Below are 57,671 nucleotides of genomic sequence, written 5' to 3' on the forward strand. Positions count from 1 at the left end.
GGCCATGACGCAAACCCTGCTGCCGAAACTCGGCTTGCAGCACACCTTCCTCAGCGTGCCGGCAGCGCAGTCGAAGCTTTACGCCCAAGGCTACGACAGCGCCGACCAACCGGTACGCGTCAGCCCCGGCGCCCTCGACGCCGAAGCCTACGGCATCAAAACCAGCGCCGCCGACCTGCTGCGCTACGTTCAGGCACAGCTGAAACCGGCCAGCCTCGCGCCGGATCTGCACCAAGCCATCGCCAACACCCACATCGGTTATTACCGCGTCGGCGACATGACCCAAGGCCTGGGCTGGGAGCGCTACACCTACCCGATCAGTCTGGAAAAACTGCAGAACGGCAACTCGACCCCAATGGCCATGGAGCCGCACAAAGTCGAGTGGCTGACTCCACCGCAAACTGAACCGGCCAATGTGCTGTTCAACAAAACCGGTTCAACACGAGGCTTTGGCGCGTATGTAGCGTTTGTGCCGTCGCGGGACATGGGCATCGTGATTCTTGCCAACAAAAACTACCCGAACGTCGAACGGGTGAAGATTGCGCACACGGTTTTCGAGGCGTTGGCGGATTAAGAGCAAAAGATCGCAGCCTGCGGCGGCTCCTATAGGATCGGGTTTTCACTCGGTTGATGGTGGAGCTGCCGCAGGCTGCGATCTTTTTCGTTTCAGCGCTTAAAGCTGCGCCTGCAAGCGCCAGCCAATGACATCCATCAAGTCACAGCTATCGCGCAACGGAATCGCCAGCACCCGGGCGAAATCCTGCAACAGCAATGCATCGTGTCCCTTGCCCTCGTCCAGCGAAAGGCTCTCCATCAGCTGCGTCACACAGCGCAAGCGGTAAGCCGCGGTGCCGTGCAACACGTCGATGGGGGCTTCGCTGTCGATCAGCACACAGGGAATTTTGCAGTCAATCCCGGTGATCGGTATGTAGCGCGCCATGGTAGAACCTCCTGTTCAATGTTGAGTCGCCGTTGCGGGTGAATCGAGATTGTCCAGCGCGCGGTTGACCAGCAGTTCACCGACCACCGCCAACTGCTGGATCGACAACGTCAGGCTGCGCTGCGCACCGCTCAATTCACAGGCAAGGTCGGTGGTCAGTACGTTCAGTGAGGCAAGGGTTTCGCAAGCATGGCTCAGCAGTGTCGCCGTGTCGATGTCGGGGAGAATGGTGAAGACGTGGCTGATGGGATCGGGTTGGCCGGGGTGGCGCAGACGCGGGTTATTGGAGTCGAAGGAGCTTGAATCCATGGGGGATTCGGGGGATTTGGAGTGTGTTTTTTCATGTGTTGATTACCGTTGTGGATTGTAGGAAACACTACCTGTCTCACTTCCACATGAGGGTGGCAGCTGTACGCAGGTGTGGAAGACCAGGCCAATCCACCAATACCCGGCGCACTCGAGAGTGCTCCTGCGCACAGCCGCCAAAACGCGGCGATGTTGACATAAAACCCGTCGACATGCGCTTTTGAGACATTGATGGATGTAACCGAACAACCGGACTTCCACATCCGACCACTGTGTTTTTCAGCGGCCAAAAGAGGTTATCCCCCTGCGCCACAACGCACCAGTTCACCACGGCCGCCGCGTCTTGCAGGAAAAATCCACAGAGATTGAAGGCGATTTGTGTCAGACATTTCGGCAGGCACATCCTGCAACGAGTTTTGATTAGCGGATAAATTCGTTGTATCTACACTGATCGATTCAATCCGGGGACGGTGATGACATAATGCGCATAACTTCATATCGACAGAATCTAAGGGTGACGCATTGCAAGTTTTCAGCCTAAGCCTTACCGATGTCGGCCGGTTCGCCGATCTGACGATCTACTTGGCACCGACCTCCAAGAATCCATCCAATGTGACAGTGTTGGTGGGGAACAACGGGGCTGGCAAAACCACGGTTTTGAAATCGCTTGCGACATCCTTGAGCTGGCTGGTCGCCAGGATCCGTTCCGAAAAAGGTGTCGGAAGTCCCATAACTGATGATGTTATTCGTAACAATAGTTCTATTGCGATGATTAACGTCGCTGTGATCGACACATGCAATGCGCAGTCCGAAACACTTGAGGAATGGGCAAAAGAAATTTTGTTTAGCTGGACAGTTGCCCGCGGCAAAAGAGGACGAAAGTCTGCGTCTCATAGCGTGTTGGCGGACGCTACCTTAGTAGCCGATCACTATCGCACTCAACTTTTAGGCGACGACAGCGCTTCCCTACCACTGATTGCCTACTACCCAGTTGAACGCTCCGTTCTTGAAATACCGCTAAAAATTCGCACCAAACATTCCTTTGACCAACTCGATGGTTACGATAACTCACTCAACAGAGGCGTTGATTTTCGCCGTTTTTTCGAATGGTTTCGCCAGCGCGAAGACAGTGAGAACGAGACAGGTATTTCAGATACCGCACTGACCGAAATTTCTGAAATATTCGGTTCAAACAGTGACGTATGGAAGACTCTTGCCGAGTTAAGGGCATCCACCAGAGATCGCCAACTAATAGCGGTACGCTCAGCCATAAGCGCATTTATGCCAGGCTTTAGCAATCTGCGCGTCAAACGCAAACCACGACTACACATGGCAATAGATAAGGACGGCGTCACTCTAAACGTCGCCCAACTCTCTCAAGGTGAGAAATCGATAATGGCACTCGTCGGCGATATTGCTCGTCGTTTGGCGATGATGAATCAATCGATGGAAAACCCACTGCACGGTGACGGCATCGTGCTCATCGACGAGGTCGATTTGCACCTGCACCCGAAGTGGCAACGCAGCCTGATCCGTCAGTTGAGCGAAACGTTCCCGAACTGCCAGTTCGTACTAACTACCCACTCCCCCTCGTCATCAGCGATGCTAAGGAGGTGCTGGTTTACGTACTCAATGACGGCGAACTCCACGAACACAACGGCCTTTACGGACTCGACGCCAATCAGATACTGCTGGAAGTCATGGACACCGATATCCGCAACAGCGACGTGCAGAAGCGCCTGAATCGGCTCCTGAAGGAAGTACAGGATGGAAATCTGGATAAAGCCAAATTGCTGTTCGCTGAGCTTTCCTCAGAGCTCCCCGAAGGTCATATCGAACTAGCGAAAGCCGCTCTACTGATCCGCAAGCTGGAGTTGCGTCGTGCGTAAGATAATCAAAGGAGCTGAGCCGGACTCATTTGCGAAATGGAAGCTGAAAAACAAGACCGCCACCTACCCTGACCTTCCGCACGAAGAACGTCAAACCGTCAGGGCCGCTTGCGTCACCGAGCAGTTCGGACTTTGCGCTTATTGCTGTCAGTCCATCACGGTCGATGGTTCCCACAATGAGCATGTTGAAGCTCAGAATCGCGTCCACAACCGCACATTGGATTTCACCAACATCGTAGCCAGTTGCGAGAATCGCCCTCATTGCGGGCACGGTCGAGGAACGCAGCCGTTGGGGCTGACTCCTTTCATGGATGAGTGTGAAACCGAACTCAAGTTTTACCTTTCAGGCTTGGTCGCGGGAAAAACTGCACGCGCAAAAGATGCCATAGAAACGTTGAATCTGGGCCACACCGAAGAGAGCAATCGCGCTCTTATCGGCAGAAGAAGAACCTTGGTTGAAGCGCTGATTTATAAGGTTGGGGTCCAACCCGGCGAATTGCCGGAGATTGAAGACAAGGAAATACTCGACCTGCTCCTGGATGATTTACTTCTGCCGAAAGCGCAAAAGCTCGAACCCTTCTCGCCCGTGCTAGTAAACATCATTCGCCAGATGCCAGCGTAAAAAGGGGCGAGAAGATAAATCTTCTCGCCCCTTTTTTACGCTTATGAAACATCTCTCAAAAACCGATCAATCATCCGGCATCTGCGGCGGCTTGCTCGGTTTTGCCGGTTTGCTGCCCTTCGCGCCTTTAGCCGGTTCCGGCTCGGTGGTGGCAGGCGTTTGTGCGGCGGCCGCAGCGGCGGCTTCTTTTTCGGCCATGGGCATGGCGTCGATGGTTTCGAAGATTTTCGCCAGGCTCAATGCCTTGGCTTCATCACCCGAGGCGGAGAGCTTGGTTTCGCCGTCCTTGCCCACCAGGAACACTTTCGGATAAGCCCCCGCGCCGAGCTTCAGCGAGCGCAGCAGGGCCATGGTGTCCTGCTGGCCCATGTCCTTGCCGTCGAGCTGGCCGGACATGCTGAGAATGGTGTAGACCTTGATGTTGCGGTCGGTGACGCCCTTTTTGTTGGCCGGGTCTTCCAGTGCCTTTTTCAGGCTCAGCCACACCGGGTCGACGGTGCTTTGCGCAATCACGATCAGCGGGCGGGCGCGGCCCACGTCCCCGGCCAGGGGTGAATCGCTGTCGGCGGCGAACAGGGGGCCGGCGATTGCCAGCAAGAGGGTCAGGGTCAGGGACCTGATGAGCATGCGCATCTCCTTTTGATATCCACGCACTACTGATTGCGCATCGTGGCGATTGTTCCGGCGGCGTCTGGCAAAAGGCATTGCCCTGTCAGAAGCTTAGGTCAGGGAGAACTTTGCGCAACATGGCGCGAGCGATCATCGGCACATCCCTACAGCCGCTGCATTGGAAGTGTTTTCTCCAGGCTGACTCAGAACGCCAACTTGTAACCAATCAACACCAGCATCGTCGCCAGGCACGGGCGCAGGACTTCGTCGGAGATGCGACCGGTCAGGTGGCTGCCGAGCCAGATGCCGGGCAGCGAGCCCATCAGCAGGAAACCCAGCACGCCCCAATCCATGTTGCCCATGCTGGCGTGGCCGAGGCCGGCGACGAGGGTCAGTGGTACGGCGTGGGCGATTTCGGTGCCGACCAGGCGGCGGGTTGGCAGTAGCGGGTAGAGGATGAACAAGGCGACGGTGCCGAGTGCGCCGGCGCCGATCGAGGTCAGCGCGACCATGGTGCCGAGGATCAGACCGGTGATCACCGTCATGATATTCAGGCGCGAACCGCTCGGGTTGTAGTTGCCACCCGCGCGTTTGTGGGCGAATTCGAGCAAGCGTTTCTTGAAGAAGATTGCCAGGGCGGTGGCGAACAGGACGAAGCCGAGCGCCTGTTTGATGATGGCGTTCATCGCGTCCGGCGCGGTGTGCAGGGTGCTGAGGAACCACAGGGTCATGGCCACGGCCGGTACGCTGCCAAGGGTCAGCCAGCCGGTGATGGCCCAATCGATATTCTTGTTCTTCCTGTGAACGAGGACGCCGCTGGATTTGGTGATCGCGGCGTACAACAGGTCAGTCCCCACTGCCGTCGCCGGGTTGATACCGAACCACAGCAGGATCGGCGTCATCAACGAACCGCCGCCGACACCGGTCATGCCGACGATGAACCCTACTACCAGCCCGGCAATCACCAGGCCGAAATTTGCCAATTCCATTCAAGCGTCCAAAAAACGACAGGAAAAATCTGGCCCGCAGCATAGCGATTTTTCTTATAACCACATATATCGATGCGGTCTATCGTTATGCCATATCGAACTCACCGTAGATCCCTGTGGGGGCTTTGCGCTACAGCTCACTGCACCGGCAAGAAATTCAGGAACAGCAGACTCTGCGCGTAATTCAGGCCGATCCTGCGATAGCGCTCATCGAGCATCTGCGTGAGCAGATCCAGGCGCGCGACGATTTTGCTGAATTCGGTGGCGAAGCTGAGGTTGCTGCCCTCCTCCGAGATTTCGTTGGAGAACAGCAATGGCTGGCCTTCCTTGTTCTGTCGTTGCGACAAAATCCACATGGCTTTTTCGATGTTGCGCGCGGCGTTGTGCACGAACGTCGGGTTGATCGCGTCGGTCATGTAGAACTCGGTGCGATTGCCGTGGGCGGTAACCAGCATGCTGCCGATCGCGTAGATGAAGGCGCCGACGCGGTCGCCGAGGAACTCCGGGCTCATCGCATAGCTCAGCGCCGCCAGGTCCTTGCGCCCGCCCAGCACGGGCAACGGTTGCTGCTGCTCGACGGCGAGACGCACCTGTTTCACGGCGGCGTTGACGGTGAGGAAGCCGGATTTTCGCAGCTCTTCCGGGTTGCGCAAATAGAGCTTGCCCATCAGCCGGTAAAGGCTGTCGAGGTTGTCGCGCATCGCCAGAGTGGCCATGCGGTCGACGCTGGTCTGCAAAAATTCCTGCGGTTGCCCTTCACGCATCTGATTGAAGAAGCCGTTGCCGTTCTGGTGGCTGCAGCCGCCGAGCAACAGCGAGACCAGGCAGGCCAGCAGCAGGCACGGGCGGCGGTGAGCGACGGTGATCAGGGCAAAAACACTCGACATGTAATCTCGGACAGGCACATTCCTGTGCGGCGGGAGTCACCGCATCCTGGCCATGCATAGAGCCACCGATTGCGAAAAAGTGCAGTGCCTGGGACGTTTACCGACCTTCGGTGATTCCCGGCCCGGCAATTAGTCGGACTTTATACTTGCCAACACCGGTAAATCCGCTATAAATCTTCTCTCTCTACTCAAATAGCATGACTAGTGACAGGTAGGCGCTGCCTTCGGCAGCTCCTACGGTCAATACGAAAACAACAACAAAAAGGAAGGTCAACCATGCTTCAATCCCGTCACCTGCTCTCCGGCCTCGGACTGTCCCTGATGATCGCTACCCTTTCCGCCAACGCGGCGGGCCTGACCGCTGAACATAAAGCCTTCGGCAAAACCAATGACGGCACGCCCGTTGAACAGTACATCCTGCGCAACAGCCACGGCATGCAAGCCACCGTCATCACCTACGGCGCGACCCTGCAAGCGCTGAAAGTCGCTGACAAACACGGCAAGTTCGACGACATCGTGTTGGGTTTTGACGACGTGCAGGGTTACCAGAAAGGCACCGCGTACTTCGGCGCGACCATCGGCCGCTTCGGCAATCGCCTGGCCGAAGGCGCTTTCGAACTTGATGGCAAGCGCTATCAAGTGCCGCAGAACGACAAATCCAACGCCTTGCACGGCGGCCCCGAAGGTTTCGACAAGAAAGTCTGGAAGGCAAAAGAGACCAAGGACAAGGATTCGGTTGGCGTAACCCTGACCTATCTGTCGGCCGACGGTGAGATGGGTTTCCCGGGCAATCTGACCACCGAAGTCACCTATCGCCTGACCGACAACAACGAACTGCGCATCGACTACAAGGCCAGCACCGACAAGCCGACCGTGCTCAACCTGACCAACCACAGCTACTTCAACCTGGCCGGCGCCGGCAATGGCGACATTCTCAAGCAAGTCGCCATGATCAACTCCAGCCATTACACGCCGGTCACCGCGAAACTGATCCCGACCGGAGAGCTGGCGCCTGTGGCCGGCACGCCGATGGACTTCAGCAAACCGACGGCGATCGGCACGCACATCAAGGCTGATCATCCGCAGCTGAAATTCGCCGAGCCGAAACAGGGCGGCTTCGATTTCAACTGGGCGCTGGACACCAAGGGCGATGTCAGCAAGCTCGCCACCGAAGTCAGCGACCCGCAATCCGGGCGTGTCCTGCAATTGTTCACCACCGAGCCGGGCGTGCAGTTCTACACCAGCAACTTCCTCGACGGCACGGTCAAGGGCAAGGGCGGCAAGGTCTATCCGCACTGGGGCGCGTTCACCCTCGAGACCCAGCACTATCCGGATTCGCCGAACCAGCCGGACTTCCCGAGCACGCGGCTTGATCCGGGGCAGACTTATGCTCACAGCGTGATACTGAAGTTCTCCACCAAGTAACCTGCCATGCCCCCGTGGCGAGGGATTCATCCCCGTTGGGCTGCGAAGCAGCCCCGATCCTGCAACACGCGTTGTATCAGAAAGCGTTCTATTGCAGGTTTTTGGGGCTGCTTCGCAGCCCAGCGGGGATAAATCCCTCACCACACAATCCCCTCGCCACAATTGATCCGGTTTCATCCTTGACTCCCCCTTCCTTACGGGAACCCTTGCTCTATCCTGCTGCCCACTAAAGATATCGACTCTTTAAGCCAGGAGGTTTGAATGCGTACCCTTGAGTTGGCCGGCGTGCAGGTTCCCGTGATTGGTCAGGGCACCTGGCGCATGGGCGAGGATCGCTCGGCGCACAGCCGTGAAGTGGCGGCACTGCGCACCGGCATCGAGCTGGGCATGAGCCTGATCGACACCGCAGAGATGTATGCCGAGGGCGGTGCCGAAACGGTGGTCGGCGAAGCCATCGCCGGTCATCGCGACAAGGTCTTTCTGGTCAGCAAGGTCTACCCGCACAACGCCAGCCGCCAGGGCATCCCGCAAGCCTGCGAGCGCAGTTTGCGTCGGCTCGGCACTGACTACATCGATCTGTATCTGCTGCACTGGCGCGGTCAGTATCCGCTGGAGGAAACCGTCGAAGCCTTCGAACGCCTGCGCGAGGACGGCAAAATCGGCCGTTGGGGCGTGTCGAATTTCGATGTCGACGATCTCGAAGAACTGTCCAGCTCGGCCTGCGCCACCAATCAGGTGCTGTACAACCTCGAGGAGCGCGGCATCGAATTCGATTTGCTGCCGTGGTGCCAGCATCAGCGCCTGCCGCTGATGGCTTACTGTCCGATCGGCCAGGGCGGCGCGATGCTCGCCGAGCCGGTTCTGCGGGACATTGCCAGCCGCCACAACGCCACCCCGGCGCAGATTTCGCTGGCGTGGCTCCTGCGCCAGGACGGCTTGATTGCGATTCCCAAAGCTGTGCGCCCGGAGCATGTGCAACTCAATGCCGAGGCGGCGCAGCTGCAACTGGACGCCGGGGATCTGGCGGCGCTGGACAAGGTGTTCCCGGCGCCACAACGCAAGCAGCGGCTGGCGATGGTCTGAGCTGCCGACTGCGAGGGCTTCGCCATGAGAAGCACAGATCTGCACGACCCGTACAACCTGCAACGTTTTGTCCAGGCACAGGACCCGGTGTTCGAACGGGTCCAGCGTGAACTCGAAACGGGCCACAAGCGCAGCCACTGGATGTGGTTCGTCTTTCCGCAATTCGCCGGATTGGGCGGCAGTGAAATGGCCCGGCGCTTTGCCATTGGTTCAGCCGAGGAAGCCCAGGCCTACCTGGCCGACGAACTGCTCGGGGCGCGGCTGCGCACCTGCACACAACTGGTCCTGAATGTGCCGCAGCGCTCGATTGCTGAAATTTTCGGCCATCCCGACGACCTCAAATTTCATTCTTCGATGACCCTTTACGCCCAGTTCAGCGCCGAGGACAGTCTGTTCCATCAGGCGCTGGAGCGTTACTTCCACGGCATTCTCGATGAATGGACGCTGCAACTGCTCGACTCAAAACAGGCCCAGTTGCCCACCGATCAGGGTTGAGAAGTCGTCGTCGACAAACGGCAGAATCGCATCCGCCACCGGTTGCAGCTGGCGGGTGATGTAGTGGTCGTAGTCGATGGCGGCGAGGCGTACCTCCAGCGGCTCCGGGCCGGCCAGGGTGATGACGTAGCTGATCCAGCCGCCGTTCTGATACTGCCGGGGCCGCCCCTGCTCGGCGTTGTAGTCATCGGCCAGCCGCGCCGCGCGGACGTGCGGCGGCACGTTGCGTTCGTAATCGTCGAGGGTACGGCGCAGGCGCTTGCGATAGATCAGCCGATCATCGAACTCGCCAGCGAGGGTTTTGCGCACGTAGTCGCGGACGTATTCCTGATACGGCTTGCGCTGAAAAATCCGCTCATACAGCTCTTGCTGAAACTGCCGGGCCAGCAGCGACCAGTCGGTGCGCACGGTTTCCAGGCCTTTGTAGACCATTTCTTCGCTGCCATCGGCGCGGGTGACGAGTCCGGCGTAGCGCTTCTTGCTGCCCTCCTCCGCGCCGCGAATCGTCGGCATCAGAAAACGCTTGTAGTGAATCTCGAACTGCAATTCCAGCGCGCTTTCCAGCCCGTATTTCTCACGCACATGCGCGCGCCACCAGTCGTTGACGTGTTTGACTAGCGCATGGCCGATCTGCGCTGCTTCATCCTGACCGTGCAGGCTGCGCAGCCAGACAAAGGTTGAATCGGTGTCGCCGTAAATCACCGCGTGGCCCTGCTCTTCGATCAACTGGCGAGTGCGCAGCATGATTTCGTGGCCGCGCAAGGTGATCGACGAGGCCAGCCGGGTATCGAAAAACCGGCAACCGCTGGAGCCGAGCACGCCATAGAAGGCGTTCATGATGATTTTTAGCGCCTGAGACAGCGGCGCGTTGTGCTCGCGTTTGGCGGTCTCGCGCCCTTCGGCCACTCGCGCCACGATGGACGGCAGACAATGGCGGGTGCGCGAGAAGCGTGCGCCACGAAAACCCGCTACCGAGTCAGCGTCGTCCGAGTGTTGCAGGCCCTCGATCAAGCCCACCGGGTCGATCAGAAAGGTGCGAATGATCGACGGGTAGAGGCTCTTGTAATCGAGGACCAACACCGATTCGTAAAGCCCCGGTCGTGAATCCATGACAAACCCGCCGGGGCTGGCCTGCGGTGGATTGGTACCCAGATTGGGTGCAACGAAACCCTGGCGGTGCATCAACGGCATGTACAAATGGGTGAACGCGGCGACCGAACCACCGCTGCGGTCGGCCGGCAAACCGGTAACGCTGGCGCGTTCGAGCAAAAACGTCAGCAGTTCGGTCTTGGCGAAAATCCGCGTAACCAGCTCGCAGTCTTTGAGGTTGTATTTGGCCAGCGCCGGTTTGTCCTCGGCGAACATGCGATTGATCTCGTCCATGCGCTGGTACGGGTTGTTGATCGCTTTGCCTTCGCCGAGCAGGGTCTGCGCGACGTTTTCCAGGCTGAACGAGGGGAAACTCCAGGTCGCCGAACGCAACGACTCGATGCCATCGATGATCAGCCGCCCCGCGGCCGAGGCGAAATAATGATTACGGCTGCCGTGCTCGCGCCACTGCATCTCTTCGCCGCCACGGCCGATTTTCAGCGGCACGCCGAGGCGTCGCGCGTGTTCGTGAAGGATGCGCAAATCGAACTGGACGACGTTCCAGCCAATGATCGCGTCGGGGTCGTGGCGGGTGAACCAGTCGTTGAGCTTCTTCAGAATGAGCGTGCGCGAATCGCAGTACTCGAGGTCGAAATCGACAATGCTGGCGTCGCCGTTCGGCGCGCCGAGCATGTACACCTGGCGCTCGCCACAGCCTTCCAGCGCAATCGAATACAGCTCGCCGTTTTCGGTGGTCTCGATGTCGAGCGAGACCAGACGCAGTTTCGGCCGGTAGCCGGGATCAGGTTTCAACTGGGCGTTGACCAATACGCCGTCAGCACCCGGCGTACCGCCGAACAGCACGGGCGCGGTGATGAAGCGCTCCATCAGATAGCGTTCCGGCGGGCGCACGTCGGCTTCAAAGACGTCGACGCCGGCGCGGTTGAGCGCGGTTTCGAGACGCATCAACTGGCCGTGCTGCTGGCAATACAGACCGAGCACCGGACGATGCTGAAAATCCAGCAGCGCCAACGGTCGCAGTTCCACATTCTTTTCATCGTGCAACAGCCGCTCGGCCGCTTCTCGCTGTGCGGCGGGAATAAACGCGACCGACGGCTGATGCGCCAGCCGTACGCGGCGCGGCCCGGCGTCCGTCGCCAGCCAGAACTCGACTTCGGTGCCGGCCGGCGTATCGCGCCAATGCCGGGTCAGGACGAAGCCCTGCTGTAAATCCACCACTGCGACCTCAACGTTTCAATCAGAACGCCATTCTACGCAGCATTTGTGGCGAGGGATTTATCTGTGGCGAGGGATTTATCCCCGCTGGCCGCGAAGCGGCCCCGCTTTTAATGAAAGGGCCTGCTGCGCAGGCCAACGGGGATGAATCCCTAACCACAGACGCTTCATTTACCGATAAAAGATGTTTTTGCGGCAAATGGCGTTTTTGCACGCTAACTGCCGCTTTGCCACCTTGCCCTGCGCGGCTACGTCTACGATGCTTGATGAACAACGACAACACCTGAGTAACCGCCATGAAGACCGTCGCCCAACTGCTCAAGCTCAAAGATCAGAAAAATCAGGAAGTGCACCAGATCAAACCCGATCACATGGTGCTCGAAGCGCTGATGAAGATGGCCGAGAAAAACGTCGGCGCCTTGCTGGTGGTCGAAGACGACAAAGTGGTCGGCATCATCAGCGAGCGCGACTATGCGCGCAAACTGGTGCTGCATGGCCGTTCTTCGGTCGGTACGCCAGTGCGCGACATCATGGTCAAGGACGTGATTACCGTCGACACCCGGCAAACCGTCGATACTTGCCTGGGCATCATGTCGGACAAACGCCTGCGCCACTTGCCGGTGGTCGAGGACGGCCAGTTGATCGGCCTGTTGTCGATCGGCGACCTGGTGAAGGAAGCGATTGCTGAACAGGCCGAGCTGATCAAACAGCTGGAGCAATACATTCGCGGGGAGTAATTTCCGGTCTTCCGCTCATACTTGACCCTGTGGGAGCGGGCTTGCTCGCGAATGCGGTGGGTCAGTCAATACATCATTGGCTGACAAACTGCTTTCGCGAGCAAGCCCGCTCCCACAGGGATCCATTGTCAGCCCTGAGACGGCCAATGCCGCTCAAACACCGGTGCCAGCACCGGGTGCCGGTCGATCCTTTGCAGCCACGCATAAAAGCCCGGGCGGCTCTGGCGCAGGTGTTCGCGGCTGCCGGCCCAGCGGCTCACCACGGCCGCCAGCACATCCAGCGCGCCGGGCGTTTCATCATCCAGATACAGCTCCCCGGAAAACTGATCGGCAAACACCTCCCAACTGAAGTGTAAGCGCTGGCGCGTGCCGGCGATCAGGTTTTGCCGTGCGCTCTCGTCGGGCGTGCTCAGCCAGCGCTCGGGGTAATCGATGATGCCGACCGCCGCGTAGCAATTGCTGACGATATAGGCGAGGCCGCGAATCGCCTGATCACGATCGGCAGCCTTGCTCGGCAGCAGGCCGGACTTGGGAAACGTCAGGCCCAGGTGAATCAGGATCGCCGCACTTTCGGTCATGGCGCTGCCGTCCGGCAGTTGCAGGGTCGGTATCTGTTTCAGCGGATTGAGTTTGCCCAGCGCCTCGTCGGCCTCGGCGCTGGCTTCGGTATCAATGAAGCGATAAGCGATCTGGCACAACTCCAATGCCGCCTCGACGGCAGCCGCGCCGGAATTCTTGTGCCCGTAGAGCTGGTACATGTCCGTTCCCCCGATAAGGCCTTTGCACAGGGTAGATGGCTGGCTTGTTTGCTGTAGAAAATTCTGTCAAATAATCGTTCACGCCAGATGCAAAATCTTGTGGGAGCGAGCCTGCTCGCGAATGCGGTGCATCCGTCACATAAGTGCTGGCTGGCCCGACGCTTTCGTCGGAACGCCGCCCGGAGCAGGCTCGCTCCCACAGGTTTGATCGGTGGTGTTTGAAATTTATTTTTCCGGCACTGCATCCAATCGCCTCCGCCACGGGTAGTCCCTGTAACAGCCCACTCTGGTGCTGTCAGCGCCCTACCCTTTTCGGAGAATCATCGGATGAACATCACCCAGCTGATTGGCTTCACCGGTTTGCTCGCTTTCACCGCGACCACCTTCGCCCAGAGCAGTTATCCCGACGCGATCAAGGTGCCGGATGGGCACAAGATTGCCCTGGAAACCACCGGGGTTGGCGAGATCACCTACGAATGCCGCGACAAACCCAATATGGCCGGGCAGACCGAGTGGACCTTTGTCGGCCCGAAAGCGGTGCTCAATGATCGCAGCGGCAAACAGGTCGGCACCTATTTCGGCCCGCCAGCGACCTGGCAAGCCAAGGACGGTTCGAAAGTCACCGGCACGCAATTGGCCGTGGCACCGTCGAGCCCGGGCAACCTGCCCTATCAACTGGTCAAGGCCAATCCGGCCGAGGGCAAAGGCGCGATGACCGGGGTCAGCTATATCCAGCGTGTTGCGCTCAAAGGCGGCGTCGCGCCGGGCAGTGAGTGCACCATGGCGAACAAGGGCAAGCAGGAAGTGGTGAAGTACCAGGCGGATTATATTTTCTGGGCGGCTAACTGATATCCGGAAGCAGTGCACAATCCTGTGGGAGCGAGCTTGCTCGCGAAGACGGAGTGTCAGTCGCCTTATTACTTTCTGACCCACCGCATTCGCGAGCAGGCTCGCTCCCACAGGGAACAATGCGTCTGGATGTTTGGGAAATGTGAGCTAGATTGCACCCCATGCCTTTAGCCGAATCCGTTTTCGATTACGAAGCCCGCCTCGCCGCCTGTGCCCGGGGCGAGCGCGCGGCTTTGCGCGATTTGTATGTGCAGGAAGGCCCGCGCCTGCTCGGCGTGGCCAAGCGGCTGGTGCGCGATACGGCGCTGGCGGAGGACATTGTGCATGAGGCGTTCATCAAGATCTGGAACGGCGCGGCCGGGTTCGACCCGGCACGCGGTTCGGCGCGGGGCTGGATGTTCAGCGTGACCCGGCACCTGGCTTTGAATCAGTTACGCAAGCAAAGTCGGGAAACGCCGTTCAGCGAAGAACATGAGTCAGCGGCGCCTGATGAGGCGGTCGATGTTCACTCGGCACGCATTCATCGCTGCCTCGAGCAACTGGAACCGCAGCGGCGCAGCTGCATCCTCCACGCTTACGTCGACGGTTACAGCCACGCGCAGATTTCCGCGCGCCTCGACACGCCGCTGGGCACGGTCAAGGCGTGGATCAAGCGCAGCCTCAATGCTTTGCGGGAGTGCATGGGATGACCGGCGAATCAGCGCAGGAACGGGATGAACTGGCCGGCGAATATGTGCTCGGCACCTTGTCGTTCGAGCAGCGCAGCGAGGTGCAACGGCGCCTGCCGAACGATCACGAATTGCGTGCTGCGGTGGATGCCTGGGAGCGGCGCCTGCTGGAGCTGACCGATCTGGCCGAACCTCAGCAACCGTCGGCGCAGCTATGGCCTCGCATCGAACGCAGTCTCGAACGGCTGACGGTGAAGAAACCGCTGACCTCGTGGTGGAACCTGCTGCCGCTGTGGCGCGGTTTGAGTGCGGCCGGGCTGGCGGCGACGTTGATCCTCGGCACCATGCTGCTGACGCAGACTGCGCCGAAACCGAGTTATCTGGTGGTGCTGGTAGCGCCGCAGGACAAGGCCCGGGCTGGGTGATTCAGGCGAGCAATGCGCGCGAGATCCAGTTGATTCCGCTGGGCGTGGTCGAGGTGCCGGCGGACAAGGCGCTGGAGTTCTGGACCAAGGCTGACGGCTGGTCGGCACCGGTTTCATTGGGACTGGTCAAACCGGGGCAAGCGTTGTCGGTGCCGCTGGACAAGTTGCCGCCGTTACAGCCGAACCAGCTGTTTGAGCTGACCCTGGAAGGCGCCAACGGCTCACCGATCGGCAAACCGACCGGGCCGATTCAGGCGATCGGGCGTGCGGTGAAGGTGCTCTGAGGCTCTGCTACGCGGTTGTCCGCAACCATCATCGACGTCGATGTTCACCATCACGGCAATGAAGTTCTCATAAAAAATTCCGGGCGTAACATCAGCTCCATACCAACCAACAACACCCCGGAGCACACCATCATGAAACGCCAGACTCTCCTCAGCATTGCTTTCTCGGTTTTCGCAGTTAACGCTTTCGCCGCCACCCCGGCGCACACCATGATCGCCGAAGGCGGCTCGGACAAACTGATCGAAAGCCGTCTGGCTGAAGGTGGTTCGGATCGTCTGATCGAACGCCGTGTTGCGGAGGGTGGTGCTGATCGTCTGATCGAACGCCGTGTTGCCGAAGGTGGTGCTGATCGTCTGATCGAACGCCGCGTTGCCGAAGGTGGAGCTGATCGCCTGATCGAACGCCGCGTTGCCGAAGGTGGCGCTGATCGTCTGATCGAACGCCGCGTTGCCGAAGGTGGCTCGGATCGTCTGATCGATCGTCGCGTTGCTGAAGGTGGTTCGGATCGTCTGATCGAACGCCGTGTTGCCGAAGGTGGTGCTGATCGTCTGATCGAACGCCGTGTTGCCGAAGGTGGCTCGGATCGTCTGATCGAACGTCGCGTTGCCTGAATGCACGGTTTGAAGCGCAATACCGCAGAGAAACCCGGCCCCCGCAGCCGGGTTTTTTATGTCTGCCTTTTTATCCGGCCTTCGCCATGCAGCGCTTGTAACGCTCGTCCACGCGCTTGGCGAACCAGGCTGTGGTGAGTTTGCGGGTGATCTTCGGACTCTGCAGCACAATCCCCGGCAATACCGCGCGCGGTAACGTTTTGCCTTCGGCCCGCTCCGCCAGTTCGAACACGCGCTGATAGAGTTTGGTCTCCTCGAATTCCAGGGTCTTGCCCTTCTCCAGTTGATCGCGAATCGTCGGGTTGCGCATGCCCAGCGACTTGCCGAGGGTGCGCACCGCCAGTTCAGTGCTGCCGGGCATGATCGAGTCGTAGCGAATCAGGTCACCGTCCAGAGTCAGCGGGATACCGGAAGCGCGGCTGACCGCATTCTGAAACGCGGCATTGCGGCTGGCGTACCAGCCGGCGTTGAAATCGGCGAAGCGATACAGCGGCTCGCGGTAATTCACCGGGTAGCCGAGTAAGTGGGCGATGCCGAAATACATGCCGCCGCGCCGACTGAACACTTCACGGCGGATCGTGCCGTCCACCGGGTACGGGTAATCCTTGGCGTGCTCCTCGGCAAATTCGATGCTGACCTGCATCGGCCCGCCGGTGTGCACCGGGTTGAAGCCACCGAACAGCGTGCGGCCCATCGGCACCATGCCGATAAAGTCGTCAAAGATGGCGCTCAGCTCTTTTTCACTGCGCGCCGCGTTCAAACGTTCGCTGTAGCTCTTGCCATTCGGTGAGCGCACTTGCAGAGCGCCGCTGACCAACAAGCTGGGGATGTGCACCTTGGCGGCGCGGCGATCGATCTCGTCGCGGGCAATCTTGCCCAGTCCGGGCACCGTCGGGTCGGCCTGGAAAGTCGACTCCTGCTCGGCCACGGCGAGTACCGAACATAGATTCTGCGTGGTGGTGTTGATGCCTTGCGCGGCGAACGCGGCGTAGATGTCCGTGGCCCAGCCCTGACGGTCGGCAGTTTTCGCCGGCAACAGCCGAACAATTTCAGCCTTCACTTCAGCCGGCGGGCGCGGCGCCGGTTCGTTGCTGCGCTGGCTGGCGCAACCGGCGAGCAGCAGCAAAGCGCCGAGAGTAATGAGTAATCGCATGTTGCTCCATCCAATCAAATTAGCCAGACCACCATACACAACCCGCGTAGGAGCTGCCGCAGGCTGCGATCTTTTGATCTTGAGATTGACCTTGATCTGCAAAAAGCAAGATCAAAAGATCGCAGCCTTCGGCAGCTCCTACGGATGACAAACTGATTGCAAAACGTTACTGCGAAACCCTATCATTCGCGCCTGGAGTCGCATTAGCGCAAGGAGTTCCGCGCCGCCCTTATTTTTTCATTGGCCGTTCGCCTCCAGGTATCCGACATGCCCGCTTCAGCTCGACTCGGCGCTCCGTTCCGCCCGACTTTGCTTGCCCTGCTGTGCTCCCTGACCGTCACCGCCCACGCTGCTGAAGACAACAGCAAAGCGCTGGTGCTCGACGACGTCAACGTCAATGCCCAGGCCCCTGCGCCCAACGCCCTGCCCCCGGTCTACGCTGGCGGTCACGTCGCGCGCGGCGGTCAGCTGGGCGTGCTCGGCAATCAAGACATGATGGACGTGCCGTTCAGCGCAGCGTCCTACACCGAGCAGCTGATCCAGGACCAGCAGGCGGAAAACGTCGCCGATGTGCTGCTCAACGATTCTTCCGTGCGCCAGGCCTCGGGCTTCTCCAACCAGGCGCAGGTCTTCATGATTCGCGGCCTGCCGCTCAATGGCGACGATATTTCCTATAACGGCCTCTACGGCGTATTGCCCCGGCAGATCATTTCCACCGATGCGCTGGAGCGCGTGGAAGTGTTCAAAGGCCCCAACGCCTTCATCAACGGCGTGACCCCGACCGGTTCCGGCATCGGCGGCGGCGTCAACCTGCAACCCAAGCGTGCCGGCGACGTGCCGCTGCGCCGTTACACCACCGACATCAACAGCGAAGGCCGCATCGGTCATCACTTCGACATCGGCCAGCGCTTCGGCGAAGACAACCGCTTCGGCGCGCGGGTCAACCTGTCGCAGCGCGAAGGCGACACCGGCATTGATCACGAGAACCAGCGCTCGAAACTGTTCGCCATCGGCCTGGATTATCGCGGCGATGCGCTGCGGGTTTCCGGTGACTTTGCCTATCAGAAGGAACGCGTCAACGGCGGCCGCAGCTCGGTCAACCTCGGCACCGCCACGCACATCCCGGACGCGCCATCGGCGGACACCAACTACGCGCCGAAATGGGGTTACACCGATATCGAAGACACCTTCGGCATGCTCCGCGCCGAGTACGACCTCAACGACAACTGGACCGCCTACGCCGCCGGTGGCGCCAAGCACACCCGTGAAGTCGGCCGGTACAACTCGACCACGCTGGTCGGCAACAGCGGCGCCTCGTTCACCACTGGCTCGTTCGTCCCGCATGATGAGGACAACACCAGCGTCATGGCCGGCCTCAACGGCAAATTCAACACCGGCCCGGTCAGCCACAAGCTGAATTTCGGCCTGACCGGGATCTGGGCCGAGCAGCGCAGTGCTTATGACTTCGACCTGACCCGCTACTCGAACAACATCTACCATCCGATCACTCCTCCGGCACCGGTCGGCAATTTCTCTGGCGGCGATCTCAACGATCCGGGCATCGTCGGCAAGACCTTCAACCGCAGTGTGGCGATTTCCGACACCCTCGGGTTCTTCGACGATCGCCTGCTGGTCACCGCCGGTCTGCGCCGTCAGCAACTGGTGGTGCAGGGTTACAGCTACGCCAGCTACGGTAGCGGCCCGCGCTCGTCGAGCTACGACGAGTCGATCACCACGCCGGTGTACGGCATCGTGTTCAAGCCGTGGGAGCATGTGTCGTTCTACGCCAACCACATCGAAGGTCTGGCCCAAGGGCCGACCTCGCCGACCAGCTCCGGCGGTTTCCGCGTGACCAATGGCAACGAGGTTTACGCACCGAAGCGCTCCAAGCAGACCGAGCTGGGCGTTAAGGTCGACATGGGCACCTACGGCGCGAGCCTGGGCGTTTATCGCATCGAACAGCCGAGCGACGGCTACTGCGAAATCAACAGCGCCACCACTTGTACCTACGTGCGTGAAGGCGAGCAGATCAACAAAGGTGTGGAAATGAACGTGTTCGGCGAGCCGATCGACGGCCTGCGCCTGATCAGCGGCCTGACCCTGATGGACACCGAACTGAAAAACACCCTCAACGGCGCCAACGACGGCAACCACGCCATCGGCGTGCCGACCTTCCAGTTCAACGCTGGCGTGGATTGGGACGTGCCGGGTCTGCAAGGCGTCGCGCTGAACGCGCGGATGCTGCGCACCGGCGGGCAATACGCTGATGCCGCGAACAACCTCAGCCTGCCAACGTGGAACCGCTTCGACGCGGGCGCGCGTTATGCGTTCAAGGTGTCGGAGAAGGACGTGACCGTGCGGTTCGGCGTTGAAAACGTGGCGAACAAGAAGTACTGGGAATCGGCTCAGGGCGGCTACCTGACCCAGGGCGAACCGCGAGTGGCGAAGTTGTCGGGGACGATCGACTTCTAAGCGTCATCGCGTCGTAAAAAGGCCCCGCAGCTTCACAGTTGCGGGGCCTTTCTGGTTTTTGTGATGCTTGATCCGGCTTCTTCGCGAGCAGGCTCGCTCCCACACTGGAATGCGCTCCCTGTGGGAGCGAGCCTGCTCGCGAAGAGGCCGGAACTGGCGACCTGATCCATACTTGCTGCACAGCCACAAGAGGACAGCCCCATGAACCGCAGCGACGTGCTGATCATCGGCGCCGGCCCGACCGGTCTGGTCCTCGCCCTGTGGCTGAGCAAACTCGGCGTGCGCGTGCGCATCATCGACAAGACCTCGGCACCCGGCACCACTTCCCGCGCGCTGGCGGTGCAGGCACGCACCCTCGAGCTCTACCGCCAACTCGACCTCACCGACACCATCGTGCGTCGCGGCCATCAGGTTGCGGCGGCGAATTTCTGGGTCAACGGCAAAGCGGTTGCGCAGTTGCCGCTCAAGCGCATCGGCGAAGGCTTGACGCCCTACGCCTTCGTCGAAATTTTCCCGCAGGACGAGCACGAACGGCTGCTGCTCGAGCGCCTGGAAGACTACGGCGTCAGCGTCGAGCGCAATACCGCACTGGACAGCTTCGAAGAAACCGGCGACACCCTCACCGCCCATCTGCGCCTGCCCGATGGCCGCCAGGAAGTCTGTCAGGCCTGTTATCTGGCCGGTTGCGACGGTGCGCGTTCGGTGGTGCGCAAAACCCTCGACACCGACTTTCCCGGCGGTACCTATCAGCAGATTTTCTACGTCGCCGACGTCACGGCCAGCGGCCCGGCGCTGAATGGCGAGCTGCATCTGGACCTCGACGAAGCGGACTTTCTCGCGGTGTTCCCGCTGGCCGGCGCAGGCCGTGCGCGGTTGATCGGCACGGTGCGTGATGAACGCGCCGAGCGCGCCGACACCCTGCAATTTTCCGACGTCAGCAGCCGCGCCATTGAACACCTGAAAGTGCATATCGAAGACGTCCACTGGTTCTCCACCTACCGCGTGCATCACCGGGTGGCGGAGCACTTTCGCAGCGGTCGGGCGTTTCTGCTAGGCGATGCCGCCCACGTACACAGTCCGGCCGGTGGCCAGGGTATGAACACCGGCATCGGCGATGCGATCAATCTGGCGTGGAAACTTGCCGCCGTGCTCAGTGGTGGCGCCGAACCGAGGCTGCTCGACACCTACGAAACCGAGCGCATCGCCTTCGCTCGCCGCCTGGTGTCCACCACCGACAAGGTGTTCAGTTTCGTCACCGCCGAGGGGCGCATGGCCGACCTGCTACGGATGCGTGTGGCGCCGTTTCTGATACCGAAAATGGCCTCGTTCGAAGCCAGCCGCGAGTTCCTGTTTCGCACGGTCTCACAAGTCACCCTAAACTATCGCGGCATGCCGCTGAGCCAGGGCGAAGCGGGCCACGTGCACGGCGGTGACCGCTTGCCGTGGGCGCATGATGGCGAGGGAGATAACTTCGAGCCGCTACGGCAGCCGTGCTGGCAGGTGCATGTCTACGGCGACACCAGCGACGAAATGATCGCCTGGTGCAATGAACATCACTTGCCGCTGCATGTGTTCGACTGGCGACCGGCATTTGAAACGGCGGGATTGGGGCGCAACGGGTTTTATCTGTTGCGGCCGGATACTTATGTGGCGGTGGCGGATAACAGCGCCGATCCAAAAGTGATCGAACGCTACTTCCGCGATCACGGCATCCGCCCGTTCTTCAACTGACAAACCACCCTTCAACTGTGGGAGCGGGCTTGCTCGCGAAGGCGGTGTGTCAGTGCCAGATGCGCTGCCTGACAGTCCGAATTCGCGAGCAAGCCCGCTCCCACAGTTGCATTTGCAGCGTTGATTAAATTCCCGCCAGTGCCAGATCCATCGCAAAGTAAGTGAAGATCAGATCCGCCCCGGCACGCTTGATTGCGCCAAGGCTTTCGCGCACCACGCGATCTTCATCGATCGCCCCGGCCTGGGCGCCGAACTTGATCATCGCGTACTCGCCGCTGACCTGATATGCCGCCAATGGCAGGTTCGAAGCCTGGCGAATGTCGCGGATGATATCGAGGTACGCGCCAGCCGGCTTGACCATCAGCGCATCGGCGCCTTCCTGCTCATCGAGCAGCGATTCGCGCAGGGCTTCGCGGCGATTCATCGGGTTCATCTGATAGCTTTTGCGATCGCCCTTGAGCGCGCTGCCGCCGGCCTCGCGGAACGGGCCATACAGCGCCGAGGCGAATTTGGTCGAATAGGCCATGATCGGAATCTGCGTGAAGCCGGCGGCGTCCAGCGCCTGGCGAATCGCGCGCACCTGGCCGTCCATTGCTGCCGACGGTGCGATCACGTCAGCCCCGGCGCGGGCGGCGGCCACGGCTTGCTTGCCGAGGTTGATCAGAGTCTGGTCGTTGTCGACTTCGTGGTTGTGCATCACGCCGCAATGGCCATGATCGGTGTACTCGCAGAAGCAGGTGTCGGACATCACGATCATGTCCGGCACGGCGTCCTTGGCAATGCGCGACATGCGCGACACCAGCCCGTCTTCGCGCCAGGTGTCGCTGCCGTTGGCATCCAGATGATGGGACACGCCAAAGGTCATCACCGACTTGATGCCGGCACGGGCATAGCGCTCGATTTCACTGGCCAGTTTGCGCTCGGGAATGCGCTGCACGCCGGGCATGCTGGTGATCGGCACGAAGTCGTCGATCTCTTCCTCGACGAAAATCGGCAGGACCAGATCGTTCAGGCTGAATTCGGTTTCCTGGAACAGACTGCGCAGGCTCGCATTGCGGCGCAGACGGCGGGGACGTGCTTCGGGGAACTGACTGGACATGGGGCCTTTCCTGAAAACAGCGGATGAGACGAAAGTCGTAGGGGGCGAAGCTTATGCCTTGCGGCGGGTGCGGGACAAACCTGGATCAATCAAGAGAGCGTTACCGGGTACGCAATAATCTCTTTGCAGCAACATAAATCCCTGTGGGAGCGGGCTTGCTCGCGAAAGCAGTGGGTCAGCAACAGATGCGTCAACTGACAGGATGCTTCGCGAGCAAGCCCGCTCCCACAGGGGGATGTGTGTTGTCAGGAGGGATGGTCAGGCCGCGGATTACGGCTGGGCGGGCGAGGAATTTCTCCAGCACGCGCGTAACATTCGGGAAGTTCTCAATGCCCACCAGATCTCCGGCTTCATAAAACCCGATCAAGTTACGCACCCACGGGAACGTGGCGATGTCGGCGATGGTGTAGCGCTCGCCCATGATCCAGTCGCGGCCTTCGAGGCGAGTGTTGAGCACATTCAGCAGGCGTTTGCTCTCCTCGACATACCGATCGCGTGGACGCTTGTCCTCGTAATCCTTGCCGGCGAATTTGTTGAAGAAACCGAGCTGGCCGAACATCGGGCCGATGCCGCCCATCTGCCACATCAGCCATTGGATGGTCTCGTAGCGCAGCGCGCCTTCCTGAGCGAGCAACTGGCCGCTCTTGTCGGCGAGATAAATCAGGATCGCGCCGGATTCGAACAGCGGCAGCGGCTGGTCTTCCGGGCCATGCGGATCGAGGATCGCCGGAATCTTGTTGTTCGGATTGAGCGAGAGAAACTCTGCCGAGGTCTGGTCGTTGGTGTCGAAACCGACGCGGTGCGGCTCGTACGGCAGGCCGATCTCTTCGAGCATGATCGACACTTTGACGCCATTCGGGGTCGGCAGGGAGTAGAGCTGAATCCAGTCAGGGTACTGCACCGGCCATTTCTGAGTAATCGGGAATGCAGACAGATCGGTCATTGGAAGCATCCAGTCACAAATTGAAAACCGATCATAAAGTAGGCCTGCCGCCGCGCCTACACGAACCGTAACATCCTGTCGCTAACCTGCCTGCATGCCCGCAAAGGTTGCCGTTAGAGTGCTGCGCACTGGCCCGGATCGAACCAAACGGGCATTACAGGACTCTGAGCTATGCCTTTCTCGCAGAGGAAGCTGTTCACGACAGGGAAACACCCGGTGCTGGGAGCCCGCGGTGCCAAGGTTTGTCAGCCTTAACCGATTTTGCTGAAGAACCCTCGAATTGATGACGAACCTGATGAGTTTCGCCAAACGCTTCAAACATCGCGCGTACGTGGCCCTGCCCTCCCTGCTGGCAGTCAGTGCGCTGTTTCTTTCCCTCGAATCCAGCGAAAGCCGCGCACAACCGGCGGACGGCACGCAGACGCTGGTGTTCCTGCGCCACGCGGAGAAACCCGAAGGCGGCCTCGGCCAGCTCAACTGCCAGGGCCTGAACCGCGCCATCGACCTGTCGACCCTGCTGCCGGAAAAATTCGGCAAGGCCGACTATGTGTTCGCCGCCAACCCGACGCGCAATGTCGAGGAAGGCGAACTGGACAATTCCTACAGCTACATTCGTCCGCTGATGACCATCAGCCCGGCCGCGATCAAACTTGGCCTGCCGGTGAACATCGAGTTCTCCGCCAACGACACCAGCGATCTGGCCCGCGAGCTGCTGGACGAGAAGTACCACAACTCGACGATCTACACCGCCTGGTCTCACGGCTACCTGCCGGAGTTGATCAACAAGGTCGCCGGCAATGCGGTGGGCGAGCGGCAGAAGATCACCGATGACTGGGCCGGCGATGACTTCGACTCGCTGTATGTGCTGACCCTGAAGTGGCACAACGGCAAGGCCAGTCTGCAGAGTCATAGCTACAAACAGGGGCTGGATAACGGCAAGGACACTTGCCCGACCTGAGTTCTGTATTGCCTGACCCGGCCCTATCGCTGGCAAGCCAGCTCCCACAGGTATGAGGGTGTGTATGAATTACCTGTACACCCACAATACCTGTGGGAGCGGGCTTGCCCGCGATGGGGCCAGCGATAATGCCTTCAAACCCTCTGGCTCACCCTCGCGCGCAAATACTCGATCACCGCCCCCGCTCCCCGGCAAACTCGATCCGCCCGCCCTTCTTCTCGCGCTGGAACACATACATCGGGTCGTAATACTCGCGCAGCAAGCCCTCGATCCAGCCGCGATGCAGCTCTACCGCACCGCTGCGGCCCTGCTCGGCCAGCGCCTGCTCCATCAACACCAGCATCCGCGAATGGCGCTCACCGCCGAGGCGTTTCTGTACGTTGTTGAGGCTCTCCAGCAGACGTTCGGAAAACAAGGCAAAACCGTTTTCGCCGTGCAGCGAGGCGAACTCCGCCGATAGATCGATGACGTAATCACGCAGGATCCGTTCGACACGATCCTCGAAACGATCTTCCAGCCAGACCATCGGGTACTGCTGCATGCCCTGATACAGCGGCAGCGGCAAGGCACAACTGCCGACCACGCGGCTCTCGTCTTCGAGCACAAACTGCTCGATCCCGGCATCGCGTTTCTTCAGAAAGTCGATGGCCAGGCGATTCTCGAAATCGATGTTCGACGGCTGCCCGGTGGCACGTTTGCCGAAACTGGAGCCGCGATGGTTGGCGTGGCCTTCCAGATCGACACCGTTGCGCAATTGCACCAGCACTTCGGTCTTGCCGGTGCCGGTCATGCCGCCGAGCAAAACAAAATCACACTGCGCGATGGCCTGCTCAAGGGTGTCGATCAAAAAACTGCGCATCGCCTTGTAGCCGCCGCCGACGCGCGGATAGTCGATGCCCGCCTCGTCGCGCAACCACTGCTGGGTGATCTGCGAGCGCAAGCCACCACGGAAACAATACAGATAACCATCGGGATGGGCCCGGGCAAAATCGGCCCAGGCCTGGATGCGCTCGGCCTTGACCGAGCCGGACACCAGTTGATGGCCCAGCTCGATTGCCGCCTGCTGGCCATGCTGCTTGTAGCAGGTACCAATCTTCTGCCGTTCCAGATCATTCATCAGCGGCAGATTGACCACGCCGGGGAAGGCGCCTTTGTGAAACTCGACCGGCGCCCGGGCATCCATCATTGGCCGGTCGTTGAGGAAAATATCGCGGTAGTCGGTGCAGTCGCGGAGCATCAAATCACCTCGACCGCGTTCGTCTGTCGCTCAACCAGTTCGCCGATCGGCGCAAGGTTCAGGCCCAGTTCGGCGGCGACGCCGAGGAACTCGTCATTGCCTTCAGGCGTGACCGCAATCAGCAGACCGCCGCTGGTCTGCGGATCGCAAAGCACGCGTTTGTGCAACTCCTGCACGCGGCCAACCTTGCTCGAATAGCTGTCGAAGTTGCGCAGCGTACCGCCCGGCACGCAGCCCTGATCGAGGTAGTACTCGACGCTGTCCAGACGCGGCACGCGGTCATAGGCGATGCGCGCGGTCAACTGGCTGCCATCGGCCATTTCCACCAGGTGCCCGAGCAGGCCGAAACCGGTGACGTCGGTCATCGCCGTAACGCCGGCGAGTTTGCCGAAGCGGCTGCCAGGCTTGTTCAGGGTGCACATCCAGTCGCGGGCGACACCGACGTCGGCGGCGCGCAACTTGCCCTTCTTTTCCGCGGTAGTGAGGATGCCGATGCCCAGCGGTTTGGTCAGGTACAACAGGCAACCGGCGGTAGCGGTGTCGTTGCGTTTCATGTGGCGCTTTTCCACGAGGCCGGTGACGGCGAGGCCGAAGATCGGCTCCGGCGCATCGATCGAATGCCCCCGCCAACGGAATGCCCGCCGCGTCGCACACCGAGCGACCGCCACGAATCACTTCCCGCGCCACCTCCGGCGCCAGCACATTCACCGGCCAACCGAGGATCGCGATCGCCATCAACGGATCGCCGCCCATCGCGTAGATGTCGCTGATCGCGTTGGTTGCGGCAATGCGGCCGAAGTCGAACGGGTCATCGACAATCGGCATGAAGAAATCGGTGGTCGACACCACCCCGCGCTCGGCATCGATCTCATACACCGCCGCGTCATCACGCGATGCATTGCCGACCCAGAGTTTTGGATCGAGGTTCTGTGCGCCGCTGCCGGCGAGGATCACTTCCAGCACCTGTGGGGAAATCTTGCAGCCACAACCGGCGCCATGGCTGTATTGGGTCAGACGAATCGGCTCGCTCATGGGAGAGTCTCTGGCAATGAATGGGGCGGATTCTAGCAGAGCGCGAGAGCGCAGATTTTTGTCCTGACCGAGCGGCCCTTCGCGAGCAGGCTCGCTCCCACATTTGTACCGTGGTCTCCTGTGGGAGCGAGCCCGCTCGCGAAAGCAATCGAACCTGCCTGCACCGTCCAGTCAGCCCCGCCTGCAAACCTCAGCGAAAATCTGCGTAATCGGCCGATGCGGCTGGCGCTTGTGCATCCGCCGCACTTGTTCGCTTAGTCGCAACAGCTCTTCACTGGGCTTGGCCCATTGCTCTTCGGGCAGCGGCTCGGACCATGCACGCATGACTTCCGGCAGCGCCTGCTTGCCGATTCTTTCCAGACGGCGCACTTCCCATTCGACCAGACGATTGGGAATCGTCCATAAAGTCATGACGTGATACAGGTACCAAAAGAACCCCGACAGCCGCGAGCGGCGGCCTTCACGGATCTGCTGATGCATTCGCGCGCGGGCGTTACGGAAAGTGTGCAGGCCTTCGTAGGGCGGGTCGTCCGGGCCTTGCAGATCCTGCAAATCCTGAATTGATTTGAGGTCGTTGACTTCGTACTCCATGTAACCGCGAATCGCCTCCCAATGGCTGATCGCGAGCTCCAGGCCGGCGCATTGGAATTCCTGGCTTATGAGGGTTTCACCTTGGTAGAAACCGATGCCCATGCCGTATTGGCGATGGATGCCAAACTGGGTGGCGCCTTTGGCTTCGATGATCCACGCGGACAGCGATTCCCATGGGATGAAGACTGGTTTGGTGGCGCCCTCGGGCATGAAGCAGACTTCGCGGCGTTGACGGTTGAAGCGGGTTGGGATGAGGGAGAGGCGTTTTTTGTGAGCGTGGTGCCAGACGCCTAGTCCAATAAGAAGGATCGAGGGGCCGCAGATTAATTGGTTCTTGTAAGCCTCTTCGAATACACCAATCATTGATTCCCAAATCGCCCCGTTCCCATAGCCAAAAATAATGCCTAGCAGGCCGGTAAATAAAGGAAATAAAACAATGATCATAAAGGCGCCTGCGGTTGGCGCGCCGAGAATTACCTGCCACGAAAATACCTCTGGGAGTCCAAGCCCAAAGTCCATGTATGCTTCGTTTAATTCCCCAATGTGAGGCCCATAAGGCGGCATTGCTGTAGGTAATGGCAACGGTGCGACATAGGTAATTTTTCCGCTTGGGAACGGCTCTACATCGCCCGGTCTTCTAATCACCTCACTTAGCGCATCAACAAGAGGCTCATTGTGATTATTCAGCATGGTCAGCCCATTCGAGGTATTGAGTTTCTACCAGCAGAACCATCGGGTTTTCGTTGAACGAGCCGGGAGCAACAACTGAGAAATGGCCGCCACCCCGAGGGTCTCCCACCTCGGCCAAGATCAACCGAAACATCCGCATCCAACGCAGTCCCCTGTGTGAGCGAGCCTGCTCGCGAAGGCGCTCAAGCAGGCAAAAACCTCCCACCCTCTGGTCACAAAACTGCTCTGCATCAGTCCACAGCCCGCCTGCAAATCTCAGCGAAAATCTGCGTAATCGGCCGATGCGGCTGGCGCTTGTGCATCCGCCGCACCTGTTCACTCAGCCGCAGCAACTCTTCACTGGGCTTGGCCCATTGCTCTTTCGGCAGCGGCTCGGACCAGGCACGCATGACTTCCGGCAGCGCCTGTTTGCCGATCCTTTCCAGACGCCGCACTTCCCATTCGACCAAACGGTTTGGAATCGTCCATAAAGTCATGACGTGATACAGGTACCAGAAGAACCCCGACAGCCGCGAGCGGCGGCCTTCACGGATCTGCTGGTGCATCCTCGCGCGGGCGTTACGAAAAGTGTGCAGGCCTTCGTGGGGCGGGTCGTCCGGGCCTTGCAGGTCCTGCAAATCCTGAATTGATTTGAGGTCGTTGACTTCGTACTCCATGTAACCGCGAATCGCCTCCCAATGGCTGATCGCGAGCTCCAGGCCGGCGCATTGGAATTCCTGGCTTATGAGGGTTTCACCTTGGTAGAAACCGATGCCCATGCCGTATTGGCGATGGATGCCGAACTGGGTGGCGCCCTTGGCTTCGATGATCCAGGCGCTGAGCGATTCCCACGGGACAAAGACAGGTTCGGTGGCGCCCTCGGGCATGAAGCAGACTTCGCGGCGTTGACGGTTGAAGCGGGTTGGGATGAGGGAGAGGCGTTTTTGTGAGCGTAGTGCCAGACGCCGAGGCCAATAAGAAGGATCAAGGGGCCGCAAATTGATTGGTTCTCGTAACCCGCTTCGAACACACCAACCATTGATTCCCAAATGGCCCCGGTTCCATAGCCAAAAATAATGCCTAGTAACCCTGTAACTAAAGGAAATAAAACGATGATCATAAAGGCGCCTGCGATTGGCCCACCGAAAATTAGCTGCCACGTAAATACCTCTGGCAATCCAAGCCCAAAGTCCATGTATCCGTCGTTTAACTCTCCAATATGAGGCCCATAAGGCGGCATTGCTGTAGGTAATGGCAACGGTGCGAGATAGGTAATTCTTCCGCTTGGGAACGGCTCTACATCGCCCGGTCTTCTAATCACCTCACTTTGCGCATCAACAAGAGGCTCATTGTGATTATTCAGCATGGTCGGCCCACTCGAGATATTGAATTTCTACCAATAAAACCGGAGGGTTTTCCTTGACCGAGCCGGGAACTACTACAGCGAAATGGCCGGTATCCCGGGGGCAATATGAATCACACGAGTTCGTGCTTCCGACTCGCCTCTGCCATTGACGGACTGAATACATATGGCAAGTTCTAGCGTTTCCTTTGCAGGCGCGTATTCAGAATCGGGACGGACGGGGTATTGAAGGCAGAGCACCAAACCCTCTGGCGTCGATTTCACGATTCGCAAACTGCTCAATATCTCCTCACTGATCACTTCCTTGCGCGCTTGCGGCACCCCGCGACCATGCAGCGGTACAACAAGTCGATAGGCACCGATTCCCAAGCGATGACTCGGTTTACCGTTTAAAGGCGGCAGAAGATCATTTAGCGCCAGCCTCGGCAGAACCAAATGAATATCGCTCGGTTTGGCGCCAAATAATAAAGTCTTCAGCCAGGTGTCACTGGGATCAGGTCCTGATTGGGCGTAAGGAGCGTGTATCAAAAACGCCAGATAATTTTGATAGTCATCCAGGGAGTGGTCACCGCGCATCTGGTCATCACGGCTCCAGGGTGTGATTTTCAACCACTTGTCGTGGGCGGAGACGTTGTAGCGATTGAACAGCCAAGTACCGACAAACTCCAGAACAGTGAACAATGCACCGGCTAAATTGAAGCGAAAAAACACTAAAGAAAGACGTGTACCAGCGGCAGCCCAAGCGGCTGTTCGTGCAGAACTATTCGGTGCTGCTAAGACTTTAATGGAAGCATAAATGGTGTTACCAAACCCGTAGCCATTAGTTGCAATCATGCCTGTCGCGCCCAATGTCGCCATCGCAGCCGCAGTCTGCTCAGCTTGAGTCCCACTGCGAATCGCATCTTGCCACTTTCGATTTTGTTTTCCGAGGCTGGCACCAGAGGTGCTTAAACCCAAAACATAAGTAAAGAAGCCCAAACCAACATGCAACTTACCCATTTGCACACGAACCTGTCGCAGCGCTTCCAGCTGCAAACTGGCAACAAGGCTGGATCTTCGAGCCCTTAACGCTGTATCAGCAAGCCCCTGTGCAGCGGTAAAACCCGCCGCGCCTGTCGCGGCAAGGGCCGCGGAAAACTCCGCTCGTTTCTTCCTGTCCCTCGTCTGCTTCATCACCTCTCGATAAGCCCCCACCAAATTCACCACCTGCACCAACACCACCACCAACCCCATCCCCTCCGTCCGCACCAGACTCGCCTTCGAAACCCCCGCCCCCCGCGCGAATATTCTCCAGCAACCCGCGCAATTCTCCGTGCTGCGCCGGCGGAAACACCACCGTCAATCCCGCTTTCGCCGGGGTGGCGCCGTACAGCCGCGCCGAGCGATCCGGCAGTTCATCAATCGGGCTCAACGCCGCCGCCAGCCTTCCTTCGAACAAGGCCAGTTGCGTGCGCACGCGGACGATTTCCTGCTGCAATTCCATCGCCCGGGCGGTTTTGTGGCCTTGGCGGTTTTTGTTGTGGGTGAGCTGGTTGCGTTCGCGGTTGAGGGTTTTCAGGTAGTCGCGTTCGCGCAGCACTTCCTTGATCGTGGCTTGCAGCGCCGCTTGTTCCGCCGGGGTAGACACGGTGAAGGTCACGCCGCTGGTTCGCGCGGCGTCGAAGACGCGCAGGCGCAGGGCTTTGGGCAGGCGCTGGAACAGTTCGTCGAGGTCGGGGATTTTCTCGCCGGCAAGATCAAAACCTTCCAGCGCCCGGCTCAGGCCGAGGTTCAGCGCCGGGCTGTAGGTGTCTTGCACGGCATCGGCGAGGACGCGGCTGTGTGCCGGCAGATCGTCGAGGGCCGGCAGCTGCGGCTGCTCGATGCTCTGCAATTTGGCCAGCCAGTCCGGCAGGTTGTTGAACATCGCCATGCCGGCGTTGAACAGCGTTGAATATTGCCCGGCCTGTTCGGTCTGCAAACGCAGCGGCAAGGTGTAGAACAACGGGCGGGTCAGTTGCGGGTGTTGCTCGAGGTAACCGAGCATTTGCTCATTGGCCGCGTCGCTGCGGCCGATGTCCTTGAGGCAGGCGTATTCGCTGGCGAAAGCCTGATCGATCTGCACTTGGCCGTCGAAATACCACGCCGAGCGATGGAAACGCCCGGCGCACAGCAGTTGCGCGCGATCGGCAGTGATGCGTTCGAGCAGGCGATTCCAGCGCCCGAGGTTGTCGCGATGACTGTTGAGCACCTCGTCCATGGCCGGGCGGTCGATCAGGTCGTTGATGCCGCGTTTGCCGCTGAGCAATGGGCCGTCGAGCACGTCTTTCATGCGCCGACTCTGATCTTTGCCGAGCTCGACCAGTGTGCTCAGGTGACGCTCGACGAAATCGACCGGGGCCACTTCGAGAAAATATTCACGGGTGTAAAAGCGTCGGTCCGCCTCGGCGGTGACGCGAGCGTGCGCGGTGAAGTCCGGGGCGACGCCGTCGAAACGGTTCAGCGCCAGTGACTCGTCTAATGCCTTTTCGCGCTGTTGCTGCAGTTCAGGTCTAGTCTGGGTATCGGTCGGGACAACCTCACCACCCTTGTTCAAATACTCGAGCAGCGCCTGCCGGGTATTTTCCCGATCCGGTTCGGGCAATTGCTCCAGTTCAGCAAACAATGCCTGAGCGCGTGGATCGTCGCTGGCCTTGGCCAAAGTGTCGAAGTCCTGAGATCCGAGCTGGCTCAGCGACTCGATGTAACTGGCCAGCAGATAGTCGCGCTCGTTGTTGTCGGTGTTGCTCCACTGCTCGATCCAGCCGACCACCAGATCCTGATAATCAGACAGATCGCGCATCACGCCGAGGTCGTCGTTGACCAGCAGAAACAGCGTGTCGTCCTGATAAGGCCCGCGCACCCGCCCGAGAAACTCGCCGATATGCGCCTCGCGAAAACGTCGCGGGTTTTCCCACAGATAGGGTTCGCGTTCGTGCTCCGGCGCATCGCTGACCTGCACCGTCGGCATCCGCGTGGCGTCCGCCTCGGCCAGCGGTTTTGCCGTGCAGGCCACCTCCGCCAGCCACTGTTTCGCCTGGGCCACGGTAAGCAAATGCTCGCCGCCGATCAGACAATGCACCGGGCCGAGATCGACCGCCTGCATGAAGTGCTCGCGCTCCTCCGCGCTGTCCAGCACCTGTCGGCATTTCGCCGCGCTCAACTGCACATCCGCGAAGGTCACGTAAAGGGTGCTTTTGCGCGAAAAGATCAACGCCGGACGTTCTTCGATGGCGCTGCGCTGCTCCTCGCTGACGCTTTTGCCGCGATGCAGCAATGCGCTGATGACACCTTCCAGCACGCGGTATTCGTAGAGCTCACCGCTGAGACTGTCGACGATGTACAGCCAGCCATCGCGCAAACGGCGGATGCCCATGGGGCGCGTGGTCAGGGTGTACGGCAGCGTGATTTCGGTGCTGGGGTCGAAGGGTTTTTCGACAAGGCCGTACGCGAGGGGCAGCAGTTGCACGTGGGTGTTGCGCAAGGGCAGGCGGCTGGCGCACCAATGGGCGCTTTCGAGGCGGCTAACGCATCGAGGTTGGCGGGGTGGTTCATGATTGATGTCTCTCAGAGGCCCATCGAAAGGCTATTGCAGCGGCAATCGCAACGCGCTCGCCGGGGGATTGCAGCGAAGGTGTGTGCATCAGCTGATGGATTTGCGGATGCCGACTGCACGCTGCATCGTCCAGCCATGCCACCACGTTGGCGTACAGCAGAATCTCGGACGGGTTGCTCAAGGCAAACTCGCTGGCATGGGCGTGGATGCGTTCCAGCAATTGCCAGCGTTCAACTGCCGTGTCCCCGACATGAAAGTCAGGAAAATGCTTGAGCAGGTGCGTATCGATGTCGAGCAACACCCGCCGCCGATCCACCCGATCCAGCGCGGCATCCTGCTCGGTGCTCAACCGATACGGCGCCACCAGCGCCCCACCCTGCCCGTGCCGAGGTCGCTGACAGTGCCAGACTCCCCGCGCGCCATCCGCCGTGACCACACACCCCAGCGGCCCGAACAGACTCGCATCGCCGCTGGCAAACAGCGCCTGCGCTACGGCGGCATCCGCCAGCCGCAACAACACCGGCGAGCCGACCGGCAACTCGACGATCAGCAACTGGCGCAAATGCGCGACGATTTCATGCGCCGGCGCGGCGCTGAACAGCAGCACGCCCCATTCCTGTTGGGCGTGCTGGCGATAAAACCGCGCCACCGGATCGTCAGCGTCAGCGAGCCCCACCAGCAGCGGCGAGACGTCACGCAGGGCCGTAAACGGTGGCTGGTCGTACAGCGCGAAAGCGTTGGCGGCGGGATCGAGCCTTCGCAGTTGCGTCGGTAGATCGGCGATCGTCGCACCATCGAGCAGCACAAACGCCTGCTGCTCAGCCCACGGCAAACCTTCGGGCCAATCCGTCAAAAGGCTCATGCCTGGGCTGCCTCGCAAATCAGGCAACGCGAGGTCCGCGTGGTCAGCAGCGCATGCCGTTGCTGCACGGCATCGAACGTCGCCTTAAGCAACGGCGCGGCCCCCGGCAGCATGGGTTCCGCTGGCAGACACACCGTCGGCGCCCCGCCCTGCACCACCGGCACACTGCTGAAAATGCCGGCGGCGCCGACCGTCAGCCAATGCCCGCCAGCAGCCAGAGTGATCTGCAGGCCGCTGTTGAAAACCACCTGCTCGCCCGCGCCGAAATGCAGCTGCTGCGCCGCACTGACGCGCTGGCTGGCGACCCGCACATGCTGCTCGCCCTGCACCCACAGATGATCGTCCTGCTTGAGTTCAGTCAGGCGATTGCCATGGGTCAGATGATGTTCTTCGTCGCGCAACTCAAGGCTGGAGACGCCGCCAATCACTTGGCTATGCAGGTTGTCGATCTGCACACGCAAGTCATTGAGCACGTGCTGCACCAAGTCGCGCTGCGCCCTGATGGAGATTTCTTCCGCGCCTTGCCGGTCCTCGATGCGCAGTTCGTTGTAACCACCGCCGCCGGGGCTGCTCTGGCTGCGCCAGATACTGCGCGTCTGTTGCGCCGGCAGGTCCAGTGGCACCGGGGTTTCGGCGTTGGGCAGGCAGGCGAGCACATGCGGTTTGTCCGGATCGCCATCGGTGAACCCCACTAGCACTTCCATACCGACGCGAGGAATCTGCACGCTGCCGTAGCGGTCATGTGCCCAGGCAGTGGCCACGCGCAGCCAGCAACTTGACTGTTCATCACGCTGGCCGTCGCGATCCCAGAGCATTTGCACTTTCACGCGGCCGTAGGCATCGCTGTAGATTTCTTCGCCGGGCGGGCCGGTCACCACCGCCAACTGACTGCCGCTGACGCGCGGTTTGACATGCCTGAGCTGCGGGCGAAACACCACGTCCCACGGTGTCGCGACGAAATGGTTGCGATAGCCCTGACTGAAACCATCTGCGTCAGCCTGCTCGGTGAACGCTTCCTCGAGCACTTGCGGCTGTTTGCCGATGTGCTCGACCTCGGTCAGCAACCATAAATCGTTGCAGTCGGCGCGCGAGTAATCCGCCATGGTCATAAAACTGCCGCCGCGCATCAGCGCCTGATTGCTGCGCCCGTTAGCCAGACGATAGTCGGCACCATGGCGCTCCAGCGCACGCTGGCTAAGGTGCTTGCCGCGCTCGCGGTGGGTGAACTGCCCGGGAAACTCATAATCTTCCAGCAGCGGAACCCGCGCTGCACTGGCCTTGGCATCCAACTGCACCGCAGGCTTTTCGAAGTGATAGTCGCGGCGCTCGACGAGGTTGGAGCGTGGCTCCAGGCGCACAGTGAACTGGTCGATAACCGGCGCATCGGCAACCAGGCCGTTGCCCTGCACATAGCGCGTCGTCACGTCGTGTTTGAGGAACGCCGTTTGATCGTCGCCGAACACCAACAGGTGCGCCTCACGGCGATGGCGGAAATGAAAGTGCAGGCCCTCCTCTTCGCACAGCCTCTGGACGAAGTGCAGATCGGATTCCTGGTATTGCACGCAATACACCCGCGCCGGGTACTCGGCGCTGAGCTGAAAATGCCAGGCATCGGCCTGCATGCCGTGATCGCTCAACACATTGGCGATGATCTGCGGCACGCTCAGGTTCTGGAAAATCCGCTGATTGCGCCGATGCGCGAGGTAGGCAAGGTGTGGCGCCAGGGTGATCTGGTAACGGCTCAGCCGAACACCGCAATCACCCTGGCCGACCCGATAGACCAGCCCGTGCATGCCGCTACCGTCGGCACCGAAACAGAGAAAGGCCGGCCGATGCAGCAAGCCTTCCAGATCCAGATCGGGGCGCTCGCTGACCAGCTCGAGATCCAGTTCATAGGTCTGGTTGAGCACTTCCCGGGTGCGAAAGCCGAACACTTGAAGATCGTGGGAAACGCCTTCTATCTCGAGAGTGAAAACAACGGGCCTGCCAGCGATGCGCATCCACCTGTCCCTGTGTCTGAGTGAAAGACGGGACTGTGCAACGGTGCGCTGCAATGGGTGAAGTCAGACCTTTCCCTGTTTTGCCGGTCTGCGAGCGAAAAGGACGTGGCCCACAGAGAAACGGCCAGGATCCTACGGAAATGATCCCGGATCCTATGTATTCCTGTGAGAGCGAGCCTGCTCGCGAAATACGGTGTGTCAGTCGCCGACTGTTTAACTGATCCACCGTCATCGCGAGCAGGCTCGCTCCCACAGGGATTTGCGTGAGTCAGGGCAGTAAGATGATCTTGTCGCCACCGCCATGATTGACCTCTTCATAGCGCGCCAGCCCTTCAGCCAGCGGCACCTCCACCAGACCCTGCGGCAGCGGCAAGCGATCCTCATCGAAGAACCGCCCGAACTGCTCGAGCATCGCCGCGCACGCTTCAACGCCATACAACAAGGAGTTGATCCCGACCACCGAGCCGCCCTTGCGATACAGCGCCAGCGCCGGCAATTGCACGTGGCCGTCGACCGGCGCGGCGATGATGGCGATGCGGCCGAAGGTGGCCAGTGCCGCCACCGAGGCCGGCAGCCAGAAACCGGTGGTGTCGAAGATCACATCGGCGCCGCCGCGATACACCGCGTTGACCTGGGCACCGAGGTCTTCTGGCTTATCCAGTTGAATCGTCTGATAGCCCTGCTGCTGCAGATCGGCGACCTGCTCGGGCCGGCGCGCCGCCGCCAGCAATTGCGCGCCGCGCACCTTTGCCAGGGCCAAAGCCGCGGTTGCCACTGCCCCGCCGCCGATCACCAGCAAGCGCGTATCGGCGCTGACCAGGCTGCGTTCCAGTGCATCCCACGCCGTGGTGTACGGCACGCCAAGGCTGGCCGCCTGAGCGAAACTCAAATGCGCCGGTTTGTGCGCCACGCCGCTGGCCGGCAGTTTGACGAATTGCGCATGGGCGCCGTCGGCGAAAAGCCCAGCTCGCGCCCGGTGCCCCAGACTTTCTGACCGATCATTGCTTGCGGCCCCTCGACCACCACCCCGGCGAAATCCCGCCCCGGAACCCGTGGCAGTGTGGTGTAAGGAAACGCCCGAGGACGTTTTTCACATCGCTGGGATTAAGGCCGGCAGCCTTGATCTGCACCAGCACTTCATCGGCGCCGGGCACCGGGGTTGGAACGTCGACGAAACGCAGGGAAGACAGGTCGCCGGTCTGATCGAATTGCAACGCTTTCATGGGCACATCCACCGAAAAGAAAAGGGAAATTCAGGACAGCCAGCCAGCGACCAGTTGCCGGCCCAGCGGCCACAACTGTTCACCGGCCAACATGCCGAGCAGACCGACCAGCGCGATCGCCGGTGGTGCGGGAGAACGGAAATCGAGCGCGCCATAGAGCAGGCCGACGCCCAGGCCGATGGCCAGAGAAATGAGGTAGTTCATGGAGGAACTCCGCCGCGATAAGTGATGGGCAGAGTCTAGGGAAACGGGCGGAGCGGTATCGGCCAAGGACTTCTGAATTTCGGACAAAAACCCCAATTCACAAAGAACCTTGTGGGAGCTGGCTTGCCAGCGATAGCGGTGGGTCAGTCAACATATCCGTTGAATGCCAAGCCGCCATCGCTGGCAAGCCAGCTCCCACAGGATCTCACAAATCAGACATTTGTCCTACACGGCAAATTGCGAAGGCGCCACCCCAAGCTCCCGGCGAAACATGTCGCTGAAGCTGCTCGGTGAATAACCCAGATCGCGAGCAATGACGCTCACCGCCACGCCCTGAATCAACGCTGCCACTGCTGTGGCCAACTGCACCTGCCGTCGCCATTCGGCGAAGCCCATGCCGAGGCTGTCCTTGAACAACCGCGCCAACGTCCGCACGCTGGCCCCGGCGTGCTCCGCATGCTGCTCGAACGGGATCTCCAGCGACGGCGCCGCCATCACGGCCTGACACAGATTCATCAGACGCCGGTCGGACTCATCGGGCAGCGGAATCTTCAACTGCGAACGCCTGGCCCGGCGCAGTTCCAGCAACGCCAGCCCGACCAGCGCCTCGTAATACTCAGCCTCGCCATTATCGCCCTGCGCCACCAGCCCGACGATCAACTCGCGCAGCAGACCACCGACTTCGATCACCTGCACCGTCGCATCCAGCGCCGCCGCCAGCGCCGGGCGCAGGTAGATATTGCGCATCTGCAAGTCCGACACCACCCGGATCCCGTGCGGCACCCCGGCGGCAACCACACCGCGCGTTGCGGCGGCACCACCAGCGCTTCGTGCGGGGTTTCCACCCACATCACCCCGCTCATCGCATAGAGCAACTGCCCCCAGACATGCTCGTGCGGTTCGATGAACAAGCCACGCGGGTAGGTCCGCGCCAGCGGTTGCACGGGCACATCGGTGTCGGTCAGATCAGGAGGCGCGGCGAGGGCCATGGCGAGCGTTCACAGGGGTTGGCGAAGCCGCCATGGTAACCAGCACGCCCCGCCCTCGCCAACGATAGATACCGTCGGACAATCCAACTGAATTTTCTCGGCACAGCGCGATCCGTTTAATACCACAGGGAGGAATTCGGGCTTTATGAACAACGCAAAACTTTACGTCATCGACTACACACTGCATGGCACCCCAAGTCGTTCATTATCCGCTCGGACAAAATGGACAACGCCGAAGCCTGGCATTGGGCAAGCTGCGACGCGGGCGTGGGTCGCATCCCGCGCTTCGGCCGCGAGAAAGTGCAAAAGACCAGCAAACCGATGGCAGAAAAATTCGGTCTGGAAAACGTCACCTGGCGCCAGACCAACTGACTCCACCGCCTTCATCGCAGGCTTGGCAATCGACAGGGGAATCGACCGATGACCGACACTTATCACCCGGCCCGACTGGACTACGGCCTGACCACCTTCTTCGGCCAGATCACCAAAACGGTGAATTGCGCAGTCGCACTGGAAACGGTCGCGGATGACCCTTATCGCTTCACCTTGTGCGTCCAGGCACCGGTACCGGAAGACCTCGACCAGGCGAAGATCGTAGTAGTCAAGGTCGAGGGGCGAACGTTGCAAGGCACGGTGAGGCACTTTGAGCGACGGGACGACGACAGTCTGAAAATGGAAGTGGAGCCTGATTAGGCCCCACTTTTTTGCCGTGATTATTTCGGATGGGCGCAACCGCAACCCTTCATCGCACACTCCTCACCGCCCTTGTGGTGATGAGCGCAAGCCTCGCAGCAATAGTGTTTACCGTGTACAGCGTAGGAATGATCGCCTTCTTTGATCGTGCAGTTGCAGCCCGGGCAGTCGCATTTTTGTCGGACATGGGACAGACTCCTTGCGTGGTGGTTGTCTGAAGCTTGCGAGCAAGCCATAAGGGACAGTGTAGAAGGTGGTGTTGCAGGCTGGCCAACTGTTGAGAGATTGGGCGACGCAGAAATGGCTTTCGCGAGCAGGCTCGCTCCCACAGAAAAGCCAAAGCAAAGCAAAGCAAAGCAAGATCAAAAGATCGCAGCCTTCGGCAGCTCCTACACACGATGAGCGCAAGCTCGAGTAGCTTTTGATCTTGATCTCAGAGCCCGTCGGTAGGCTGAGTGGAGGGATTGATGCGGGCGTGGGAGCGCAGCGACCGTTTGGCGCAGCCAAACACAGCGAGTGTAGGTGCAGCGAAGCAAACCGGAGCCGCTGCGCCAGGATCAGTCCCGCAGCGAAGGAACCCCGAGCCCCAGCGAGCGGGCCGGACGTCAGGGCGCAGCCTTTTGGTTACTTTTTGGCGTTTGAAAAAGTGACCCGCTGTAAGAGCGGAACCGCCAGAAGCAACACCCGCAGCAACGGATATGTACACAGTCAAACAAATAAAATCACTGCGCCTGCCGCGAACTCCGATACATGAATACCAACGCCACCGCCAGACACACCATCGCCAGCATCCGGCTCGAAGACAAGCCGATCGCCGGATTCCCCAACCAGCCAAAATTGTCGATCAACATCCCCATCCCCAACTGCCCGACAATCACCGCCACCGTCGCCACAGCCGTCCCGACCACAGGCACCGCACCCACCATCACCATCATGTACACCACGCCGAACAGCGCCCCGGTCAACTGCCACTTCGGCACCTCAAGCAGACTCACCGCCTGCGCCGGTTCGAAAAACAGAATCAACAACCCGGTCACCACCGCGCCCACCGCAAAGGTCAGCAAACTGGAGCGCAGCACACCCACCGTCTCACCCAAACGACCATTGATCGCGGCCTGCACACTCAACACCGCACCGGCCAATACCACCACCGCCAACAAAATCACCAGACCCATCACTCACCCCGTGCAATCAGAACCAAAGCCACCACAATCAAGCCCAACGCCAGCCAGCGCTCGCCGTTGACCTTCTTGCGCGTCGCGCCGAACCAGCCGAAATGGTCGATCAGCACACTCTTGCCGACCTGCCCGGACAAAATCGCAATCATCGTCATGGCAATGCCGATGTGCGGCGTCGCCAGCGTCAGCACCACCACGTAGATCGGCCCTAGAAAACCGCCGATCAACTGCCAGCGCGGCAACTCGGTCAGCGCCGGACCTTTCTGTGGGCCGGCGAACAACAAAAGTAAAAACAGAATCGCCGAACCCACGCCGAAGATGCTCAACGTCGCCCACAAATGCCCGACCTGCTCACCCAGCGGCCCCAGCAACCCGGCCTCGACCGACAAGCCCATGCCGGCAAGGATCACCAGCGGCAGCAACAGCAAACGCAACATCGATTTTTTCACCGGTGCGGCGACCAATCCCTCATCCAACGACTGCATACCTGACCTTCCACGCTCAAAAACAATGGCGCGGATTATCGGCTGGCGCCGCTGTGCGATAAATGGGAGCATCCGGACAACACTTTTGCGCAACACGCACAGCGAGACACGGCATGCACGGGCTCAACGAACTCGGATTCAAAGCGCTACGGCTGTTTGTGGCGGTCCTCGACCACGGCAGTTTTTCCGAAGTCGCCCGCCGCGAAGGCGTTGCGCCCTCCTCGATTTCGCGGCAGATCCAGTTGATGGAACAGGCGCTCAACCAGCAATTGCTCTACCGCCACACCCGCGCCGTCACCCCGACCGAAGCCGGGCGCACGCTCGGCCACCATGCGCGGCTGCTATTGGTGCAACTGGAAGAAGCCGAACAGGCGTTGCAGGAGCAGCAAAGCGAACCCACCGGACTGGTGCGCATCAACGCCCCGGTGGTGTTCGGCCAACGCCATCTGACACCGTGGCTGGGCGAGCTCTGCGCGCGCTATCCGAAGCTGCAATTGGATATCCAGCAAACCGACCATTACGTCGACCCGCTACAGGAAGGCGCCGACCTGCTGTTTCGCATCGGCGCGCTGCACGATTCGAGCATGCAGGCACGCATTCTCGCGCCGCACCGCTTTCAGGTCGCCGCCAGCCCGGCCTATCTCAAACGCCATGGCACGCCGCAGCATCCCGACCAACTCGCGCAACATCAGTGCCTGGCCTACAAAGGCGCGGCCGGTCAGCAGCGCTGGTTTTTCCGCCGTGATGGCGAGGACTGGACGCCATACACCGTCAGAGGTCCGATCACCGGCAACCACGCCGACACCCTGACCCAGGCCGCTCAGCAAGGGCTGGGGCTGGTGATGTTTCCGTCGTGGCTGATTGGCGAAGCGGTGCGCGAGGGCACACTGGTGCCGGTGCTGGGGGAATATCAGGTGTCGAACAGCCTGGAACCGCAGCAGATCGCGGTGCTGTGGCCCGGGAGCCGGCGGCTGTCGGTGAAGGTAAGGACGGTGATCGATTTCTTCATCGAATGCTTCGGTGAAATCCCGTATTGGGACCAGACTTGAAGGCTACAGAAACTCAAATGTGGGAGCGGGCTTGCTCGCGAATGCGGTGTGCCATGCAACCCATTGGGGGTCTGACACAACGCATTCGCGAGCAAGCCCGCTCCCACAATGGATTATCGTGAATCTTCAGATACGGAACTGCCCGACCAGCTTGCCCAACCGCTGCCCCAGCTCCGCCAGACTGCGCGAGGTCTGCGCGCCCAGTTGCGTTTCATCGGCCACGCTGTCCACCGCCACGGCAATCTGATGCACGCTGCGGTTGATTTCTTCGGCCACCGCCGTCTGCTCTTCCGCTGCGCTGGCGATCTGCGCGTTCATCGAGTTGATCGTGGCGATCAACTGCGCCATGGCATCCAGCGATGCACCGGCCTGATTGGCTTGCTGCGAAGTACCATCGCCAGCCTCGCTGGAACGGCGCATGGCCTCAACTGCCTGCTGCGTGCCGGCCTGCAAGCGGTCGATCATGCCCTGGATTTCCTGAGTGCTGATCTGCGTGCGGCTGGCCAGTGCGCGCACCTCGTCCGCAACCACCGCAAAGCCACGACCGGCCTCACCGGCGCGTGCCGCTTCGATCGCGGCGTTGAGCGCCAGCAGGTTGGTCTGCTCGGCAATCGAACGGATCACCCCAAGCACGCCGACGATCGAACTGACGTCCTGCTGCAGGCTGTCCAGCGACACGCCGCTGTTGCGGATATCGTCGACCAATGCATGAATCTGCTTGATGCTGCCCGCGACCACACGCTTGGCGCTTTGGCCTTCTTCGTCGGTCTGTTGAGCGGCAACGGCGGCGTTCTGCGCGCTCTTCGCCACTTCCTGGGCGGCGGCGGACATTTCGTTGATCGCCGTGGCGACCTGATCGGTTTCGTGACGCTGACGCTCCATGGCCTGATCGGAACGCTGCGCCTGTTCCGAGACCTGGGTGACCAGCCCGGTGAGTTGCGTGGTCATCTCGGTGATCTGCCGCACCAGGCCGTGGATCTTGTCGACGAAACGGTTGAACGAGCCGGCCAGTTCGCCGAGTTCGTCCTGGCTGGTGATGTTCAGGCGCCGGGTCAGGTCGCCCTCGCCAGCGGCGATGTCGTCGAGGCTGGCTTTCATTTGCGTCAGCGGACGCAGAATGGTGTTGGCCAGCAACATGCCCGCCGCCGCGATCACCAGCAGCACCAGCACCGCGACGCCGACAATGCTCAGCACCACGCCTTGCACGCGCTCCTGCACTTGCGCCTCGACCTGCGCCACTTGCGCTTCGATGCCGTCGAGGTTGACCGAAGTACCCACCGCCATGTCCCACTTCGGCAGGTATTCGGTGTAGCCGAGTTTCGGCACCAGCACCTTGGCGTTGCCCGGCAGCGGCGAGCTGTATTGCAGATAGTGGGTGCCGTCCTTGGCCACCTTGACCAGGCCGAGGTTGACGTAGACGCCGTTCGGGTCGCGGTTGTCCTTGAAACTTTTGCCCACGCCGTCGGGGTCGTTGGCCTTGAACAGACGCACGGTCTCGGAGTCGTAGCCGAAGAAGTAGCCATCCTTGCCGTAGCGGATGCCCGAGAGCAATTTGATTGCCTGGGCGCGCGCCGCGTCGTCGCCCGGTGCGGCGGCGTCATACAGCGGTTTGATCGTGGTCATGGCCACGGCAACGTAACTTTGCAGGGTGGCCTTGGCGTCGCTGAGCAGCCGCTCGCGGGTCTGTTCGACCTCCTTGCGCGCCTGTTCCTGGAGGATGAACAGCGTGGTCACGCTGATGACCAGCGCAAAGAGCAGCACCGGCAGAACGGCAAGGGACAGGACTTTAGCCTTGAGACTCAGGCGCATCGGGGGACTCACTCTTTTGATTTTGTTGGCGTGGTTAAAGGCTTTAACGGCACGCCGGAGCAAAAGTTGAGTCCGGGAAATACCCAGGCCTCTGTGGGAGCGAGCTTGCTCGCGAAGGCGTCGTGTCAGTCGCTGCAACTGCGACTGATCCACCGCTTTCGCGAGCAAGCTCGCTCCCACAGTGATTGGTGGGGCGTTTAGAGAACCATCGCTGCAACCCAGCCGAACACCAGCAGCGGCAGGTTGTAGTGCAGGAAAGTCGGTACGACGGTGTCCCAGATGTGGTGATGCTGGCCGTCGATGTTCAGACCCGAAGTCGGGCCGAGGGTCGAGTCCGAGGCCGGCGATCCGGCATCGCCCAGCGCACCGGCCGTACCGACGATGCAGACGATGGCGATCGGGCTGAAGCCCAGTTGCATGCACAGCGGCACGAAGATCGCCGCTAGAATCGGCACGGTGGAAAACGACGAGCCGATGCCCATGGTCACCAGCAAGCCCACCAGCAGCATCAACAAGGCACCCACGCCTTTGCTGTGATTGATCCACGCCGCCGACGATTCGACCAGCGTCTGCACCTGCCCGGTGGCCTTCATGACTTCGGCAAAGCCTGAGGCGGCGATCATGATGAAGCCGATCATCGCCATCATTTTCATGCCTTCGGTGAACAGGTCATCGGTCTCGCGCCATTTGACGATGCCGGAGAACGAGAAAATCAGGAACCCAACCAGCGCGCCGATAATCATCGAGTCCAGCAGCAACTGCACCACAAATGCCGAAGCGATGGCCACGCCGGCGATCATCAGGCTCAACGGGTTGTACTGCACCGCCGTCTGCTCGACCTGTTCGATTTTGGCCAAGTCATAAACGCGCTTCTTGCGATAGCTGATGAACGCCATCGCCAGGCCGAAGACCATGCCCAGCGCCGGAATGCCCATGGCATGGGTGACATTGATGCCGCTGATGTCGACGCCGCTGCGGGCGACGTTGGCCAGCAGGATTTCGTTGAGGAAAATGTTGCCGAAGCCCACCGGCAGGAACATGTACGGGGTGATCAGGCCGAAGGTCATGACACAGGCGATCAAACGGCGATCGAGTTGCAGCTTGGTCAGTACATATAGAAGTGGCGGCACCAGCAGCGGAATGAAGGCGATGTGGATCGGCAGGATGTTCTGCGAGGCAATCGCCACCACCCACAGCAGCCCGATCAGCAGCCATTTGACGTTACCGCCGCCGGTTGCATGCTGCCGATCCACCATGGCCAGGGCCTTGTCGGCCAGCGCATGGGCCAGGCCGGACTTGGCAATCGCCACGGCGAACGCGCCGAGCAAAGCGTAGGACAACGCCACGGTCGCGCCGCCGCCCAAGCCGCTGTTGAACGCCTTGAGTGTTGCGTCGATGCCCAGACCGCCGGTCAGGCCACCGACCAGCGCCCCGACGATCAGCGCGATCACCACATGCACGCGCGACAGGCTGAGGATCAGCATGACGCCGACGGCTGCTATGACTGCATTCATTTCACTACCTCAAAAAACACTGCGGGTGAAAACACACCGCCAGACAGGATGAGTCCGCGCGGGATTGGCCGGCGGATGTGTACAGAGGGTCTTGTTAGAGGGCGCGCACTGTGCCGCAGAGTGGCGGCAGTGTCAAAGCCCTGTGGCGAGGGATTTATCCCCGTTGGGTGGCGAAGCCGCCACCGGCAAACTTCGAAACAACCCTATACGCAGGTGTCACGACTGCTTCGCAGCCGAACGGGGATAAATCCCCTCGCCACAGGACTGCAGGACCACAGGCCCCGCATGCGGCAATCGGTCATATTGCGCTCACGCATAAAGAAAGCCGAAACGCGGCCGCTACAGTGCAAAGTCTCAGATATTTATCGGATAAGGATATTTCCATGTCGCTCAGACAACTTTCCATCCAATGGAAAATCACCCTGCTCGCCGGCCTCTGCCTGGCCGGTATCGTGACCCTGTTGGTCGGTCTTTCGCTGTATCGCATGGAACACAGCTCGGCGCTGGTCAAGGCCTCGAGCATGGAGATGCTCACCGAGTCGGCGCAGGCGCGGATTGAATCGCAAGGTGAAGTGCAGGCCGCCGGCATTCGCCAGCAATTCATGGACGCCTATCAATACGGCCACGGTTTCTCGCGGCAGGTGCTGTTTTTGCGTGAGCAGGCCGAGAAGCGCTTCCTCGATGCTTTCGACCTGCGCGAGGACATGACCCGTCAGGTCAAATCCGCGCTGCAAGCCAACCCGGACCTGCTTGGCCTGTCGCTGGTGTTCGAAGCCAATGCACTGGACGGCAAGGACGAACTGTTCGCCGACCAGGCTGAGCTGGGCAGCAACGACAAGGGCCGCTTTGCCCTGTACTGGTCGCAGCCGACCCCGGGCAAAGTCACCTCGATGGCGCTGCCGGAAAGCGACATGAGCGACACCAGCACCGGCCCCAGCGGTCAGGCCGCCAACGCCTGGTTCACCTGCCCGCGCACCACGCTCAAACCGTGCGTGATCGAGCCGTACTTCTATGTCATCGACGGCCAGAAAGTGCTGATGACCAGCATCGTCTTTCCGCTGCAGGTCAACGGCAAAGTCATCGCTTCGCTGTCGGTCGACATCAACCTCAACAGCCTGCAAGCGATCAGCCAGAACGCCAGCCGCAAGCTGTATGACGGCCAGACCGCCGTCAGTATCGTCAGCCCCGCCGGCCTGCTCGCCGGCTACAGCCCGGATGCCGGCAAACTCAGCCAGCGTCTGGATGCGGTGGATCAGGCCAGCGGCAGCGAAATGCTGCGCCTGCTCGCCGCGAGCACTGGCGTGAGCAGCCTGCACAGCAACGGCCAGTTGAAAGTGCTGTCGCCGTTCCAGCCAATTCCCGGTGGACCGGCGTGGGGCGTGCTGCTTGATGTGCCGGAGAAAGTCCTGGTCAGCCGCGCCGAAGCGCTCAAGCAGCAACTGGATGCGAGCAACTCTTCGGGCACGCTGATCGAACTGAGCCTCGGCCTGCTCGCCGCGCTGATCGGTTTGCTGCTGGTGTGGCTGATGGCGCGCAGCGTGACCAGACCGATCCTCGGCGTGGCGCACATGCTTGAAGACATCGCCAGCGGCGAAGGCGACCTGACCCGGCGTCTGGCCTATGACAAACAGGACGAGCTCGGCCAGTTGGCCGGTTGGTTCAACAAGTTCCTCGACAAGCTGCAACCGGTTATCGCCGAGGTGAAACGCTCGGTGCAGGATGCGCGCAACACCGCTGACCAGTCTTCGGCCATCGCCACTCAGACCAGCGCTGGCATGGAGCAGCAATATCGCCAGGTCGATCAGGTCGCCACCGCGTCCCACGAAATGAGCGCCACCGCCCAGGACGTGGCGCGCAGTGCCGCGCAAGCCGCCGAGGCCGCCAAGGACGCCGACCGCGCCACCCGTCAGGGCCTGACCGTGATCGACCGCACCACCGCAAGCATCGACACCCTCGCCGCCGATATGAGCGCCGCGATGGTTCAGGTCGAAGGGCTGGCTGCGAACAGCGAGAAGATCGGCACGGTGCTGGAAACCATCCGCGCCATCGCCGAGCAGACCAACCTGCTCGCACTCAACGCCGCCATCGAAGCCGCTCGCGCCGGTGAAGCCGGACGAGGTTTTGCCGTGGTTGCCGACGAAGTGCGCAACCTTGCGCGCCGCACTCAGGAGTCGGTGGAGGAAACCCGCCAGGTCATCGAGCAATTGCAGAACGGCACGCAGGAAGTGGTGGGCTCGATGGGCAACAGCCATCGTCAGGCTCAGGGCAGTGTCGAGCAGGTTGGCCAGGCCGTGACCGCGCTGCGGCAGATCGGCGATGCAGTGACCGTGATCAGCGACATGACCCTGCAAATCGCCAGCGCTGCCGAAGAGCAGAGCGCGGTGGCCGAGGAGATCAACAACAACGTGGCGACAATTCGCGATGTGACGGAGTCGCTGTCCGGACAGGCGAATGAATCGGCGCGGGTGAGCCAGTCGCTCAACAGCCTGGCGAATCAGCAGCAGCGGTTGATGGATCAGTTTCGGGTCTAGAATCCACCGCAAAACCCAATGTGGGAGCGAGCCTGCTCGCGAAAGCGTCGTATCAGTCAGCGAACATTTATCTGACAGATTGCATTCGCGAGCAGGCTCGCTCCCACAGGGGATGTAGGGTGTTTTGGCAATTAGCGCTTAGGTAGTTCAATCACCACTTTCAATCCGCCCCACTCGCTTTCTCCCAGCACCAGCAAGCCACCCCACGTATCGACAATATCGCGCACGATCCCCAATCCCAGCCCATGCCCATGGGTCTGCTCATCCAGCCGCGTGCCACGGCTGAACACCTGGGTACGCTGCTCTTCGGGAATCCCCGGGCCGTCATCTTCTACGCTCAGGGCAAAGCCGTCAGACCGTTCGATGACACTCAAGCGCACCTCGGCGTCGGCCCATTTGCAGGCGTTGTCGAGCAGGTTGCCGAGCAGTTCGAGCAAGTCCTCACGGTCCCACGGCAGCTGCAGCCCGGGCGGTGCGACGTAGCTCAAGGCCAAATGTTCGCCGTGAATCATGTTCAAGGTCGCCAGCAAACCCGGCAGCTCGGCATCACAATCGAACAACGCGCCGGGCAGCGCATCCCCGGATAACCGCGCCCGATTGAGTTCACGATTGAGGCGCTGCTGCACCTGCTCCAGTTGTTCCTTGAGAATCCTGCGCAGCTCGGGACGGTCATCGAGCTTGTCGCTGGAGGCCAGACTCAGCAGCACCGCCAGCGGGGTTTTCAGCGCATGGCCGAGGTTGCCAAGGGCATTGCGCGAACGCTTGAGGCTGTCTTCGGTGTGGGCGAGCAAATGGTTGATCTGCGCCACCAGCGGCTCCAGCTCTACCGGCACCTGATCGTCGAGTTGTGAACGCTGGCCCTGTTGCAACTGGGCGATCTGTTCGCGCGCGCGTTCCAGCGGTTTCAGCGCGCGGCGCACAGTCAGGCGTTGCAGGAACAGGATCAACAGCAACGCCGCCAGCCCAAGGCCGAGGCCGATCTGACGCATGCGCTGAAAACTGTCGCTGACCGGCGTGTAATCCTGGGCGACGCTGATCGAGATCGACTGACCCAGGCGTCGATAGTCCGAGCGCAATATCAGCAAGCGTTGCCCGCCCGGGCCCAGTTGCAGGTTGCTGTGCAGCCCCGGGAGGGCAGCAGCGGCAGCTCCTGATCCCACAGCGAGCGCGAACGCCAGTGGCTGTCGGAGAAATCGATACGAAAGTAGTGCCCGGAAAACGGCCGCTGATAGGCCGGCGACAGATGTCGCTCATCCAGTTGCAAACCTTGTGGGCCGCGCACCAGCGCCACCAGCAGGCTTTCGCTGTCGTTGCGCAGGCCGGCTTCGAGGTAGCGCTGCAAACCGACTTCGAACAACCACAGGCTGGTTTGCGCCAGTACCAGACCGACGACCACCATCACACTGATCAAACCCAGGCTCAAACGGCGCTGGATTGACCTCATGAAGCTTGCCCGCCGAACAGGTAACCCTGACCACGACGGGTTTCGATCACGCTTTTGCCGAGCTTGCGCCGCAGGTGATTGACGTGAACTTCGAGGACATTGGAGTCACGCTCGGTTTCACCGTCGTAGAGGTGTTCGGCGAGGTGGCTTTTCGAGAGGATCTGTTCGGGGTGCAGCATGAAATAGCGCAGCAGACGGAATTCAGCGGCAGTCAGCTGGATATCGGCGCCGTCGCGAACCACGCACTGGCGACCTTCGTCCAGATGCAGGCCGGCGGCTTGCAGGGTCGGCTGGTTGGCCTGGCCCTTGGAGCGGCGCAACAGCGACTGAATGCGCAGATACAGCTCTTCCGGGTGAAACGGTTTGGTCAGGTAATCGTCAGCGCCGGCCTTCAGCCCTTCAATGCGCTCGGCCCAGGAATCACGCGCGGTAAGAATCAGCACCGGAATCGCCAGACCGGCGGCGCGCCACTGCGCCAACACCTCCAGCCCCGGCACGCCGGGCAGGCCGAGGTCGAGGATGATCAGGTCATAGGGCTCGCTGCTGCCCTGATATACCGCGTCTCGACCATCGGCCAGCCAATCCACCGCGTAGCCTTGGCGTTGCAGGCCGGCGAGCAATTCGTCGGCCAGCGGTACGTGGTCTTCCACCAGAAGCAAACGCATCGATCAATCTTCCTTGTCTTTGACTAACTCGCCGGTATCGGCCTTCAGGTGCAGCTCGCGCGCCACGCCTTCGACCGTCAGCAATTCAACTTCGTAAATGTACACGTCGTGTTTTTCTTCCAGCTCGACTTCCAGCAGCTTGGCGCCGGGGTAGCGATCCATGGCCTGCTGCAGCACTTGCTCCAGCGGCAGGATCACACCCTCGCGACGCAGGGTCAGGGCCTCGTCCTGATCGAGGTCGCGGGCCATGGCCGTACTGCACAACAACACCAGCGCCAGCGCCGTGAGGCGGGTGGCGCGACTATTCAGCTTCATTACGTATCCTGATGATCCCTGAGCACTTCACCATCGACGGCGTTCAACTCCAGATCCCACTTCAGCCCTTTCGGGTCGCGCAGTTCGATCTGGTAAATGAACTTGCCGTACTCTTCCTCCAGCTCGGTCTCGGTGATTTCCGAACCGGGGTGTTTTTCCAGCGCGATGGCGTTGAGCTTCTCGAAGGAGACGATAGTACCAGCGTCGCGCAAACGAAGCGCCTCGTCAGGCCCGAGATCGCGCGCCAGCGCAGTGTTGGCGCCAAGGCCGAGGATCGAGGCAGTGGTCAGGGCAGTCAGGGTTTTCATGGGTGTCTCCGAATTCTTATAGGTTGCTTAAGGTGGGCACCATAGCGGGGTCAACTTAACTGAAACTGAATGGCCATCATTGTGCCCTTTCCGCTGGACCACAGACTGATGGATAACTCTGTGGGAGCGGGCTTGCCCGCGAAGGCGGCGGCACAGCTTGCATCGCTGTGACTGAAAGGACGCTATCGCGGGCAAGCCCGCTCCCACAGGGTTATGCGGTGTGCTTATAATCGCCAGCTTGCTAACGATCGAGACCGGTATGACCGCCATCCACATCAAGTTCCCCGCCCTCACCCTCAAGGCCGGCCCGCGGGCCATGGCGCGGATTCGTGCGCAGGGATTGCACGCCGCAGACGTCGGCACGCTGCCCGGTGCGGCCGGTGGGCCAAAGGCGTTGGGGATTCAGGGGCTTGATCTGGCGTTGTTCGGCGAGTGGCTGCCGAGTGCGCCGCGTGAGCGTTCGCTGATCGGCGCCTCGGTGGGTTCCTGGCGCTTCGCCAGCGCCTGCCTGCCAGACGCCGCCGAAGGCATTCGCCGCCTCGGCCAGCTGTACGCCGAGCAGAACTTCAACAAAGGCGTGACCATGGCCGAGATCAGCCAGAGCTCGCAGCGCATGCTCAATGACCTGCTCGACGGCCGCGACGCGAGCATTCTTGAAAACGCCGAGTACCGTCTGAACATCATGGTGGTGAAAAGCCAGGGCCGTCTCGCCGAAGACCATCGCGGGCGCCTCGGTCTCGCGTTGGGCTCGGTAATCGCCGACAACCTGCGCGGCCGTGCACGGCTGTCGCGGCACTTCGAACGGCTGATCATCCACGATCCGCGTCTGGCGCCGCCGCTTGATGCCTTGACCGATTTCCCCTCGCGCTTCGTTGCGCTCAATACCGGCAACCTGCGCCAGGCGCTGCTCGCTTCAGGATCGATCCCAATGGTCATGGAAGGCGTGCGCGACTTGCCCGGCGCCGGCGCAGGTACGTTCCGCGACGGCGGCTTGCTCGACTACCACCTCGACCTGCCCTACAGCGGCGACGGCATCGTGCTCTATCCGCATTTCACCGATCGGGTGATTCCCGGCTGGTTCGACAAGACCCTGCCCTGGCGCCGCGCTTCGGTGCAGCGTTTGCAGGATGTTCTGCTGGTCGCGCCGTCGAAGGAATATCTGGCCCGCCTGCCCTACGGCAAACTGCCCGATCGTAATGACTTCAAACGCTTTATGGGCGATGCGCCGAGCCGGCAGAAATACTGGCACGCGGCGATGGAAGAGAGCCGCCGACTGGGCGATGAATTCCTCGAACTGACGGCCAGCGGTCGCCTCGCCGAGCGCTTGCTGACCCTTTAGTCAGCACGGCCAAAGACAAGCTGATAAACTCGCCGCCTGCCCGAATCGCTGCGGCGAACGCCATCTGAACAGAGCCGAAAATACTGTGGAAATCTTCAAGGAATTTACTTTCGAATCCGCCCACCGCCTGCCGCACGTCCCGGACGGCCACAAGTGCGGACGCCTGCACGGTCACTCGTTCAAGGTCGCGCTGCACCTGAGCGGCGACCTCGATCCGCACACTGGCTGGATTCGCGATTTCTCCGAGATCAAAGCGATTTTCAAGCCGCTGTATGAGCGTCTCGACCACAACTACCTGAACGACATTCCCGGCCTGGAAAACCCGACCAGCGAAGTGCTGGCCAAATTCATCTGGAATGAAATGAAGCCATTGCTGCCGGAACTCAGCGCGATCCGCATTCATGAGACGTGCACCAGCGGCTGCATCTATCGCGGGGAATAACGCCTGCCCCTCAAATACCTCTGTGGGAGCAAGCCTGCTCGCGAAAGCGGTGGGTCAGCCGACATTGATATCGACTGACACGCCCTCTTCGCGAGCAGGCTCGCTCAGTGGGACAGCGTTGATCCACAGAAACAGCCTTTACGGCTGTTTTTTATGCCTATGCTTTCCGTTCTCCCGCCAAGAGGACAGGCCCATGACGGACTGGCTGCTGGATCAGGTGTTTGATTTCAATGGGCATCAAGTGCGTTATGCCGTGCGCGGTGACGGTCCGCCGCTGGTGTTCGTGCATGGCACGCCGTTTTCGTCTTACGTGTGGCACCGCATCGCCCTGCACTTTTTCGCCACGCACCGAGTGCACTTTTTCGATCTGCTCGGTTACGGACAGTCCGCGCAGCCAGACGCCGACGTCTCCCTCGGCGTGCAGAACGAACTCCTGGCGCAACTGCTTGATCACTGGAATCTGCAAACTCCGGACGTGGTCGCTCATGATTTCGGCGGCGCCACGGTGTTGCGCGCGCACCTGCTCAATGGCAAGGATTACCGCAGCCTGACCCTGATCGACCCGGTCGCCTTGACGCCGTGGGGTTCGGCATTCGTGCAGCATGTGCGTCAACACGAAGCCGCGTTCAGCGGCTTGCCCGATTACATCCAGCGCGCCATCGTGCCGACCTATATTCGCGGCGCGATTCACCGTGACATTGCCGATGATGAACTGGCGCCGTATGTGCGGCCTTGGCTGGGCGATCCGGGGCAAGCGGCGTTCTACCGGCAGATCGCGCAGATGGACGAGCGCTTTACTCGTGAAGCCGAAAGCCTGTACCCGACGATTCGCTGTCCGGTGCAGATTCTCTGGGGCGAAGAGGATCAGTGGATTCCCATCGAACGTGGCCGCGCCTTACAGCAGATGGTTCCCGGAGCGCAATTTCACGCCATCGCCAATGCCGGCCACCTCGTCCAGGAAGACGCACCCGAAGCCATCGTCGCCGCCCTGCTGCGTTTTCTCTAAGCCAACAGCATGCCTTTTCCTTGTGGGAGCGAGCCTGCTCGCGAAGGCGTCGTATCAATCCATCTTTCGGTGACTGACACCCCGCATTCGCGAGCAGGCTCGCTCCACAGGAGTCCGGCGCCAAGTCTGAATTATCTGCAATGCACATAACAGGCTCGCTCCCTGACTGGGCCATGGTGTGTTCGGGTGCACCGTTTTCGCGCCTGACTTCGCCGTGTCGTCTATACATACCCGGCGCGGCGCCGCTTGGCACGACCGCTGCAACCCTTCTGTGTCTTCCCCTTCCAGCAAGGACTGCCCCATGACGCAGAACGCCTCCGGCAACGATTACCCGCTCAGTGAAGTGCCGATGCACGCGCGCAAAGGCCTGGCCTCGACGGCGATGGTGTTACTCGGCTTCACGTTTTTCACCGCGACCATGTTTGCCGGCGGCAAGCTGGGGTCGCGTTCGGTTTTGCCGAGATGATGGCGGTGATTATCGTCGGCAACCTGCTGCTCGGCCTGTACGCGGCAGGGCTGGGTTACATCGCCTTCAAGAGCGGCCTCAATTCGGTGCTGATGGGCCGCTTCTGTTTTGGCGAAGTCGGCAGCAAGCTCAGCGACCTGATCCTCGGTTTCACCCAGATCGGCTGGTACGCCTGGGGCACGGCGACGGCAGCGGTGGTGATCGGCAAGTATTTCAATCTCGATGAAACCACCGTGCTGGTCCTGATGGTGCTGTTCGGTCTGGGTTTCTGCGCTACGGCGTACATCGGTTATCGCGGACTGGAGATTCTCTCGTACATCGCGGTGCCGGCGATGCTGTTGCTGCTGATGCTGTCGATGTGGGCAGCGACCGTGAAAGTCGGCGGTTTCGAGGGATTGCTCAGCGTAGTGCCGAGCGGTTCGCTGGACTGGTCGACAGCGATCACCCTGGTGTTCGGCACCTTCGTCAGCGGCGCGACGCAAGCCACCAACTGGACGCGATTTTCGCGCTCGGCAAAGGTGGCGGTGCTGGCCAGCCTGATCGGTTTTTTCATCGGCAACGGCCTGATGGTACTGATCGGCGCGTATGGCGCGATCGTCTATCAGCAACCGGATGTGGTCGAAGTGCTGCTGTTGCAAGGTTTCGCCATGGCCGCGATGGCCATGCTGCTGCTGAACATCTGGAGCACCCAGGACAACACCATCTACAACTTCGCCGTCGCCGGCTGCAACCTGCTGCGGACCGGTCGGCGCAGAACCGTGACCCTCGGTGGCGCGGTGATCGGCACCCTGCTCGCCCTGCTCGGCATGTACGACATGCTGGTGCCGTATCTGATTCTGCTCGGCACGGTGATTCCGCCGATTGGCGGGGTGATCATGGCTGACTTTTTCTATCGCTGGCGCGGCCACTATCCGCGTCTGGCCGACGCACGGTTGCCGGCGTTCAACTGGCCGGGGCTCGGGGCCTACGGCATCGGCACCATCGCCGCGTTCAGCTCGCCCTGGGTCGCGCCGCTGGTAGGCATTGCCGCTGCCGCGCTAACGTATGTCATCGTCACCGGTGTGCTCGGCGCCCGTCGCGTCAGCGCACCACTACAAGACCTATAAAAGGATTCGCCTGATGCACATCATCAACGCCCGCCTGCGCAACCAGGAAGGCCTGCACGAATTGCACCTCGAAGACGGCCTGATCCACAGCATCGCCCGTCAGACCGAAGCGCCGACCCTTGGCGCGGATGACCTCGATGCCGGCGGCAATCTGGTGGTGCCGCCCTTCGTCGAACCGCACATCCACCTCGACGCCACCCTCACCGCCGGCGAGCCGCGCTGGAACATGAGCGGCACGCTGTTCGAGGGCATCGAATGCTGGGGCGAGCGCAAAGTCACCATCACCGAAGAAGACACCAAGACCCGCGCCAAGAAGACCATTCAGGCCCTGGCCGCCCACGGCATTCAGCACGTGCGCACTCACGTCGACGTCACCGACCCGCAACTCACCGCGCTCAAAGCGATGCTCGAAGTGCGCGAGGAAAGCCGTCACTTGATCGACCTGCAAATCGTCGCGTTCCCGCAGGAAGGCATCGAGTCGTTCCGCAACGGGCGCGAGCTGATGGAAGAGGCGATCCGCATGGGCGCCGATGTGGTCGGCGGCATTCCGCATTTCGAATACACCCGCGATCAGGGCGTCAGCTCGGTGAAGTTTCTGATGGACCTGGCGGAGCGCACCGGCTGCCTGGTCGATGTGCACTGCGACGAGACCGACGATCCGCATTCACGCTTCCTTGAAGTGCTCGCCGAAGAAGCGCGCAGCCGCGACATGGGCGCCCGCGTCACCGCCAGCCACACCACGGCGATGGGTTCATACGACAACGCCTACTGCGCCAAACTGTTCCGCCTGCTCGGCCATTCCGGAATCAGTTTCGTTTCCTGCCCGACCGAAAGCATTCACTTGCAAGGACGCTTCGACAACTTCCCGAAACGCCGGGGCGTGACCCGCGTCAACGAACTGCTCGAAGCCGGCATGAATGTTTGTTTCGGTCAGGACTCGATCGTCGACCCGTGGTACCCGCTGGGCAACGGCAACATCCTGCGTGTGCTCGAGGCCGGCCTGCACATCTGCCACATGCTCGGCTATCGCAACCTGCAAAGCGCCCTGGACCTGGTCACCGACAACAGCGCCAAGGCCATGCACCTGGGCGAACGTTACGGACTGGAACAGGGCCGCCCGGCGAACCTGCTGATTCTCTCAGCGGACAGCGATTACGAAGTGATCCGCAGCCAAGGCCTGCCGCTGTATTCGATTCGCGGCGGCAAGGTGCTGATGAAGCGGCAGATGCCGGTGGTGGAGTTCAATTGAGATTGCGCTGGGGCTGATGGCCTCATCGCTGGCAAGCCAGGCTCCCACAGGTTTTGTGTTGAGCACATGATCGGGCCCTCACGCAAAACCTGTGGGAGCCTGGCTTGCCAGCGATGGCGTCGGCCGAATCAACCCGCCAACCGCGCCGTGCCAAACAATCTGACGCGCAGCAACTCCCCTTCCGAAACCTCAAGCAAAACCGGTGCGGTGCCGCCGGGCATGACCACCCGCACTTCCCCCGCCTCGACCCAACCCACCCGCCACGCTGCACACGCGACCGCACTGGCGCTGGTGCCGGAAGACGCGGTTGGACCTTCGCCACGCTCGAATACCCGCGCAGCGATTTTCTGCGGCGACGCCAGCGCGGCCCATTGCAGATTGACGCCCGCCGGGCACGGATTGCCGGCACCGGTGGGCATGGCATAGGCAATTGCCGTCAGCCGTTCGTTCAGGGGCGATTCACCCATCTGTTCGTTGCTCGGCAAAGCGCTTGCATCGCTGAGCAGCGTTACACAGTGCGGATTGCCGATACGGACGAATTGGCTGTGGGTCCAAGTGGGATCGAGCTGTGCCAGGGGCTGGACATGGCTGACGTCGCGATTGTTGAACTGAGCGCTCTGAACGGCCTGCGCCCCACAGCCTCCGGGCCAAATGTGGGCTGGCCGAGGTCGAGCCAGAAACCGCGCACGCCCTCGACTTCGGCCGGTTTTACCGAGGTTTCCAGCGCTTCGCCCTTGTCATGATGCACGCACAGCATGGCGCCCTGCTCCGGCAGCAAGCCTTGCTCGGTCAATGCCTGAGAAAAAATCGTCAGGCCGTTGCCACTGCGTTCGGCGAGGCTGCCGTCGGTGTTGACGATCAGCACATCGAACGGCGCCGCTGTCTGGAATGGGCCGATCAGCAGGCCATCGCTGCGGTGAGGTTTACTGTTGGCCGGGCGTTGGCCTTCGGGCCAGTGGCAGCACAAAGCGATGGCGGCCTCGCTCCATTGCTGCCCAGAGGCGGCGCACTCGGTGGCGCTTGTCGGCAAAGCGATTCCGGCCTCGCGCAAGTCTTGAGGTGAGACCACGGCGTAGATATTGCCGCGTGCGTCGTAGAAGCTCGTCATTGCCGACCGTTTACCTTCGTATGGATGAACGCCACTCTAATGATTAATACACACCCTGTGGAAGCGGGTTTGCTCGCAAAGGCGGTGTGCCAGTCAAAAATTCCTGGCCTGACATACCGCCTTCGCGAGCAAGCCCGCTCCCACAGGGTAGGATGTCCACCGTTATGCCCCGAAAGGCCTGAGATCGAACCTCAACGCCGTCAGAATGTCACTCGGGATGCAGTTGTTTTTTTACCAAGGATCGATATGACCAGCCTCAACCCCCAAGACACCTTCGTCCCCGGACGTCTGCAACAGATGTCTACCCGCGTCGCTTTTTTCATCGCTGGCCTCGGCATTGCCGCGTGGGCGCCGCTGGTGCCATATGCCAAGGCCCGGGCCGGGCTGGATGAGGGCACGCTGGGATTATTGCTGTTGTGCCTGGGCGTCGGTTCGATTCTGGCGATGCCGCTGGCGGGGATTCTCGCGACGCGTTTTGGTTGCCGACGTGTGGCCACCGGCGGCACCCTGCTGATCTGCGCGGCGCTGCCGTTGCTGGCGACGGTGTCGTCGATCCCGGCGCTGATCGCCACGCTGTTCATGTTCGGCGCCGGCCTCGGCACGGTGGATTCGACGGTGAACCTGCAAGCAGTGATCGTCGAGCGCGCCAGCGGCAAGCACATGATGTCGGGGTTCCACGGTTTGTTCAGCCTCGGCGGCATCGTCGGTGCGGCGGGTGTCAGCGCCCTGCTCGGCCTCGGCCTGACACCACTGGCGGCGATGCTGGTGGTAGTGGTTTTGCTGATCGGCGCCTTGCTCAAGTGCGTGCCGCACATGTTGCCCTACGGCAGCGAAAGCTCCGGCCCGGCGTTCGCCATTCCCCATGGCATCGTGCTGTTTATCGGCGGCATGTGCTTCATCGTGTTCCTCACCGAAGGCGCCGCGCTGGACTGGAGCGCAGTGTTCCTCGCGCAGGAACGCG

The 57,671-nt window shown here is 60.8% G+C and carries 44 protein-coding genes and 10 pseudogenes (2 of these 54 running past the window's edge); 24 read left to right on the top strand and 30 right to left on the bottom strand.

All coding sequences use genetic code 11. The annotated features are described in order from the left end of the window. A pseudogene (locus LJU32_22010) lies at positions 1–574 on the top strand (beta-lactamase); it begins 610 nt to the left of the window's first position. A 99-nt stretch (positions 575–673) separates the two neighbouring features. On the opposite strand, the gene LJU32_22015 reads toward LJU32_22010, so the two are convergent. Further along, the gene (locus LJU32_22015; protein ID WKV88159.1) at positions 674–940 is read right to left on the bottom strand and encodes a hypothetical protein; all 267 of its coding nucleotides are present in this window, start codon (positions 938–940) and stop codon (positions 674–676) included. A 15-nt stretch (positions 941–955) separates the two neighbouring features. Further along, positions 956–1,249 (bottom strand): DUF6124 family protein, encoded by a 294-nt coding sequence (locus tag LJU32_22020; GenBank protein ID WKV88160.1) that lies wholly within the window; start codon positions 1,247–1,249, stop codon positions 956–958. A gap of 519 nt (positions 1,250–1,768) precedes the next feature. Here LJU32_22020 and LJU32_22025 point away from each other — a divergent pair. Next, positions 1,769–3,135, top strand: a pseudogene (locus LJU32_22025) (AAA family ATPase). Beyond that, positions 3,128–3,757 (top strand): TIGR02646 family protein, encoded by a 630-nt coding sequence (locus LJU32_22030; GenBank protein WKV88161.1) that lies wholly within the window; start codon positions 3,128–3,130, stop codon positions 3,755–3,757. Before LJU32_22025 ends, LJU32_22030 begins: the two are co-directional and overlap by 8 nt. A gap of 66 nt (positions 3,758–3,823) precedes the next feature. On the opposite strand, the gene LJU32_22035 is transcribed toward LJU32_22030, so the two are convergent. From LJU32_22035 to LJU32_22045, 3 genes are all read right to left on the bottom strand, one after another. Then, a complete protein-coding gene (locus LJU32_22035; protein WKV88162.1) occupies positions 3,824–4,384 on the bottom strand; it encodes a DUF4174 domain-containing protein in 561 nt (186 codons plus the stop codon). A 185-nt stretch (positions 4,385–4,569) separates the two neighbouring features. Continuing rightward, a complete protein-coding gene (locus LJU32_22040) occupies positions 4,570–5,355 on the bottom strand; it encodes a sulfite exporter TauE/SafE family protein (GenBank protein ID WKV88163.1) in 786 nt (261 codons plus the stop codon). A gap of 137 nt (positions 5,356–5,492) precedes the next feature. Next, positions 5,493–6,242, bottom strand: coding sequence for a hypothetical protein (locus tag LJU32_22045; GenBank protein ID WKV88164.1), 750 nt, complete (start codon positions 6,240–6,242; stop codon positions 5,493–5,495). A 276-nt stretch (positions 6,243–6,518) separates the two neighbouring features. Here LJU32_22045 and LJU32_22050 point away from each other — a divergent pair, with 276 nt between their 5' ends. The 3 genes from LJU32_22050 (at position 6,519) to LJU32_22060 (ending at position 9,245) form a co-directional block, all read left to right on the top strand. After that, positions 6,519–7,667, top strand: coding sequence for a galactose mutarotase (locus tag LJU32_22050; protein WKV88165.1), 1,149 nt, complete (start codon positions 6,519–6,521; stop codon positions 7,665–7,667). Positions 7,668–7,928: 261 nt separating this feature from the next. After that, positions 7,929–8,750, top strand: a complete 822-nt coding sequence (locus LJU32_22055) for an aldo/keto reductase (GenBank protein ID WKV88166.1) — start codon at positions 7,929–7,931, stop codon at positions 8,748–8,750. Between the two features lie 24 nt (positions 8,751–8,774). Next, complete coding sequence (locus LJU32_22060; GenBank protein ID WKV88167.1) at positions 8,775–9,245, top strand: DUF1810 domain-containing protein; 471 nt, start codon at positions 8,775–8,777, stop codon at positions 9,243–9,245. On the opposite strand, the gene LJU32_22065 is transcribed toward LJU32_22060, so the two are convergent. Then, on the bottom strand, positions 9,210–11,570 hold the full coding sequence (locus tag LJU32_22065) for a DNA polymerase II (GenBank protein WKV88168.1): 2,361 nt from the start codon (positions 11,568–11,570) through the stop codon (positions 9,210–9,212). The two genes, LJU32_22060 and LJU32_22065, sit on opposite strands and share 36 nt — an antisense overlap. Before the next feature lie 296 nt (positions 11,571–11,866). Between LJU32_22065 and LJU32_22070 the strand changes: the two genes are divergently transcribed. Continuing rightward, positions 11,867–12,307, top strand: a complete 441-nt coding sequence (locus tag LJU32_22070; GenBank protein ID WKV88169.1) for a CBS domain-containing protein — start codon at positions 11,867–11,869, stop codon at positions 12,305–12,307. A 128-nt stretch (positions 12,308–12,435) separates the two neighbouring features. Here LJU32_22070 and LJU32_22075 read toward each other — a convergent pair whose 3' ends face one another. Further along, positions 12,436–13,065 (bottom strand): glutathione S-transferase N-terminal domain-containing protein, encoded by a 630-nt coding sequence (locus tag LJU32_22075; GenBank protein WKV88170.1) that lies wholly within the window; start codon positions 13,063–13,065, stop codon positions 12,436–12,438. A 327-nt stretch (positions 13,066–13,392) separates the two neighbouring features. Here LJU32_22075 and LJU32_22080 point away from each other — a divergent pair, with 327 nt between their 5' ends. The 4 genes from LJU32_22080 (at position 13,393) to LJU32_22095 (ending at position 15,903) form a co-directional block, all read left to right on the top strand. Next, positions 13,393–13,914, top strand: a complete 522-nt coding sequence (locus tag LJU32_22080; GenBank protein ID WKV88171.1) for a DUF3455 domain-containing protein — start codon at positions 13,393–13,395, stop codon at positions 13,912–13,914. Positions 13,915–14,075: 161 nt separating this feature from the next. Next, positions 14,076–14,603 carry a sigma-70 family RNA polymerase sigma factor gene (locus tag LJU32_22085; protein ID WKV88172.1) on the top strand — a complete coding sequence of 176 codons (528 nt, stop codon included), beginning with the start codon at positions 14,076–14,078 and terminating at the stop codon, positions 14,601–14,603. A 130-nt stretch (positions 14,604–14,733) separates the two neighbouring features. Continuing rightward, the gene (locus tag LJU32_22090) at positions 14,734–15,291 is read left to right on the top strand and encodes an anti-sigma factor (GenBank protein WKV91170.1); all 558 of its coding nucleotides are present in this window, start codon (positions 14,734–14,736) and stop codon (positions 15,289–15,291) included. A gap of 132 nt (positions 15,292–15,423) precedes the next feature. After that, positions 15,424–15,903 (top strand): phage infection protein, encoded by a 480-nt coding sequence (locus LJU32_22095; protein ID WKV88173.1) that lies wholly within the window; start codon positions 15,424–15,426, stop codon positions 15,901–15,903. A gap of 70 nt (positions 15,904–15,973) precedes the next feature. Here LJU32_22095 and LJU32_22100 read toward each other — a convergent pair whose 3' ends face one another. Then, the gene (locus tag LJU32_22100) at positions 15,974–17,056 is read right to left on the bottom strand and encodes a DUF1615 domain-containing protein (protein ID WKV88174.1); all 1,083 of its coding nucleotides are present in this window, start codon (positions 17,054–17,056) and stop codon (positions 15,974–15,976) included. A 267-nt stretch (positions 17,057–17,323) separates the two neighbouring features. Here LJU32_22100 and LJU32_22105 point away from each other — a divergent pair, with 267 nt between their 5' ends. Together LJU32_22105 and LJU32_22110 are read left to right on the top strand one after the other, a co-directional pair. Next, a complete protein-coding gene (locus tag LJU32_22105; protein WKV88175.1) occupies positions 17,324–19,528 on the top strand; it encodes a TonB-dependent siderophore receptor in 2,205 nt (734 codons plus the stop codon). 201 nt (positions 19,529–19,729) lie between these two features. Next, positions 19,730–21,259: an FAD-dependent monooxygenase gene (locus LJU32_22110; protein WKV88176.1), complete on the top strand. Its 1,530-nt coding sequence runs from the start codon at positions 19,730–19,732 to the stop codon at positions 21,257–21,259. Between the two features lie 124 nt (positions 21,260–21,383). Here LJU32_22110 and hemB read toward each other — a convergent pair whose 3' ends face one another. After that, positions 21,384–22,358 carry a porphobilinogen synthase gene (gene hemB / locus LJU32_22115; GenBank protein WKV88177.1) on the bottom strand — a complete coding sequence of 325 codons (975 nt, stop codon included), beginning with the start codon at positions 22,356–22,358 and terminating at the stop codon, positions 21,384–21,386. 190 nt (positions 22,359–22,548) lie between these two features. After that, entirely contained in the window at positions 22,549–23,301 is a 753-nt protein-coding gene (locus LJU32_22120) for a glutathione binding-like protein (protein WKV88178.1), read from the bottom strand. Positions 23,302–23,584: 283 nt separating this feature from the next. Between LJU32_22120 and LJU32_22125 the strand changes: the two genes are divergently transcribed. Further along, positions 23,585–24,259, top strand: a complete 675-nt coding sequence (locus LJU32_22125) for a histidine phosphatase family protein (protein ID WKV88179.1) — start codon at positions 23,585–23,587, stop codon at positions 24,257–24,259. Between the two features lie 134 nt (positions 24,260–24,393). Here LJU32_22125 and mnmH read toward each other — a convergent pair. From mnmH to LJU32_22175, 10 genes and pseudogenes are all read right to left on the bottom strand, one after another. After that, positions 24,394–25,496: pseudogene (gene mnmH, locus LJU32_22130) on the bottom strand (tRNA 2-selenouridine(34) synthase MnmH). Beyond that, positions 25,496–26,528, bottom strand: a pseudogene (gene selD, locus LJU32_22135) (selenide, water dikinase SelD). The pseudogenes mnmH and selD overlap by 1 nt, the downstream one beginning before the upstream one ends. A gap of 171 nt (positions 26,529–26,699) precedes the next feature. Continuing rightward, on the bottom strand, positions 26,700–27,809 hold the full coding sequence (locus LJU32_22140; GenBank protein WKV88180.1) for a hypothetical protein: 1,110 nt from the start codon (positions 27,807–27,809) through the stop codon (positions 26,700–26,702). Positions 27,810–28,039: 230 nt separating this feature from the next. Next, positions 28,040–28,675 carry a hypothetical protein gene (locus LJU32_22145; GenBank protein WKV88181.1) on the bottom strand — a complete coding sequence of 212 codons (636 nt, stop codon included), beginning with the start codon at positions 28,673–28,675 and terminating at the stop codon, positions 28,040–28,042. A 1,551-nt stretch (positions 28,676–30,226) separates the two neighbouring features. Further along, positions 30,227–32,653, bottom strand: coding sequence for a hypothetical protein (locus tag LJU32_22150; protein WKV88182.1), 2,427 nt, complete (start codon positions 32,651–32,653; stop codon positions 30,227–30,229). Positions 32,654–32,720: 67 nt separating this feature from the next. Continuing rightward, positions 32,721–33,587 carry a DUF4123 domain-containing protein gene (locus tag LJU32_22155; GenBank protein ID WKV88183.1) on the bottom strand — a complete coding sequence of 289 codons (867 nt, stop codon included), beginning with the start codon at positions 33,585–33,587 and terminating at the stop codon, positions 32,721–32,723. Then, positions 33,584–35,587 (bottom strand): type VI secretion system tip protein VgrG, encoded by a 2,004-nt coding sequence (vgrG, locus tag LJU32_22160; protein WKV88184.1) that lies wholly within the window; start codon positions 35,585–35,587, stop codon positions 33,584–33,586. The genes LJU32_22155 and vgrG overlap by 4 nt, the downstream gene beginning before the upstream one ends. Before the next feature lie 268 nt (positions 35,588–35,855). Continuing rightward, positions 35,856–36,810 (bottom strand): annotated as a pseudogene (locus LJU32_22165) (zinc-binding alcohol dehydrogenase family protein). A gap of 30 nt (positions 36,811–36,840) precedes the next feature. Next, complete coding sequence (locus LJU32_22170) at positions 36,841–37,014, bottom strand: XapX domain-containing protein (GenBank protein WKV88185.1); 174 nt, start codon at positions 37,012–37,014, stop codon at positions 36,841–36,843. A gap of 225 nt (positions 37,015–37,239) precedes the next feature. Further along, positions 37,240–38,003: pseudogene (locus LJU32_22175) on the bottom strand (helix-turn-helix transcriptional regulator). A gap of 145 nt (positions 38,004–38,148) precedes the next feature. Between LJU32_22175 and LJU32_22180 the strand changes: the two are divergent. Continuing rightward, positions 38,149–38,375, top strand: a pseudogene (locus LJU32_22180) (hypothetical protein). Between the two features lie 48 nt (positions 38,376–38,423). Continuing rightward, complete coding sequence (locus LJU32_22185; GenBank protein ID WKV88186.1) at positions 38,424–38,696, top strand: hypothetical protein; 273 nt, start codon at positions 38,424–38,426, stop codon at positions 38,694–38,696. Between the two features lie 20 nt (positions 38,697–38,716). Here the strand turns inward: LJU32_22185 and LJU32_22190 are convergent, their stop codons facing one another. The 3 genes from LJU32_22190 to LJU32_22200 form a co-directional block, all read right to left on the bottom strand. Continuing rightward, positions 38,717–38,890: a metallothionein gene (locus tag LJU32_22190; protein WKV91171.1), complete on the bottom strand. Its 174-nt coding sequence runs from the start codon at positions 38,888–38,890 to the stop codon at positions 38,717–38,719. A gap of 528 nt (positions 38,891–39,418) precedes the next feature. Beyond that, positions 39,419–39,871 carry a DMT family transporter gene (locus tag LJU32_22195; GenBank protein ID WKV88187.1) on the bottom strand — a complete coding sequence of 151 codons (453 nt, stop codon included), beginning with the start codon at positions 39,869–39,871 and terminating at the stop codon, positions 39,419–39,421. Next, positions 39,871–40,359: a DMT family transporter gene (locus LJU32_22200; protein ID WKV88188.1), complete on the bottom strand. Its 489-nt coding sequence runs from the start codon at positions 40,357–40,359 to the stop codon at positions 39,871–39,873. Before LJU32_22200 ends, LJU32_22195 begins: the two co-directional genes overlap by 1 nt. Positions 40,360–40,472: 113 nt before the next feature. On the opposite strand from LJU32_22200, the gene LJU32_22205 reads away from it, so the two are divergent. Beyond that, complete coding sequence (locus tag LJU32_22205) at positions 40,473–41,408, top strand: LysR family transcriptional regulator (protein WKV88189.1); 936 nt, start codon at positions 40,473–40,475, stop codon at positions 41,406–41,408. 126 nt (positions 41,409–41,534) lie between these two features. Here LJU32_22205 and LJU32_22210 read toward each other — a convergent pair whose 3' ends face one another. Continuing rightward, positions 41,535–43,217, bottom strand: coding sequence for a methyl-accepting chemotaxis protein (locus LJU32_22210; protein WKV88190.1), 1,683 nt, complete (start codon positions 43,215–43,217; stop codon positions 41,535–41,537). Between the two features lie 197 nt (positions 43,218–43,414). After that, positions 43,415–44,731: a sodium:proton antiporter gene (locus LJU32_22215; GenBank protein WKV88191.1), complete on the bottom strand. Its 1,317-nt coding sequence runs from the start codon at positions 44,729–44,731 to the stop codon at positions 43,415–43,417. A 383-nt stretch (positions 44,732–45,114) separates the two neighbouring features. On the opposite strand from LJU32_22215, the gene LJU32_22220 reads away from it, so the two are divergent. After that, on the top strand, positions 45,115–47,262 hold the full coding sequence (locus LJU32_22220; protein ID WKV88192.1) for a methyl-accepting chemotaxis protein: 2,148 nt from the start codon (positions 45,115–45,117) through the stop codon (positions 47,260–47,262). Between the two features lie 131 nt (positions 47,263–47,393). On the opposite strand, the pseudogene LJU32_22225 reads toward LJU32_22220, so the two are convergent. The 4 genes and pseudogenes from LJU32_22225 to LJU32_22240 all read right to left on the bottom strand — a co-directional run bounded on the left by LJU32_22225 (position 47,394) and on the right by LJU32_22240 (position 49,994). Further along, positions 47,394–48,706: pseudogene (locus tag LJU32_22225) on the bottom strand (sensor histidine kinase). Next, on the bottom strand, positions 48,703–49,371 hold the full coding sequence (locus LJU32_22230; GenBank protein WKV88193.1) for a response regulator transcription factor: 669 nt from the start codon (positions 49,369–49,371) through the stop codon (positions 48,703–48,705). The pseudogene LJU32_22225 and the gene LJU32_22230 overlap by 4 nt, the downstream one beginning before the upstream one ends. Before the next feature lie 3 nt (positions 49,372–49,374). Continuing rightward, a complete protein-coding gene (locus tag LJU32_22235; protein ID WKV88194.1) occupies positions 49,375–49,686 on the bottom strand; it encodes a PepSY domain-containing protein in 312 nt (103 codons plus the stop codon). Continuing rightward, positions 49,686–49,994 carry a PepSY domain-containing protein gene (locus tag LJU32_22240; GenBank protein ID WKV88195.1) on the bottom strand — a complete coding sequence of 103 codons (309 nt, stop codon included), beginning with the start codon at positions 49,992–49,994 and terminating at the stop codon, positions 49,686–49,688. Before LJU32_22240 ends, LJU32_22235 begins: the two co-directional genes overlap by 1 nt. 259 nt (positions 49,995–50,253) lie before the next feature. On the opposite strand from LJU32_22240, the gene LJU32_22245 reads away from it, so the two are divergent. The 5 genes and pseudogenes from LJU32_22245 to codA all read left to right on the top strand — a co-directional run bounded on the left by LJU32_22245 (position 50,254) and on the right by codA (position 55,602). Beyond that, positions 50,254–51,333: a patatin-like phospholipase family protein gene (locus LJU32_22245; protein ID WKV88196.1), complete on the top strand. Its 1,080-nt coding sequence runs from the start codon at positions 50,254–50,256 to the stop codon at positions 51,331–51,333. An 85-nt stretch (positions 51,334–51,418) separates the two neighbouring features. Continuing rightward, entirely contained in the window at positions 51,419–51,775 is a 357-nt protein-coding gene (gene queD / locus LJU32_22250; protein WKV88197.1) for a 6-carboxytetrahydropterin synthase QueD, read from the top strand. Positions 51,776–51,968: 193 nt separating this feature from the next. Further along, the gene (locus LJU32_22255) at positions 51,969–52,781 is read left to right on the top strand and encodes an alpha/beta hydrolase (protein WKV88198.1); all 813 of its coding nucleotides are present in this window, start codon (positions 51,969–51,971) and stop codon (positions 52,779–52,781) included. Between the two features lie 301 nt (positions 52,782–53,082). Further along, positions 53,083–54,353: pseudogene (gene codB, locus LJU32_22260) on the top strand (cytosine permease). Between the two features lie 13 nt (positions 54,354–54,366). Next, complete coding sequence (gene codA / locus LJU32_22265) at positions 54,367–55,602, top strand: cytosine deaminase (protein ID WKV88199.1); 1,236 nt, start codon at positions 54,367–54,369, stop codon at positions 55,600–55,602. Positions 55,603–55,730: 128 nt separating this feature from the next. Here codA and LJU32_22270 read toward each other — a convergent pair. After that, positions 55,731–56,710, bottom strand: a pseudogene (locus LJU32_22270) (diaminopimelate epimerase). A gap of 246 nt (positions 56,711–56,956) precedes the next feature. Here LJU32_22270 and LJU32_22275 point away from each other — a divergent pair. Next, positions 56,957–57,671, top strand: the 5' portion of a protein-coding gene (locus LJU32_22275; GenBank protein WKV88200.1) for an MFS transporter. It continues 437 nt past the right edge of the window; 715 of the gene's 1,152 nt are visible here — the first part of the coding sequence; the start codon lies at positions 56,957–56,959; its stop codon lies off the right edge, out of view.

The organism is Pseudomonas sp. B21_DOA, assembly GCA_030544685.1.
Classification (GTDB): domain Bacteria; phylum Pseudomonadota; class Gammaproteobacteria; order Pseudomonadales; family Pseudomonadaceae; genus Aquipseudomonas; species Aquipseudomonas fluorescens_AO.

Bases quoted from the DNA above. Each gene is read 5' to 3' on its own strand.
- LJU32_22015 (WKV88159.1), bottom strand. From the start codon at position 940: ATGGCGCGCTACATACCGATCACCGGGATTGACTGCAAAATTCCCTGT.
- LJU32_22185 (WKV88186.1), top strand. From the start codon at position 38,424: ATGACCGACACTTATCACCCGGCCCGACTGGACTACGGCCTGACCACC.
- LJU32_22075 (WKV88170.1), bottom strand. From the start codon at position 13,065: ATGTACCAGCTCTACGGGCACAAGAATTCCGGCGCGGCTGCCGTCGAG.
- LJU32_22195 (WKV88187.1), bottom strand. From the start codon at position 39,871: ATGGGTCTGGTGATTTTGTTGGCGGTGGTGGTATTGGCCGGTGCGGTG.
- LJU32_22255 (WKV88198.1), top strand. From the start codon at position 51,969: ATGACGGACTGGCTGCTGGATCAGGTGTTTGATTTCAATGGGCATCAA.
- LJU32_22060 (WKV88167.1), top strand. From the start codon at position 8,775: ATGAGAAGCACAGATCTGCACGACCCGTACAACCTGCAACGTTTTGTC.
- LJU32_22020 (WKV88160.1), bottom strand. From the start codon at position 1,249: ATGGATTCAAGCTCCTTCGACTCCAATAACCCGCGTCTGCGCCACCCC.
- LJU32_22220 (WKV88192.1), top strand. From the start codon at position 45,115: ATGTCGCTCAGACAACTTTCCATCCAATGGAAAATCACCCTGCTCGCC.
- LJU32_22080 (WKV88171.1), top strand. From the start codon at position 13,393: ATGAACATCACCCAGCTGATTGGCTTCACCGGTTTGCTCGCTTTCACC.
- LJU32_22235 (WKV88194.1), bottom strand. From the start codon at position 49,686: ATGAAGCTGAATAGTCGCGCCACCCGCCTCACGGCGCTGGCGCTGGTG.
- LJU32_22095 (WKV88173.1), top strand. From the start codon at position 15,424: ATGAAACGCCAGACTCTCCTCAGCATTGCTTTCTCGGTTTTCGCAGTT.
- LJU32_22045 (WKV88164.1), bottom strand. From the start codon at position 6,242: ATGTCGAGTGTTTTTGCCCTGATCACCGTCGCTCACCGCCGCCCGTGC.
- LJU32_22230 (WKV88193.1), bottom strand. From the start codon at position 49,371: ATGCGTTTGCTTCTGGTGGAAGACCACGTACCGCTGGCCGACGAATTG.
- LJU32_22100 (WKV88174.1), bottom strand. From the start codon at position 17,056: ATGCGATTACTCATTACTCTCGGCGCTTTGCTGCTGCTCGCCGGTTGC.
- LJU32_22040 (WKV88163.1), bottom strand. From the start codon at position 5,355: ATGGAATTGGCAAATTTCGGCCTGGTGATTGCCGGGCTGGTAGTAGGG.
- LJU32_22140 (WKV88180.1), bottom strand. From the start codon at position 27,809: ATGCTGAATAATCACAATGAGCCTCTTGTTGATGCGCTAAGTGAGGTG.
- LJU32_22110 (WKV88176.1), top strand. From the start codon at position 19,730: ATGAACCGCAGCGACGTGCTGATCATCGGCGCCGGCCCGACCGGTCTG.
- LJU32_22125 (WKV88179.1), top strand. From the start codon at position 23,585: ATGACGAACCTGATGAGTTTCGCCAAACGCTTCAAACATCGCGCGTAC.
- LJU32_22085 (WKV88172.1), top strand. From the start codon at position 14,076: ATGCCTTTAGCCGAATCCGTTTTCGATTACGAAGCCCGCCTCGCCGCC.
- LJU32_22055 (WKV88166.1), top strand. From the start codon at position 7,929: ATGCGTACCCTTGAGTTGGCCGGCGTGCAGGTTCCCGTGATTGGTCAG.
- LJU32_22170 (WKV88185.1), bottom strand. From the start codon at position 37,014: ATGAACTACCTCATTTCTCTGGCCATCGGCCTGGGCGTCGGCCTGCTC.
- LJU32_22120 (WKV88178.1), bottom strand. From the start codon at position 23,301: ATGACCGATCTGTCTGCATTCCCGATTACTCAGAAATGGCCGGTGCAG.
- codA (WKV88199.1), top strand. From the start codon at position 54,367: ATGCACATCATCAACGCCCGCCTGCGCAACCAGGAAGGCCTGCACGAA.
- LJU32_22035 (WKV88162.1), bottom strand. From the start codon at position 4,384: ATGCTCATCAGGTCCCTGACCCTGACCCTCTTGCTGGCAATCGCCGGC.
- vgrG (WKV88184.1), bottom strand. From the start codon at position 35,587: ATGCGCATCGCTGGCAGGCCCGTTGTTTTCACTCTCGAGATAGAAGGC.
- LJU32_22050 (WKV88165.1), top strand. From the start codon at position 6,519: ATGCTTCAATCCCGTCACCTGCTCTCCGGCCTCGGACTGTCCCTGATG.
- LJU32_22155 (WKV88183.1), bottom strand. From the start codon at position 33,587: ATGAGCCTTTTGACGGATTGGCCCGAAGGTTTGCCGTGGGCTGAGCAG.
- LJU32_22215 (WKV88191.1), bottom strand. From the start codon at position 44,731: ATGAATGCAGTCATAGCAGCCGTCGGCGTCATGCTGATCCTCAGCCTG.
- LJU32_22205 (WKV88189.1), top strand. From the start codon at position 40,473: ATGCACGGGCTCAACGAACTCGGATTCAAAGCGCTACGGCTGTTTGTG.
- LJU32_22200 (WKV88188.1), bottom strand. From the start codon at position 40,359: ATGCAGTCGTTGGATGAGGGATTGGTCGCCGCACCGGTGAAAAAATCG.
- LJU32_22240 (WKV88195.1), bottom strand. From the start codon at position 49,994: ATGAAAACCCTGACTGCCCTGACCACTGCCTCGATCCTCGGCCTTGGC.
- hemB (WKV88177.1), bottom strand. From the start codon at position 22,358: ATGTCCAGTCAGTTCCCCGAAGCACGTCCCCGCCGTCTGCGCCGCAAT.
- LJU32_22210 (WKV88190.1), bottom strand. From the start codon at position 43,217: ATGCGCCTGAGTCTCAAGGCTAAAGTCCTGTCCCTTGCCGTTCTGCCG.
- LJU32_22245 (WKV88196.1), top strand. From the start codon at position 50,254: ATGACCGCCATCCACATCAAGTTCCCCGCCCTCACCCTCAAGGCCGGC.
- LJU32_22145 (WKV88181.1), bottom strand. From the start codon at position 28,675: ATGCCCGAGGGCGCCACCGAACCTGTCTTTGTCCCGTGGGAATCGCTC.
- LJU32_22070 (WKV88169.1), top strand. From the start codon at position 11,867: ATGAAGACCGTCGCCCAACTGCTCAAGCTCAAAGATCAGAAAAATCAG.
- LJU32_22105 (WKV88175.1), top strand. From the start codon at position 17,324: ATGCCCGCTTCAGCTCGACTCGGCGCTCCGTTCCGCCCGACTTTGCTT.